We start from the raw sequence: 57549 nt of genomic DNA on the forward strand, positions 1-57549 counted from the left end.
TAAATAAATAAAGAAAGTATAACTTAATACACATAGAATTAAAAAAAGTGAAAATGAAATTCTATAACTACTTAAAATATCAAATCCTTTATTATTACATAAATCAATAATTAATCCTATACCCCACTGAACAAAAAAAGTTCCAGAAAAAAGAAATACATTGAATGAAGTAAGAGATTTGCCAGCTAGATTTTTTGAAAAATTTAGCGCAATTGCTGGCTGAGTTAAAGAAATAACAATTGATGTCATGATATATATGGTAAATAAGAATACTCCTGCATTATTACCAAAATAAATTATCAAAAATAATGAAAAGTAACTGATTGGTAAACCTAGCTTAATTAATTTAATACTATTTATGCCATAATCTGAAATTTTTGGTAAGATATACCCCCAAATAAAATATGAAATTAACATAGTGATATTTATCCAAAATAAACCAGTAGCACTTTGAAGGGGTGTGTAACCTGAAATATTTAACATCCATGGACCAGCCCATAAAGTTTGAATTGCTTGAATACCTCCATAATTAATAAATGCCAGAGGAATCATGCTTATAAAAAATTTATTTTTCCAAATTTGACTTAATGACTCTTTCTCAGATTTTATTGAGGTATTTTCTTTTTGGTCCCAATTAGGAATAAACAAAAAAATTAATATTATGCTTAATAAAATGAGTATAGCTATTAAAATAAAGATCCATCTCCATCCAATATATGGAAGTAGTATTTGAACGGGTAAAGTTGATGATACAAATCCAATATTTGCTACCATCAACATCCAAGAATTTGCTCTCTGTTGGTATTTTTCTGCAAACCATACTCTATATCCAGTAAGGGGTCCCATCATGCAAGCACTAACCCCTACACCAATAAATATTCTGGATATAAATAATCCAGAAAAACTTTTTGCGAGTGCAAATGATATTGTTCCAATGAATGCTATCATTAAAAAACAACCGATTACCTTTTTTGGACCAATTTTATCCAATAAAAGCCCTACAGGAATTTGCATTATCGAAAAACCAATAAAATAGCCGCCTGCCAATAATCCCAGATTTCCTGCAGTTAGATCAAACTCAGAGGTTAGAACGGGAGTTAAAGTTGCAGTTATAGATCTAACCAGATTGGATAGTAAAAATCCAAAAGCGAAAACACAAAATATGATAATGCTTTTATTTACTTTAGTAATCATTTATAAATTTTTGAGAATTAATCTGTACTATGAATAATCAGTCAACAAAAGATAAAGATGCACGCTCTTCAAATGCAATGGCTGCAACTTCACATCCTTTAGCTACAGAGGAAGCATTAAAAATACTCAAAATAGGTGGAAATGCAGTAGATGCTTCAATTGCTGCCTCGATTGTTTTATCTGTAGTAGAGCCTAATGCAACGAGTATTGGTGGCGACTGTTTTGCAATAGTTAAAATGGATAACAAGGATCCTGTATCTTTTAATGGATCAGGTTTAGCGCCTGAAAAATTAAATTATGATTTTTTTAAGGATAAGCATATTGATAAAATTGGATTAACTAGTCCACATTCAGTCACAATTCCTGGTGCACTTAATGCTTGGGAAAAAATTCATAAGGAATTTGGTAAGCTAGATTTTGAACGATTATTTTTAGGTGCAATTGATATAGCAAAGAATGGCCATAGAGTTACAAAAGTCGTATCAAATGCTTGGAAAAATAGTTTGAATAAAATCAATGGTAATGAAAACTCAAAAAAAATTTTTTTGAAAAATGGTCGTGCTTATCAAGAAAATGAATTAATGAAAAATATTGCTTTAGGAGAAACACTTGAATCAATTAGCAAAAAAGGAAGTAAAGAATTTTATGAAGGAGAAATTGCAAAAGATATAGTTGAAACTTTAAATGAATTAGGTGGTGTACATACTTTTGAGGATTTTTCAAATCAGAGTACAATAAGATCAGATACAATCAAATCTAATTATAAGGGTGATTTTATTCATCAATGCCCTCCCAATGGTCCTGGTGTTACAGTATTGATTATGATGAAATTATTAGAAAAACTAAATATTCAAAATTATAAATTAAATAGTACAGAAAGATTCCATCTTGAAGCAGAAGTTACAAAACAAGCTTATAAAGTTAAAGAAACTATTTTAGGTGATCCAAATTTTGTTAACTTAAATTTAGAAGAAATTTTAAGTGATAAAAATATTGAAGAAATTTTTAATAAAATTAACTTAAATTCATGCAGTGATGTTGGTGACTTAAATATTCCAGCTCATCCAGAAACAATATATCTAACGGTAGTAGATAAGGATTTAAATAGTGTATCAATAATCAATTCTGTTTGTTATGTATTCGGGTCAGGTATTACCACAAATAAAAGTGGAATACTTTTACATAACAGGGGTACAAATTTCAGAGTAGAAAATGGACATCCAAACTGTATAGCAGGCTTAAAAAGACCGTTACATACTATTATTCCTGGTATGCTTATTGATAAAAACAACAAAGCAACTTTAAGTTATGGGGTTATGGGAGGCCAATATCAACCAGTGGGACAAGTTCATGTTTTAAATAATATGATTGATTTTGGAATGGGACCACAAGAAGCTTTGAGTTTTCCAAGAGCTTTTCATTTTAATAATATTTACAAACTAGAAAAAACTGTTGATAAAGAAATTTTCCATGGGCTAAAAGAAATAGGTCATAATGTAGAATATTTTGATGGTACACATGGTGGGGGCCAAGCAATAAAAATAAATAGAAGTGAAGGTGATCTCTTAGGTGGATCAGATCCTAGAAAAGATGGGTATGCAAAAGGATATTAATACTCATCGAAGAATGATGTAAAAACTAATTCCAAAGAATTAAAAGTTTAAAGATATATCTCTATGAACTGAATTACACCTTGCAACAAATTTAGCCTGTTCTTTAGTTAATCTGTTTTGAAGTCTTAGACCAATATTATGTTTGATAACATCATTATATTTAATTAATTCAGGCATCAAATTCTTATTAGCATCATCTCTCCATGAAACTTCTAAATTAAAAAGATCAAAAGTTTCTGTACTGGTTTCAATTAACTTCTGTTCATCAATCTCATCATTATCAATGACAGAAATTAGATCATCAAGTTTATTTGCAAATTCTTCTGTTCCAGAGATTTCTCCAAGATTTTCAAAAAGACTATCAATTATTGAAATGGATTTTTCAAAATTTTTATTATTAATAGTATTTCTTAATTCTTTTATTTCTGGCGAAAGTTCTTTTAATTTTTCATTATCATTTATAAACATTACTATTTGATCTAAAGTTTCATAAGCTTCATCAACGTTTTTTCTATATCTCTTGGTTCTTGTGTTTTTTGCTTTATGTAATATTTCAAACTCTCCATTTTTAGTTTTCCAGATTTCAGGAATTTTATTTTGAAGTTCTTTAATTTCTAGCTCGTAATTCTCAATTTTTAATTCTAATTTATTTTTAGCTGATAAATTATCTTCGTCTAAGTTTCTAATTTCAGCTTTTAACTTTTTTATTTTTTGGTCAATTTTTCTAACTTTTTTCTGAATTTTTCTTACATTAAAATGAAGATCTTTATAATCTTTTGTAAATAAATCATATTCTTGCTCAGTTTTTTGTAATTTTTTAACTATAGCAAAAGTTCCTAAAGCATTATCAAAATGCTCTTCAAAGATATCTAATTTATCTACTGGAAGATTTGCTGGAATTAATTTCTGCATATTCTTAATTGCATTTGTAATTGTTTGTTCTTCATTATTATAAATTGCAAATTTATATTCTTGTAAGCAATATTGTAGTTTTGGATTCATTGGTGGTGGAGCTACATTAGAAGTTAGATATGTTCTTGCTGGTAAATAATTTACCAATGAAGGATAGAAACCAACAATTCCAAGACCTATCAATTGTAAAATAATAAACGGAACAACTCCTTTCCAAATATTTAAAGTAGTAACAAGTTTTGAAGCTACTCCTTTTAAATAAAATAAAGCAAATCCAAATGGTGGGGTTAAAAATGAAGTTTGTAAATTTACCCCAATCATAACACCAAGCCAAATTGCACTTACATTCGCACCTGGTTCAGCTAATAATATAGGAGCAATAATAGGAACAACAACTACAGCTATTTCAATAAAATCAAGAAAGAAACCTAATAAAAAAATTACTACCATTACAACAACGAATTGTGTCCAAAATCCTCCTGGTAAATCTTGAAGAAAATCTCTAACTAACTCTTCACCTCCAAATGCCCTAAATCCAGAGGTTAACATTGCTGCTCCTAATAGAATTATAAATACCATTGAGGTAGTTACACAAGTTTCTACAACAACTTCTTTTAAAACATCATCTATTTTAAATGCTCTCCAAAAACTCCATACAACACTGGCTAAAAATGTAATTGTAAAAAATAAGGCAATTAATATTGCTCCTAGATCTCTAGTGTCAACTGCTTTAATATTTAAATTATAATTTTTAGATAAAAAATAGATTGGAATTACGGATACGATCGCAATTATTATTGGGTAGTAGGCGTTCTTTTTACCTTGGTGTAATCGATATCCCGCCATCATTGTTGCACCAATAGCACCTATTGATCCAGCCTGATTAACTGTTGCTATGCCCATAAGTATAGAGCCCAAAACTGCAAAGATTAGGGCAAGCGGTGGAATAATAACTAATATAACTTTGATCCAAAATTTAGAATCAAAATTTCCTTTAAATGGAACAGGAGGAGCTGCTTTTGGATTTATTCTTGCATACACAAATATGTAAAGCATATACAAACCAACCAAAACTAACCCTGGTAATAATGCACCTAAAAACATATCTCCAGCTGAAGTAGACCCTACTCTAAATTCTCCAGGCATATTAAATTCACCAGTTAAAATTTTATAATCAGTCTGACGCATAGTATTTGCAACATCAGCGGCACTTGCCAATTGATCAGCAATAATAATTAAGACAATTGAAGGAGGTATAATTTGACCAAGTGTTCCAGAGGAACAAACAATTCCACTTGCTAATCTTTTATCATATTTATTATTTAGCATTGTGGGTAAAGAAATTAGTCCCATTGCTATTACTGTTGCTCCAACAATTCCAGTTGTCGCTGCAAGTAATGCACCAACAAAGATAACAGAAATACCAAGCCCTCCAGGAATTGGTCCAAATAGTTGTCCCATGGTAACTAAAAGGTCTTCTGCAATTTTTGATTTTTGCAACATTATCCCCATAAAAATGAACAATGGGATCGCAATTAAGGTGTCGGTTTCTACATCCCAATAATTACTCCTAAAATTGGTAATACCAGCGGTTAACCATTCTTTAGGCCCATCAACAGCAAAATAAGCACTAGGGTCTCCTGCAAATAAATAACCAAAAAAAGCAGCTAGTCCTATTGAAATTATTGCTGATCCAGGTAATGCAAAAGCTACTGGAAAACCAGATGCTAAAGCTCCAATCATTATAATTACTAGTAAAGCTAAAAATAAATGTTCCATTATTTAATTCTTTAAAAGTTTGTAACTACTACTCATAAAGTAGCTTGTGAATTGAGTTAACATACTTACTGCAAATACTGCTAGGTAAACTGCCATTAAATAAAGTAAATATAATCCGTTAGAACCTTGCTGAGTAATCTCAAATGAAATTACTGGACCATTAATGATACTAGCTTTACCTCCCATACCTAAAAATATTACTATCAAGCATAAAGGAATACCTAAAACGAGAGATCCAATTGCATTCGTCCAGGCCTTCTTTCTCTCACTAAAATTAGCATACAAAACATCGACTCTTACATGACCTTCATGAATTAGTGCATATGCACTTGCAAAAAGATAAAGAGCAGCATACCAAAAACGAACAAGATCTCCTTGAAATGCTTGTTCATATTGAAAAATGAATCTTGATATAACTATCAAGAATTCACTTCCAACTACTAAAACTGCTAACCAAATAAACCCTACAGATTTATTAAAATAACCAATTATAAAAGAGGCTAATATTAAAGGAAAGTGAATATATGTAATTCTGAAAGCAGGTTTTACTAAATTAATTTTAACTTGTTCTCCAAAAATTGGCTCAACCAATTTTTCTACAACCATAAATGAGATTAAAAAATCTACAACTCCAACAATTAATACAGCCCAGAATGAAGATCTTATAACATATGCTGTTATTTTTTTTAGTATCTCAGAATCTGTTTGTAATGTTTGATTTAAAGATTTAAGAACAAATATTATAACTGCTACAAAAGATAAAAAATAAAACAAGAATTGAATATACGATAAATTTATCGCTAATCCCTCAAGAGGCTTATTTAATTTTTTAAATCCAAATAATTCATAATGAGAAAAAAGTTTTTTAACTCCTGGCCAATCAAACCAAACTGTTAAGACATTATTTATTAAAAAAATTAATGTTAATGCCAAGATAGAATAACTAAATATTCTTATTAAAATAGATAAGTTTTTTTTCTCAATCATATGACAAAACTTTTAATGATATATAAAAAGAGGGCCCATTTAAGGGCCCTCTAGTATTAATTAGAATTAAATTATACTCCTAATGCTCTATTTCTTTGAGAAATGTAAGGCGAATCAGACAAGTTTGTCCAAGCACCTATTTCTTTTCGTCCTTTAATAAAGGCATCATGTACTTTCTTAGCAAGAGCACTATGTTGCTGAACTTCATCAAAAACTTCCGCAGCACCTTTAGCAAAAGCGTCATAAACTTTATCATTAAACTTCTCAAGTTTGACACCATTCTCATTTACTAAACGAGCAAGAGCAGCTCCATTTTTAGCATTATACTCAGCCATTGTAGTTGTATCAGCCCAATCACACGCGGTTTTAATAGTTAACTGGTCTGACTTAGTTAGACTTGTAAACCAAGACTTGTTAACTCCACAAGCTAATGTAGATCCTGGCTCGTGCATTCCTGGATAGTAATAATACTTGGCTGCTTCATAAAATTTGAAAGCCTCATCATTCCAAGGTCCTACCCATTCCGTTGCATCAATTGCACCAGACACAAGGTTTTCATAAATTTGTCCACCTGGAAGTGAAATTGGAGAACCACCAAGTTTTCCAAGTACTTGTCCACCTAAACCAGGCATACGCATTTTTAAACCCTTAATATCATTAGCTGATCTAATTTTTTTGTTAAACCAACCACCCATTTGCACTCCAGTGTTACCAGCGGCAAAACTTTGTGTTCCGAAATCGTCAGTCAATTCATCCCACAGCTCTTGTCCACCAGCAAATTTTAACCAGGCGTTCATTTCAGCATATGTAAAACCAAACGGAACGGCAGTAAAATATCCAAATGCAGGGTGTTTTTTAACCCAGTAGTAATCAGCACCGTGATACATTTGAGAATTGCCTGAAGCAACTTCATCAAACGAGTCAAATGCTTTTACCCTTTCATTAGCAGCATAATAAGTAACTTGAATTCTACCGTCACTCATATCACTCAATCTTTGCGCAAGTCTTTGTGCACCAGTTCCAAGGCCTGGAAAATCTCTTGGCCAAGTAGCTACCATAGAAGCTTCTATTCTCTCTTTGGCAACAGCTGGAGCAGATAAAGATGATGCCGCAACAGCAGCAACACCAGTTGCAGCTGCAGTTTTAAAGAACTTTCTTCTTGAAGGTGATCTAGAAACCTTCAATGATTTTTTTTCTTTAATCATTAGTATCTCCTCTTCTTTGTTAATTAACTGCACAGATTAAATTACAATTGGACGTTTAAGTCTAGGTTAAAATTCCTATTAAAGAATATAATACAATCAGAGGTAGTAAATTTACGAATAATTAAATTTATTTTTTGTCAAAGAAGGCTTCGTATAACATCATCGATATCGCAAGTATCATCAATATATAAACAGGTAACACATCAAGAAAACCAATCATCATAGATCTTGTAAGTGTTGTTGCTAAACCTAAAAGAAAAAAGATTGCAAAAGAAAGTCCTATTAGTGTTACAAGTTTATTCATTAAATTTCTCACTTTTCTTTTCAAGCCAACTAGAAACTCCTAAGAAACGATTGTCGTCATATTTCTCTCCAATAACTTGAATGCCTAATGGTAAATTATTTTCGCCTTGAAGTAAAGGAAGTGAAATACAAGGAGTTCCTAAGTAAGACCAAACTTTGTTGAAATCAGCTGATCCAGTGCTCTTAAGACCCTTTAGAGCAACACCTGGACTGGATGGGGATAAAACCCCATGATAGTCCTCAAATACTTCTTTATAAGAATCGTAGCTTCTTTTCATAAAATCTATTGCTTCAGCATATTCTTTTGCAGTATGTTTTCTTCCATTTGCAATTGCATTTTGCATAATTTTTGAAAGTTTTGATTTATAATTTTTATAATAATCACTAAAATTATTAGCTAGATCACTTTCATAAATTATTTGATGATATTTATGGATATCTTTAAAATAAGAAGGAGTATCATGAACTTCTATATTTTTTTTAAACGACTTTATAAAATATTCAAAAGCTTCCTTAGATTTTTTGTCAATTGATTTCCAAAATTCAGTTTTATAAAATATGAACTTAGGTTCATATAAAGGACCTTTTTTTACAGCATCAACCATATTATTTGAAGAATAATAAACAGTGGCAGGGTCATGGGAATCTTTTTTAATTAACTCTTTAACTAAATAAGCTATGTCCTCAACTGTTTTTCCAAAAACTCCAAGATGGTCAAGTTTTTCAGAAGTCTTTAATACTCCATTCCTTGAAATTAGACCAAATGAAGGTTTGTATCCAACAACACCGCAATAAGATGCTGGTCTGATTATTGAGCCACCTGTTTGTGATCCAATTGAAAGTGGAGCCATATAAGATGCAATTACTGCAGCAGAACCACTTGATGATCCTCCTGGTGTTCGTGAATAATCGTGTGGGTTTTTTGTTTTGGAGGGATTTAAATATGCTAATTCTGTAGTAACTGTTTTACCCATCACAATAGCTCCTGAAGAAGTTAATAAATCAACTATTTCTGCATTCTGTGAATAAGATTTACCTTTACGTATTGGAGTGCCACATTCAGTTGGCATATCAAGAGTTCCAACAATATCTTTAACAGCTACAGGAATACCATGTAGTGGACCAATGGGTTTTCCAGATTTTTTATAAGCATCAGATTCTTTTGCTTTTTCTAATAATAATTCTTTATCAAAAAAAGCCCATGCATTTATATCTTTTTCAAACTTATTAATTCTCTCGATATATGCTTCACATATTTCGACAGAAGTAATTTGAGAATTTGAAATTTTATTTATTAATTCTTGAACAGAAAAATTTACAATTTCATTCATCAAGTTAGTTAGCAAATAATTGATCAGGTAACCACAAAGCTATACCTGGAAATAAATACATTAAAACCATTCCAAAAATAACAATCGCTAAGAATGGCATGATGCCTTTAAATACCTCAATTAATTCAACATTTTTAGATTGTACACCTTTTAAGTAATAAGCCGACATGGCCATGGGGGGGGTTAAAAATGATGTTTGTAAATTTAAAGCAATTAACATTGCAAAAAAATAAGGGTTAACTCCAAAAAATTCTACTAAAGGTAAAAATATTGGAACAAATATAATTAATATTTCTGTCCACTCTAATGGCCAGCCTAATAAGAAAATTATAATTTGTGTAATGACTAAAAATTGCCAAGGTTGTATATTCATTGATTTAAAAAAATGCTCAAATACTTCATGTCCTCCTAAATATGAAAATACTGACGCAAACGTCCAAGATCCAATAAACAACCACATAATCATTGCGGTAGTTTTTGCAGTAAGAAATACTGACTCTTTAAAATTTTTCCATTTTAGAGATTTATAAAAGAAAGATAAAACTAATGCTCCAAAAGCTCCAACACCTGCAGCTTCTGCTGGGGTAGCTAAGCCAGCAAGAATGCTTCCTAAAACTAATATGATTAATGAAAATAATGGTAAGAATGAAACCAAAACTTCTTTTAAAATTACTGATCTTGGTGGAATTTCTTCTTTAGGAGGCTTAGGTGCAACTGATGGATTAAAATAAGCCAAAATAATTGCATATAAAATATATAAACCTGCTAACATCAAACCAGGAAATATTGCTGCTGCAAATAATCTTAATGGAGATAACTGAGCAATTACTGCATAAACAATAAGCATAATACTAGGAGGAATTAAAATTCCTAAACATCCTCCAGCACATATCACTCCTGATGCGAATTTTTTATCATAACCAGCTTTGACCATTGCAGGCCAAGCAAGCAAACCCATTAAAGTCACAACTGCCCCAATTATACCTGTTGCTGTAGAAAATAAAGTGCAAGTAACAAGAGCAGCGACAGCCATCGATGCTGGAAGAGAATGAGATGCAAGTCTTATTGCATAAAATAATCTTGCAACTATGCCTGCTCTTTCAACTAAATATCCCATAAATAAAAACAAAGGTACGGCGGTAAGAACATGGTTATCCATCACAGAGTAGGTATTTGAAACAAATAAATTAAATATCCTATTATCTAATAGATGATCCATTCTTGACGGATCAAAGTATGCGTAATACCCAAATCCCAAACCCATTGCCATTAAAGTAAATGCAATAGGAAATCCTAGTAATACAGCAAACAGAAATATTACCATCATTAAAATAGCAATTTCTGGATTTGTTAAACTAAACAACATCTATTTTTTCTTCCTCTTTAGATTTTCGCATTAAAATTTTTTCAGTTTCTTCGGCACCAGCATCTCTCTCTGGCCAATGTCCTGTTCTAATACAAATAATTGCTCTAAATACTTCACTAATTCCTTGGAGTGTAAGAAGTATGCCTGATAAAGGTATTAATGATTTTGCCATATAAATTTGAATTTGTGCTGGACTATTCCAACTTGTTTCTTTCACCATCCATGCTTTAGCTGCATATTCATATCCATAAAATGCAAGTGCAATCACCCCTGGAAAAAAGAAGATGAAATATAATATTAAATCAATCCATCCTTGAACTTTAGTTGGGAACAATCTGTAAATAACATCTCCTCTAACGTGAGCTTCTGTTGCTAAAGTGTAAGCTCCAGCCATCATAAATATCGCTCCATACATTTGTAAACTGAAATCAAAATTCCATAAAGTAGGAGCATTAAATGCGTAAGCCATGATAACCTCATAACATGTTCCTCCCATCAAAATTACTATGCACCATGAGAAGGCTTTACCCATTGAGGTACTAAGAGTATCTGCAAATTTTATATAAGAGTACATATTTAACTAACTTATCTTAATTTTCTTAATTAATTCAATTAAAAAAAAGGGGGCTAAAAAGCCCCCTTAATTTTTTATATATTTAAACCTTAGATTTTAACTTTCGCTAACGGACCAAACTCATTTTCATAAGCAAGTCTGTAGTTAGGCTGATTCATTAGTAAGTATTTCATTACTCTTTTCGCGTAAGCTTTTTGTGAATCAACAATCTTCTTAAAGAATGGATCTTTAGAAGAGAAATCACCTACAACTTTATCCCAACCTTTTAACTGTTCTGCTAAAATTGCATCTGAAGTTTGGTAAACGTTTACTTTGTGCTCATTCATCAATTTAGATAAATCAGCTGAGTATCTTACCAAAGCTTTAAAGTAGTTAGCGGTATTTGCTGCATACGAAGCATTTTTTAATATTGCTTGGTTTGCAGGAGATAAGCTATTAAATGTTTTTTTGTTAATAGGTATTTCAAACATCTCTTGAGATTGGTGGAAAGATCCTAAGTGATAATGCTTAGAAACATCTTGCATACCAAATTGAGAGTCTGAAGTTGGGTTGTTAAACTCAGCAGCTTCAATCAAACCAGTTTTCATTGCTGGCTGAATTTCACCACCTGGTAATTGTCTAACTACCATACCCATTGCAGTAAGAACGTTAGTTGCAAGACCAACTGTTCTATACTTCATACCTTTAACGTCACTTACTTTAGTTACGTTCTTTTTGAACCAACCAAATGGTTGAGCTGGCATAGGCATCGCAAAAACACCAACATAGTCATATCCAACTTTTGCTAATGTTTCTTCATACAATGCTCTTCCACCACCTTCTTCCATCCAAGCCATTACTTCTTGGGATGATAGACCATAAGATGGGCCAGTTCCGAAAAGAGACGCGGCAGGATTTTTTCCATACCAATAAGCAGTAACCCAGTGTCCCATATCAAGAACACCGTCACTTACAGCTTGTCCAATTTCTCCAGTTTTTACAACTGCTCCAACAGGTTGAAGATCAATTTTTAAACTTCCACCTGACATGTCTCCGACCATTTTGGCATAGTCTCCGGCCATTTCAAAAAAGATGTTAGCACCTGATGGCCATGCTGCTTGCATCTTTAATGTTTGCGGAGCACCAAAAGCAACATTTGGCATTGCTACAGCTGTTGCTGCTGCTGCACCAGTTGCTGCTGCGGCTTTGAAGAACTTTCTTCTTGAAGGAGTTTTAGAACCCTTCAATGATTTTTTATTTTTAATCATTTCTTCTCCTCTAGTTAATTAACTGTCGAGAAGTAAAACATAGTTTTATATTAGAGTCTTTCTAAAAAGAGGCACAGATTGTCACTATTTAAAGCTAATTATATTTTTTTACAATCCTGAGTAGAAATTTACTTAGATCAATTTATTATTTTGATACACACAACATTTTTCGGGAGGAAAATGTAATTTTACTTTATCATTAGCAATTTCAATTTCTCTATTGATTTTTGACTTTATTGTTAGTCGACCCATTTTTGTTGTTAATAGTTTAAAGTTTCCAAAATCTTCTATTTTTTGAATATTAACTTCTACCAAATTCTCACTTTCATCTTTTGCTACTTTTACAAATTCTGATCTAATACCTAGTTTTATATTATTATTTTTCAATTTTGATAAATTTGTATTTGTTTTTATTGTTGTGTCATTAATTTTTACACTATTGTCTGTATGTAATTGACTTTCAAATAAGTTCATTGCTGGAGAACCAATAAAATAACCAACAAAAGTAGTTTTAGGTCTTTCAAATAAATCTTTGGGAAGCCCAACCTGAACTATTTCACCTTGATCCATTACAATAATATTATCTGCAAATGTCATTGCCTCATTTTGATCATGAGTAACGTAAACCAATGTTGTTTTATATTCTTCATTAATTTCTTTTAAATTTCTTCTCAATCTAAATTTTAAGTCTGGATCAATTACTGTTAATGGTTCATCCATTAATACAGCAGCTACATCTTCCCTGACTAATCCTCTTCCTAATGAAATGAGTTGTTTTTGATCTGCTGTGAGTTTCCTTGCGGGCATGTTTAGAAATGAAGAAAGATTTAATGTTTCAGATACAGATTGAACTCTCTCTTCAATTTTATTCTTTTCAAAATCTCGACATTTTAATGGGAACGCTAAATTATCATATACTGACATTGTGTTGTAAATCACCGGAAACTGAAATACTTGCGAAATATTTCTAGTTTCAGTTTTTTGGCTAGTTACATCCTCATTATCAAACAGTATCCTGCCTTGAGTAGGCTTTATTAAGCCTGATACAATATTTAACATAGTTGTTTTTCCACAACCAGATGGTCCAAGTATTGCGTAACGTTTACCATTTTCCCATGTCATCGAAAATGGATTTAGAGCATAAGTAGGTTCTAAATCTTTTGGATTATAAGTATGTGAGATATTTGATAGATCTATTTTAGCCATTCTTAATCCTGTATGGTGATGAGATTAATTTTCCATCCTCTTCAAAAACATAAAATTTATCAGAATTGAACACAACTTTTACTTTTTCATGAATTTTAAAATTCATAACTTCTTCAATCAATGCAATAACTTTTGTACTTCCTCTTTTTAAATGTAATAATGTTTCTGACCCACTAATTTCTGCTAACTCTATTTCAAATTCCTCACCGCTATCACTAAGCTTAATTTCTGAAGATCTAATTCCAAAATTATAATTTTTATTATCTAATTGAGATAAATGTTTTGGTAATTTGATGTTGATATTTTCGAAAGTAATTTTACCATCAATTTTTAAGCCATTTATAATATTCATCGGAGGATCATTTGAAATTTCAGCAACTTTGAGGTTAATTGGATTTTCAAAAATATCTTTAGCTGGACCTGTTTGTAAAACTTTACCCTCATCAAGTACAATTACCTCTCCATTTAATTCCATAACTTCTTGTGGGTCAGTGGTTGAGTAAATTAAAATAGTCTCATTAGCCAATCCCTCATTAAATATGGTTTTAAATTCCTCTCTAAGTTGTTCACGAAGTTTATAATCAAGGTTAACAAGAGGTTCATCTAATAATAAGATTTTTGCTTTTTTCGCAAGTGATCTTGCTAATGCTACCCTTTGTTGCTGTCCTCCAGACAATTCTTGGATTTTTCTATTTTCAAAACCTACTAAACCAACCGTTTTTAAAGCATCATCAACATTCTTTTTTATATTTTCCTCATTTAATTTTCTCTGTTTAAGTGGAAATGAAATATTTTCATAAACACTCAAATGGGGGTAATTGATAAATTGCTGGTAAACCATAGCAACATTTCTTTCCCATACTGGCACTTTACTAAAATTTTTATCTTCAAAATTTATATTTCCACTATCTGGATTTAATAAACCAGCTATTGTCTTTAATAGTGTTGTTTTGCCAGACAATGTACGTCCAAGAATAGTATAAAGTCTACCTTTTTCAAAATTAAAAGAAACATCATTAAGATGATACTGATCATCAGGTTTGTAAGTTAAATGTTTTGCAACCAGGTTCATTATTTTAAGGCTCCTGATAAATTTCCTTTAGACAAATATCTTTCAACCACAAAAGCGACTATTATAAGTGGAGCCACAGATATTAAAGCAGATGCGGATAGACTCCACCAAGGCGTAATAGAAGAATTTAAAGCTACCACTTTAACTGGTAATAATTGCACTTCAGTAAAAGTTAAAATAAAAGCAAAGAAGAAGTCAATCCAACCAAATATTATACAAAACATACCAGCAACAATTAATCCAGGGATGGAGTTTGGTAAAACTACTTTATAAAAGGCTTGATAGGGATTACATCCATCAATAAGTGCAGTTTCATCTAACTCTTTTGGAACTCGGTTAAAAAAATCTACCATAATCCAAACTGCAATGGGCATTAAAAGAACTATATAAACTACTACTAGTCCTATTAAACTATCTAATAATCCTAATGTGCTTAAAAATATAAAGAAGGGAATTGATAAAACAATGGGCGGCATTATTCTTTGTGATATAAAGAAGAATGTAATATCGTTATTTCTGACAAAACCAGCTTTAAAAGTAAATCTTGATAAGGCATAAGCTGCCAAAGTTCCTAAAACTATACTTATTAAACTTGCTGTACAGGTTACAAAAAGACTATTAAAGTAAGGTTCAACAATATCCACCCCACCTCTTGCAGGTGATTTAATTAATACACGCCATCCTTCAAGTGTTGGTTCAAAATCTAACCAGGGAATGTAAGTAACCTTACTATTTACTGACTGGAAATCTTTAAAAGAAGTGGAGATAGCCCACAGAAAAGGAGCTACAATAAAAACTGTCCAGAGAGTAATAAAAGTGTATTTTAAAAATTTGTATAGTTTTTCCATTATTCTTTAATCATTAATTTTGTTAAAACCTTTGCAATGATCGTTAAACTAATGATCATTATAACTAAATACGTAAAAGAAAGAGTTGCAGCATAACCCATTTGAAACTCCCTTAAGCCTTTTATATAAATATAAAAACTTGAAGTTTCTGTTGCTGTACCTGGTCCTCCAGAAGTTAATACAAAAACTGTATCCATTATCTTTGAGGCTTCAATTAATCTAATAATAATTGCCCCTATTGATATTGGCGCCATAAGTGGAAAGGTAACATATACAAACTTTCTAAAAGGACTTGCGCCGTCTATTGCAGCGGCTAAAAAAGGTTCTTTTGGCAGAGACAATAAACCTGCAAGTAACAATAAAAACATAAATGGGGTCCACTGCCATACTTCAACAATAATTACTGTAAATTTAGCAATAACTGGATCACTGAGCCATAAAATAGGCTTTACTCCTAAGTTCCCTAAAAGATCATTAACAGGACCTAGAGATTCATGAAAAAAAGTTCTCCAAATTACTGTCATAATTACAGGAGTAGTCATCATAGGAATCAAAAATATGACTCTGAAGAATCTTTTAAATTTAATTTCTCTCCACACAATAAGTGCTAATGCAAAACCAATAGTGTATTGAAGAATAACAGTAGTAACTGATAAAAAACTAAGTCTGAAAAAAGACTCCCAAAATCTTGGGTCATCTGTAAAAAGTCTTATATAATTTGTAATTCCTATAAAATTCATTTCAGGTGTATAACTATTCCAGCCTGATAAACTTAATCTGATAGTAAAAATAATTGGAAAAATAAGTATTCCTATAAGCACAAATAAGCCAGGAAATAAAAAAACATACTTGTGCTTAAAATTCATAATTGCAATTTTTGGATTTTGTTAGTTGTGGCCGTCGTTATGACGGCCACAAAGTATTTTTTAAAGCTTGTTATCTTCCATTGCTACACCAACAGAGTAAGCTGCTCTTACATTATCTTTTCCTACTCTATTAAGTATATCTTCCCACTGCTTAGCAGCCTCGTCTAAGGCGGCTTGTGGTGATAACTGTCCAGCTAAAGCTTTTGCTGCAGCTGTAGCTAATGCAGCGTTAAACTCAAATGTACCCGGAACTCTCAAAGGGAAAACTCTATTTTTACTTTCCTCCATTTGAGCTAAGGTATCAACATATGATTGAGCAATATCTTTATCCCAACCAATTTGAGTCCAAACATCCGCTTTAAAGTCATCATTTCTAAATGGATTAACTCCGAAACGACCAATACCTATGTCGGCTTGGTGATTTGCTTCGTTTGCAAAGAAACATAAGTAATCAAAAGCCATTTCTTTCTCTTTGCTTTTCTTAGCAACACCAACTGCCCATCCCCATACGAAGAAAGGAGCTTGGTTAAATCCTTCATCCCAAGAGTTAGTAGTTCTATTCCAAACTTTCATTGCGCCTGGTAATTGAGCAGCTCCAACTTTATTGTTAATTGGGCTATCAGGTTGCATAGCAGCAACAAATGCGTCATCCCATGAAAAACTAAACAAAGTTTGTCCTCCACCAAATGATCCAATTTCATCACCCAAACCAAAGTTTATTCCTCCTGGAGGAACATATTTAGTAGCTGCAACCCAGTCGGTTAAAGCTTCCACAAAACCTGGATTGTTAATTAATGGTTTCATAGTTTTTAAATCAAAGAAAAAACCACCTGGAGTTCTAGGATTTTTTGAATAAGCGGCAGATCTTGAATAAAAAGCTGCATACATCAAATCATCTTTTTTCATAACCTCTGCAGATCCATATTCTTTCTCGCCATCACCATCCCAGTCCCAACCATTAAAGTATGCAGCCATTTCTCCATACTCTTTCCATGTTTGCGGGACTCTTAACTCTTTACCAGTATCAGCTTTATATTTTTTTTGATACTTAGGATTGTCAATTACGTCTTTTCTATATTTTAAATAATGTCTGTCACCATCAACTGGAAACTGATACATAACACCATCCCAAGATGCTATACCAATGTGAGATGGAGTAACGTCTTGCATTTGTTTCATCTCAACATATTTTTTTGGAACTGGTTCTAAGTATCTTTTCCAATCATTAATAAAGTTTGAAAATCCAAAAACTATATCATATGGAGCTTGACCTGCTTGAAATGGAACCATAGCTTTTGCATACAAATCACCAGCAGGTGTATGTGTTACATCAACTTTTGCTCCTGTAAGTTTAGCAAATTGCTCAGCATGTAAAGCTGTTGGTTCTCCCATAACTGGAACAGCATGTGTATTTATTTTAAGTGTCTTACCTTTGTAATTTTTCTTAGACATAGACTCGTAAGAACACTCGCCTGGAATATCTCCAGTAGCCTTGATATGTGGAAACTGATCGCTCCACTTATCTGCATACGCGACTGGACTAAATACCAACAAAGCTGATATAAGAGCAGTTGCGCAAGTTTTTATTGTCTTCATCTTCCTTTCCTCTCTTTTGTTATTTATGGAACTAACACTGCACGACCTTTGACTTTTCCATCATTAAGATCATGTAGCGCTTTGTTAGCATCGTCTAATTTATATTCTTGCATGGACAACTTAACCTTTCCTCTGTCAGCTAACTCCATTAATTCATATAATTCAGACCACGTTCCTACTAAATTTCCAATTATGTTTCTTTCAGATATGATTACATCAACAGCGAGTATTTTTATTTCCTCACCATAACCAACTATGTAAAAGAAACCACCGTTAGCGGTCATATTAAGACCCATTGATGTTGAACCTTTTTCTCCTACAAAATCTATAACTGCTTCAGCACCAACACCTTTTGTTATTTCCTTAACTTTTTCAACCTCGTTTCCATCAATAATTACGCCATGATCTCCTCCGAGTTCCATTGCGTGTTTTAAAGCTTTTTCAGATTTTTCAACGATAATAATATCTGCTGCACACATTGCTTTTAAACATTGAATTGCGATATGCCCTAAACCTCCAGCACCTATCACCACACAACTTTGACCAGGAAGTAAGTGTCTTGTCGCTTTTTTAACAACTCTATAAGCTGTTAAGCCCGCATCAGAAAAAGGAGCCACGTCTTTGGGAGCTAAGACTTTTGGCAATTTAATCAAGTTTCTAACACTTGTTTTTAAAAGTTCTGAATATCCACCTTCTTTAATACTTAATCCCGGAAATGCACCTGCTGCTGCATGCATATCATTGCCTCTTCTACAATCTAAACAGGTTCCATCTGTTCCTGAAATTAAAGGGTGCAAAATTACTGGATCCCCTTTTTTAAATTCTGTTACATCTTTTCCGACATCTTCTATCCAGCCTGCATTTTCATGACCCATAACGCAAGGAAGTAATTTTCCATCCGGGTCTTGAATATGTTTCCACACACCTTCAATAATATGTAAATCTGTTCTGCAAACCCCAGCTGCACCAATTTTTACTATTACATCACTGGCTTTCTCTATTTTTGGATTTGGTAACTCTTCACCTGTGACCCAAACTTTTTCTTTCATCTCTGGGTCATACTTGTGCAAAACCTGTGCTTTCATTTCTTTTTCTCCCTATATTTTTTTTAAAAAGCCTATTAAAAAATCGAAGTCCACTGGAGTCAATGGTGCTTTTAAGTGTTCAATAAGTTTACAAATACAACCTACGGTTAGTTGTTGAATATGATATTTTTAATTATCTTTGAAAAATGAGCAATTTATCAGCGATAAATAATGAGTTTAAAAGTATTTTAAAAAAAAGGGGAATGATGTCCTATAAAATGGGCAAAGACATTTCCGATAGTTGGTCTAGATGTATTGCTAAAGGACTTAATCCATTTAAAGATCCAAGACAAAGCATAATTTCTTCAATAGAATTAAATGAAATCAAAGAAAAAAATAAGGCTCTTAGAAAAATAGTTCTCCCAGAATTGGAGCTTTTATACTCACAAATTGCTGGAACTAATTTTATGGTCGCATATTCAGATGAGAATGGGTTAGTGCTTGATACAATATATGACAAAACTTGTCTTAAAACCGACGTAGGTAAAACTGTAATACCTGGATCAATTTGGGCTGAAAAAGTCTGTGGCACTAACGGTTTGGGATTATCTGTAGAATTAAAAAAACCAACAATAGTCTCTGGTAAAGAACATTTTTTTACAGCACATGAAAATATATCTTGTTTCGCAAGTCCAATAATTAATTATGATGGTAAGACTATAGGAATTATAGATGCTTCAACTGACTATATGTCTAGAGAGCAGCATACTCTAGCTTTAGTAAAACTTGCAACCAGAAGTATCGAAACAAAATTATTTTTAAAAAAGTTTGAAAATGAATTAATTTTATCATTTCATCCTCGACAAGAATATTTATCAACCACAAGTGTTGGTTTATTAGCTGTTAATGGAGATGGTCTGATAGTAGGTGCAAATAGTAATGCAAAAATTATGCTTAATGGATTAGTAGATTTAAAAAACGAAAATTTTAATAAAATTTTTACTAATTCATTTTCATCTATTGCATTAGATTTATTAAATAATAAAACATTAAAAATAACCGATCATTTAGGCTCGTCTGTTTTTGTAGTCAAAAGTCAAATTTTTAAGGAAAACAAATTTGTTGAAACAAAAAAAGAAAGAAAAATGAGAACTTGTAAAAATTGTGAAGATACAAAAATCAAAAGGGAGAAATGTACTTTAATTAGATCAACATTTAATGAAACAAATAATATCTCTGCAACTTCAAGAAAATTAGGCGTTTCTAGAACGACAATTTATAAACACTTACAATAAATTTATTTAATCAATTGGATAGTCCCAAGCATTACCACCTATAACTTTAGAAATCGCTGAAAAATCTTTAGTATCATTTCCTTCTTTACAAAATTGATCATAAATTTCTAAAGCCATTTTTCCTAATGGTGTTTCAGCATTTACACTTTTTGCGCAATCATTTGCAAGTTTAAGATCTTTATTCATCATTCCTGCAGAGAAACCTGGACGATAATTGTTGTTTGAAGGCGTACCATCAATTAAACCAGGTAAAGGTGGGTAAACAGAAATTGGCCAACTGTTACCAGACGCATTTTTCATGATTTCATGAACTTTTTTGATATCTATATTTAATCTTTTCGCTAACATTAATGACTCTGAAGCAGCAATCATTGCAATACCCAGAGCCATATTGTTGCAAATTTTGGCACCATTCCCGCTACCTAAATCACCTGCGTGAAATATATTTTTTCCCATAATTTTTAATAAAGGAAGAGCTTTTTCATATGCTTTTTTTGATCCACCAACCATTATATTTAAAGTTGCTTTTTGGGCTCCCATTACTCCACCACTAACTGGCGCATCAATCATTTCTATTCCTTTTTCTGAAGCTTTTTTTCCAATTTCAATAGAAGTTTGAATATCAATTGTTGAGCAATCAATTAATAGACAGTTTTTTGAAACTTTATTTATTATTCCACTTTCTCCTAAATAAACATCCTTAGAATGCTTACCTTCTGGAAGCATAGTAATAACTGTTTCAACATCAGTTGTAATTAGATCATCTAAATTTTCGATTATTTCAAGATTTCTATCTTTTGCAATCCCAAGCATTTTTTTTGAGACATCAAAAACTTTTACAGATTTACCTCCCTTCATTAAATTTACAGCCATTGGACAACCCATGTTGCCAACGCCAATGAAAGCTATCGATTGAGACATTTTAATTTACTTTATTGATACAGTTTCCAGTTCTAAAAAACTCATCAAGATTATCAATTGCTAAATTTCCCATTGCAATTCTTGTATCCTTAGTTGCACTCCCAAGATGAGGTAAAACAAAAGCACTTGGGATTTTTAAATAACCAGGATTTAAATTTGGTTCATTTTTATAAACATCTAATCCTGCTGCATAAATTTTTCTTCTATTCAATGCATCAATTAAAGCTTCATCATCTACTATATCGCCTCTTGCAACATTAGTTATCACAGCACCTTTAGGAAAATACTCAACAGTTTCTTTATTTATTAAGTTCTCTGTTTCTTTTGTGGCAGGACAACAAATTGATAAAACATCTGAGACAGAAAAAAGACTTTTTATACTATCATGATATGTTGCACCTTGTTCTTTATCTTCACTTAATTTTGAACGATTATGATAATGAATGATCATACCTAAAGATTTTGCAATTTTTGCAATTTTTTGGCCGATACGACCCATGCCCAAAATTCCTAATCTTGTTCCAGTTAATTGTTTTCCAATTAAATAGTCAGCAGACCATTTCCATCCACCCTCTCTTGCAGATTCTATTCCCTCGGAAGCTCTTCTGCATGCTCCAAGAATTAATAAAATTCCAATCTCTGCTGTAGCATCTGATAAAACTTCTGGTGTATTTGTTACTGTTATACCTTTATTTTTTGCTGCTTCTAAATCAATGTTTCCAAATCCTACTGCAAAATTAGAAATTATTTTAATTGTATCTGGTAATTGATTGATTGTTTCTGCATCTAATTTTTCAGTTAGTGATGATAATATTCCATCAAATCCTTGACTCATTTCAATAATTTTTTTTTGTGAATAAAGTTCATCATTAGTATTAAATTTGGCATCAAATAAATTAGATGCTTTTTCTTCACTTTCTCTTATCAAGCGTCTTGTAATTAAAACTTTTTTCATAATTTCTATTTTAAAATTTCAGGTTTTGGTCCACCTGTGTACCAATCTAAAACTTCAATTGTATGTAATATTGGAACTTTAGTACCATGAGCGATTTGGGTAATACAACCAATATTTCCAGTAGAAATAAAATCTGGATTTAAACTTTCAATATTATTTACTTTTTTCTTCAATAATTGTTTTGCAATTTTTGATTGCAATATGTTGTAAGTACCAGCTGATCCACAACATATATGTCCTTCAGGAATTTCCATAATTTCATTGTTAGTTTTCTCAAGTAATGAAACAGGCTGAAAATGAACTTTTTGACCATGCTGCATTGAACACGCGGAGTGATAAGCTACTTTATATTTTTTTCCTTTATCTTTAATATTAAGTTTTAAACTTTCAAATATGTATTCCGATATATCTTTTGTAAGCTCTGATATTACTTTGGCTTTTTTACTTAATTCTTTATCTTCACGAAAAATAAATCCATAATCTTTCATTGTTGTTCCACAACCTGATGTATTTGACAAAATTGCATCTAAATTTCCTTTTTGATGCTCCTCATACCAAGTGTTTATATTGTTTTTAAAATCTTGATGTGCATCCTCCTCTTTTCCAAGATGATGATTTAAAGATCCACAACAACGAATTTTTTTTGGAACAACTACTTCTACGCCGTGTCTGTTTAATAGCCTGATTGTTGCTTCATTAATTTGAGGAGATATTTCTTTTTGTACACATCCTGTTAAAAGAGCAACTCTAGCAATTTTTTTTTTAGTAGAGGGTTTGTAAATTTCTTTAATTGGTAAGCTTTTTTTAGGAAATTTTGTAGGCATTAACTCGATCATATCCTTAATTTTTGAAGGCATTAAGAATTTAAATGGCTTCGATAATTTTACTAATAAACTTGATAATCTAAAAACTTTTGTATTTGGAAGAGTGATTGATAAAAAATATCTTATTAACTTATCAAAGAATGATCTTTGATAATTTTTTTCAATATATTTTTTTCCGTGGTCAATTATGTGCATATAATTTACACCAGCTGGGCAAGTAGTCATGCAACTATAACATGAGAGACATCGATCAATATGCTTTACTACTTTTTCAGTCGGCTTCCTATTATTTTCTAACATATCTTTAATAAGATATATACGTCCTCTAGGTCCATCAAGCTCATCACCCAAAAGTTGATGAGTAGGGCATGTGGCATTACACATTCCACAATGCACACATTTTTTAAAAACTTTTTCGTTTGCAAAATTGTCTGGATCTCTAAGCTGTTCTTCAGTAAATTTTGTTTGCATTAAACACCTCTATACATTTTACCTGGGTTTAAAATTCTTTTTGGATCAAAACTTTGTTTTACTTTTTCAGAAATCATCAAACGTACTTTATCAACGGTAAAAATAGGTTCACCATAATCATATTCGGATGAAGTTTTAATAACTGTCAAATAACCTCCAAAATCGTTTGCCATTTTTTTTAAATCTTTAATCTTTTCCTCTTTTTTACTATTAACTTCAATCCAGAATAACGACCCACACCAATCAATAAAATAATTATGATTATTTTCCAAATATTTGCATAATTTTGAACCATTCCCTGGCGGTATCACCATTCGTATTAAATTGTGTTCGGTACTTTCGAATACCTCTAAATTATTTATTTTTTCCCAAAATGGTTCTGATTGATAAACATCAAGAATAGAAATATCTGAATTGTTTAATTCAAGTTCTTTTTTTAAATTATTAATTTTTTCCTCAATTGAAATTTTATCTCCCTCAACTCTAAATGCCACAAACGAAACTTTTGATTTAAGATCATTAAACTTAAAAACATTATTTCTTTTAGCTGAAAATTCTTTATCATTTGATTGCTCTGGAATAAAGACAGCACCAGAAATTTCACTACTTGAACTAGATAATTTATTAAACAAATCATAAATTTGATCAAAATTATTAGGATAAATTATTACAGTTTTAGAAGAATCTTTCTTTGGTAGTACCTTTAATGTAATTTCAGTCAAAGCAACAAGTGTACCAAACGAACCAGCTATAAGTTTCGATAAATCATAACCCGTAACATTTTTAACGACAGTACCTCCTGATTTAATTATATCTCCTTTTCCATTAACTCCTTTAAAACCTAGGACATGATCTCGTACACTTCCAACTTTAAATCTTCGTGAACCTGCATAATTACATGATAAGTATCCTGCTATCGTTCCTTTATTTGATTTGCCATCTTTAATATACCCGAAGTCTATTGGTTCAAAAGCTAGCTCCTGACTATTTTCACTTAAGACCTTCTCGATTTCATTAATTGGTGTGCAGGCTTTTACTTTAATATACAATTCTTCAGGTCTATAGTCGATGATACCAGAAATTTTAGACAAAGAAGTAGTGTTAGCCGATTGAGTTTTGTTTCCAATAAAGCTTTTTGAATTATTACCGATAATTTCTGTTGGAGAATCTTGTTTATATAGTTCCCGAATTAAATCTGAAACTTCAACTTCATCTTTGGGGTAATATACGTTATTAGAATCTTGGAAGATCTGGGAATTTATCTTTATTTTTATGGACATGAACCCTTCCTTCCTCTGCACATTTTCTAAGTATAGGATAAACTTTTCCAGGATTTAATAGATTTTTTTCATCTAATGATTTTTTAATACTCAGTTGTTGTTGTATATCGTTATCATTAAACATTTCACACATAAGTTCTCTTTTTTCTATACCAACACCATGCTCACCTGTAATCACTCCACCAAGTCTTACACATGTTTTTAATATCTCGGAACCAAATTCCTCGGTTTTTCTAAGTTGTTCTTTATCATTTCCATCAAACATAATAAGTGGATGTAAATTTCCATCACCTGCATGAAAACAATTTGCAACCGGTAATTCATATTTTTCTGATAATTTTTTAATTTCTAATAATGCTTCAGCAAGCTTACCTCTTGGAATAGATCCATCCATACAATAATAATCAGGGGCCATAGCTCCACAAGCTGGAAAAGCAGCTTTTCTTCCAGCCCAGAAAGAAAGTCTTTCTTTCTCACTATTGCTAAGTTTAAGACTAGAACAATTATTTTTTTTGCAGATAGCTTCTACTTTTCTAATTAATTCATTAACCTCTGATTCTGTTCCATCTAGTTCTACTATTAATAATAATTCCGCATCTCTTGGATATCCCGCTTTACTAAAATTATCTGTTGCCTCAATTAAAGCTTTATCCATTATTTCCATTCCTGCTGGCACTATTCCACTTGAAATAATTTCTGAAGCAGCATCTCCTCCTTCTTTTATAGATGGAAAGCCTATTAAAGCCGCTCTTACCACATCAGGTGTTTTCAAAATTTTAACTGTTACTTCTGTAACAACTCCCAATAAACCTTCTGATCCACAAATTAAACCCATAAGATCATATCCCTCTTGATCAAAAGACTTTCCTCCAAATCTACAAACGGTTCCATCCATCATTACCATCTGTACGCCAAGAATATTGTTTGTAGTCGTTCCATACTTTAGTGAATGAACTCCACCAGAATTTTCAGCAACATTTCCACCTATAGAACATGCTAACTGGCTAGAAGGATCTGGTGCATAATAAAACCCTTTGTGTTGAACTGCATGAGTAATTCCAAGATTTGTTACTCCAGGCTGTGTTACTACGCATTTATTTTTATAATCAATTTCAAGTATTTTATTGAATTTTCCTAGACCAAGAAGAATAGCATCTTGAAGGGGTAATGCGCCTCCAGATAAGCCTGTGCCTGCACCTCTTGGAACTACTTTTATGTTTTCACTATAACAATATTTTAATATCTCACTTACCTCATCAGTATTTTCTGGAAGTACTACTGCTAAAGGTGTTTGCGTATAAACTGACAGAGCATCAGTTTCATAAGGTCTCAATTCATCAGCTTCACTTAGAACATTTTCTTTATCTGTTAACTTTGATAGATTTTTTACTATCTCACTTTTTCTATTTAAAATAGAGCTATCAATTTTTGGTAAAGCTAATTCAGACATAGCTTAACCTAACATTTTTTTTATATTTTCCAATGCGTTAGAAATGTTATCTCTTGAGGCAGCAAAGCTAAATCTTACGTAATCTTTGCATGTTTTTCCAAAAGCTGTACCAGGAACTATAGCAACACCTGCCTCATGCATAGCTCTTTTACAAAATTCACTACCATTCATTCCAGTTCCAATAACTTTAGGGAACGCATAAAATGCTCCACCAGGTAAACTACACTCTACACCTGGTAAACTATTTAAACCTTCATGAATTAATTTTCTTCTTAATGTGAACTTTTCCATCATCTCATCAATCGAGTCATCAGGTCCATCTAGAGCAGCAATGCCTGCGAACTGAGCAGCAGCATTCACACATGATACACTATTAATTAATAATTTATTTACATGTTCAACTAAATTTTCTGGCCAAAAACTCCAACCAAGTCTCCAACCTGTCATTGAGTAAGCTTTACTCCAACCCTCTAAAACTATTAATCTTTCTCTTAACTCAGGATAATTAAAGAATGTTGGCATTTCTTTATCATCAAAAATTTGTCTACTATAAATTTCATCACTTAAAATAGTAACATGAGGATGTTTTTTTAAACCTTCAGCCAATTTGTCTATTTCTGATTTTTCTACAAAACTTCCTGTTGGGTTGTTTGGATTTATTAAAATTAATAATCTAGTTTTATCAGTAATTAGAGATAAAATTTTGTCTGCACTAAACTTTAAATCTTTATCTTCAGTTAGATCGTAAGGCACTGCAGTAGAACCAGTATAATTAATCATTGATTCATAAATAGGGAAAGCTGGGGTTGGATGAATTATCTCTGCTCCTGGCTCACCAAAACACTGAATTGCATAATGCATTGTTGGCTTTCCACCTGGCATAATAATAATTCTTTCAGGATCTACGTCTGCGCTATATCTTTTCTTAATCCATCTAGTAACTGATTGTCTACACTCTAAAATACCATTTGAAAGAACATATCCGTGGTGTCCATCATCTAGAGCTTTTTTGGCTGCATCAACTACATGTTTTGGAGTTTTGAAATCAGGTTGACCTAATCCTAAATGAATCATAGGTTTGCCTTGAGCTTCAAGTTTTTTTGCTTCAGCTAAGACAGAAAAAGCGCTTTCAGTTCCAAGCCTATTTAAAGATTTTGCAAGTTCCATAATAATTTAAAAATTAAAATCGACAAACTAAACGAAAATTAGTTTTTTGTCTATTTAGTTTGAAAGTTTAATTTATCAAATAAATGCTTAAAATTCTTATATTTTAGTCTCTATATATTATTTTTGACGCATCAAGATCTTTAACAGACTTACAACCCATTAAAATCATATTTCTTCTAATTTCTTTTTGCATATTTTCTAAAAGTCTCTCAACACCTTTTTGTCCACCTGCGCCTAAACTAAAAAGAAATGCTTTTCCAAAACTGCAAGCTGTTGCTCCAGCAGCTAAAGCTTTAAGAACATGTGTTCCCCTTCTTACACCGCCATCAAGAATAATTTCTAATTTATCACCAACTGCATCTGAAATTGCTTTAACTTGATCAAATGGAGATCTCGATCCATCAAGTTGTCTTCCTCCATGATTTGAAATCATAATTGCTGTACAACCAATATCTAATGCTCTTTTAGCATCTTCTACTGACATTACACCTTTTAATGCCATAGGCTTATTCCATTTTTTTATGCAATATTCTGCATCTTTCCAATTCATTGCTGGATCGTATTGTTCATTAATATAATCCATAACTGATTTTGCAATATTAGTACCTTTATCAGTTTTGTTTTTTATATTTGCTAATTCAAATTTTTTATTTGTAAAGTATTTGAAAACCCATCCTGGTCTCATTGCAAAACTCAATAAACTATCCAAAGTAAATTTCGGTGGTGTGGTAAATCCAGTTCTATGATCTCTTTCTCTATTTCCAGCAACAAGTGTATCAACAGTAATACACATCCCATCAAAATTAGCTCTACTACATCTTTCAATTAAATCATCAGTAATTGATTTATCTTTATGAATATAAAGTTGAAAAAGTTTAGGCCCACTAGAAACATTTGCAACCTCTTCGATTGAAAAAGATGCCATTGTGGACATACTATAAATTGTATCAAACTTCTCTGCAGCTCTAGCAGAAGCTTTATCTCCATCAGGGTCATATAAACTTTGCATTGCGGTAGGAGATAAAAATAACGGCATACTAATTTTTCTACCAAAAACTGTAGTAGATAAATCTGGCTCACCAACACTATTAAGAATACTGGGAACTAAATCACAATCATTAAAAGCATCTGTATTTCTGTTTAAAGTAACTTCATCATCCGCTCCACCATCGATATAGTGAAAAATAGGAGCTGGTAATTTTTTTTTTGCTAATTTTCTAAAATCTTCAAAATTATAACAATCTTTAATATTCATGATGAGTATCTATTAAAAGCTTTTAAAGAAATTAAACATATAACTATTTGCCCCAGGATTTTTATCTCCTAGACTAGCATTAGATATATGATTGTAAGAAAAACCTAATTCACTTGATCTAGATAAATCAAGTGAAATTTGTATTTCGCTTTTGAATTCAATTAAATGTCCCAAATCTTTACCATCACCCTCAAAATATAATCCTGGAGTAAAGCTTGGAGTAAAATTTAATACTCCTAACTTATATTGAGCCTGAACACCTGTATAAATATATCCTGCGCTATCAGCTGTTATTAACGCACCTGTAATCGGTGAAAGATTACCTAAAAAAGTATCTCTGTTTAAATTTTCATTTTGATGTTGAAAGCCAATTAAAGTTGATCTTTTTCCATCATCGCTAAAATCAAACATTCCTGTGTAAACACTGAATTCTGTATTTTGATCTTTTAAAACTTTTTCCTCTGCAATCGAAGAAAATGCAAATGTGATAATTAACAAGTTAATTAAAAATTTTTTTAAATTCATAACAGATTAATTTATTTTTTAACTATAAAGCTTTTATAGATTATTGCACCCCCGATTAAAAATATCAATATCGGTAATAACCAAAGAATATATGTGTTTTTATTTAAACTAGGATCGTAAAGTATCCATTCTCCATATTTAGTTTTGAAATATTCATAAATTTGATCTTCAGAGAGGCCTTCTTGAAGCTTTTTATCAACTACAATTTTTAAGCTATTTGCAAATTCAGAATCTGAATCATAAACCGATTGACCTTGACATATAAGACATCGCAAATTTTTAGTTATTTTATTTCTTTTATCATTCTCCTCAGCGTTAAGACTGTTTAAAGACAATAATAATATAACAATTAAAAAAAATCTTAGAAGTTTCATTTTATCAATAAATTAATCTCATCAAGTGATCCTTGGTTAAGAGGTCCAATATATTTTTTAATAATTTTATTATTATAAACTAAAAATGATTCGGGAACCCCATAGGCTCCCCACTCAATTGCTATTGTCCCATCTAAATCAATAAAGATTTCTTTATAAGGGTTTCCTAGTTCTTTTAAAAAATTTTCCGCATTTTTTAAATTATCTTTATAATTCATCCCTATAATATTTACTTTATTTTCTGAATTTAAATTCATTAAAAAAGGATGTTCTTGTCGACATGGCACACACCAAGATGACCAAATATTTAATAAATAAATCTTATCTAACTCAAAGATACTTGATGATTTTAAATTTTCTCCCGAAAAAAATTCTTTAGTATTAAAAATTGGTATCTCTTTTTTTGTATTAATCTCTGGAGTGTATATTTTTGAATCTTCTAGGCCTTTGTAAAAAATAAAAAATATTAATCCGAAAATAATAATAACTGAAAAAGGTAATATTTTATCTTTCATGATCTTTTTTGTAAAAAGCTAACAATACCAGCAAAAGATATTAGAATTACTGATAACCAGATCCATAACATAAATGGTTTAACCTGATATCTTACGTTGAAAAAATCTTGATTTTGAACCAGATTAATTACAATAAATTTATCTGACATTAGAGTTGTTTTGATATCAGCTTCACTTGTGGCAATGACAGGTTGATTATAAATTCTTAGCTCTGGCGAAAATCTGTCCTCTTCACCATTTAAATTACTTATAGAAAAATTCGCAATAATAGCATTATAATTTTTTTCTTTTTTCTGATCAACACTTTCAAAAACTATCTTGATTTTCGGATTTTCAAAAGTTTCACCAACCTTGAGATTTGTTATAATTTCGCTTGTAAATATATTGTTAAACAAGATACTTAGTATCAATAAACTAAATCCGAAATGAGCAATATTTTGTGAAATATTTTTATATTTTTTTACAAAAAAATCTCGCAAGGTAATAAAGAATAAATAAAGTGCACTCGATATCAAAATTGTATTTATTAAAACATTTTGATTAAAATTTTTTAATATTAAAAATGTTAATAAAATTGAGATAATTAAAAAAGAAATTAAATAAATTTTATCTTCTAATTGAGATTTGATCCATTTTAATTTTGGACCTATTGCCATCATAAGTAAAAATGGAATTAAAAATGGAATTATTAATTTATGATAAAATGGTGGTCCTACAGATATTTTTTGGGAAGAAATTACATCTAAAAAAATTGGATAAACGGTACCTATTAATACAACTGATAAAAAATACATCATGAACCAGTTATTAATTAATATTGAAGTCTCTTTGCTCAACCAAAAAAAACTATAAGATTTTTTGTCATTATCTTTATGAAAAAAGAAAAAAATTAAAATAGATAAAAAAATCAAAATGAATAAAAAAATAAGAATAAATAAACCTCTTTCAGGGTCGTTGGCAAATGTATGAACTGAATTTAATATTCCTGATCTTACTAAAAATGTTCCACACATACTTAATGTAAATGTTGCAATAGAAAGAATTATTACCCATGAAGTTAAAATAGATTTTTTCTCTAGTACTAAAATACAATGTAAAAGAGTAGTTAATGCAAGCCAGGGCATTAGAGAAACATTCTCAACTGGATCCCAAAACCAAAAACCTCCCCAGCCCAATTCGTAATAAGCCCAAATTGATCCAAGCAGTATTCCTAAAGTCAAAAATATCCATGAAATTAAGATCCAATTTTTTATATGTGATGCCCAACTGGTAGAAATAATTTTTAAACTTGTTGCTGCCAAAACAGATGAAAAAATAATTGAAGAACCAACATAGCCTAAATATAAAATAGGTGGATGAATTGCTAAAGCAGGATCTTGTAAAATTGGGTTTAATCCAAGACCTTCGGTAGGTATTGGAAAAATATAATTAAATGGATTTGATGTTTTGATTAGAAATAAAAAGAAACCAACAATTATTATTTGTTGAAAAACTAGAGTTAAAATTTTGTATTTTACTGGTTGGTTTTTTGTTCGTACTAAAAATATGAAAATAAATAAAGTTAAAACAAGTAACCATAATAATAAACTACCTTCATGATTCCCCCAGGTTCCACTTATTTTGTAAAATAATGGTTTAGTAGTGTGAGAATTATTAAATACTGTTACATTACTAAAATCCGAAATAACAAAAGAAAAGATCAAACACAAAAAACTTATGACAACAAAAAATAATTGTAAAAATGTAAATGATAATATTTTGGTATCTAATACGTTTGAATTATTAAAATTTTTATATGAAAAATAAAATAACGATAATCCAATAATTAATCCTAATATTAACGAATAATATCCAACAAGACTATAAATCAATTTATTTTTCCCCTAATGCTTCTTTTACTTCTGGTGGCATATAATTTTCATCATGCTTTGCTAAAATTTTTGTTGCAGAGAAGAAGTTTCTATCTTTTAAAAAACCTTCCGCAACAACCCCTTTTCCTTCAGCAAATAAATTTGGTACTGCACCAGAATAACTAACATTTATTTCATTTTTAAAGTCTGTTATTATAAAGTTAATTTCATTTGAATTTATAGAAATAGAATTTTTTTTAACCATACCTCCAACTCTTATTTTGCTTTTATCTAATTCAGCAAGTAATTTTATTTCAGAAGGCGATTGAAAATATACAACATTTTCTTCTAATGATTTTAAAATCAAAAATGTTGTTAAAATTAAAGTAATTAAAATTATTATTATAAATAGAAATCTTAATTTAACTTTTCGACCATACATGGTTTAAAAGTTAATTATTTGTTACGTTTGCTAAAATTTCTTTATTTATTCTTTGTGATTTTGCAGAATTAGCTTGCTCAGTAGTAAGCGATCCAAATTTAGCAACAAATTTGTTTTGTTCTTTAACAAATTGCATTTTAGTTACCAAATATAAACCTAGGAAACTTAATAAGGTAAAGCTAAAAGCAGATAACACATACACTGCATATCCATTCATAAAAAATAATTCATTTATCATAATCTATCTAAGCCTTTATTTTTAATTTTTATCAGTTCTGTATTATATTTCATTAAGAAAATTAACAACGAAAAAAGAGCAAATGCCGCAGTCATTATTAATAATGGGTAAAGCATTGATGAATGAATTGAGCTTTTTGACAAAATATTAATAGATGCAGGTTGATGGAGTGTATTCCACCAATCAACTGAGTACTTTATTATTGGAACATTAATAATTCCTAAAATAGTTATAAAAGTTGAGATCTTGTAGACTTTTTCTTCCTTATCATAAATTCTCCAAACAATTAAATACATTGCATAGAATAAAGCTAATATTAACATTGATGTAATTCTTGCATCCCAAGCCCACCATGTTCCCCAAGTTGGTTTTCCCCAAATTGATCCTGTAACTAAAGCAATAATATTAAAAACAAATCCTGAAGGAGCTAAACTTTTAGAGATTAAAAAAAAGTTTTTGTTTCTAAATACAAAACCACAAATAGATAATAAAGTTATAGAAGAAAATATTCCAAGTGAAATCCAAGCAGCAGGAACATGAACATACATAATCCTAACTGCATCACTTTGTTTATAATCTTCAGGAGATATGACTAATGCTTCAACTAATCCAATACTTAATACAACAATAAACAAAAATAATACGTACTTAGGTGCTTTTGAGGTGATTTTGAATATTTTGTTAGGTTCAAAAAGCTTAAACATATTTAAATTTAAAATTTTTTTTTGTGATTTCTATTATGAAATAGTTTTCTGATCAAGAATGCAGAGGGGAAATAATAAGATTGAAATTAACGTTTAACACTCTTGACCAGAAAATACTAAAGTATAGCTAATTTATATGGCCTAGATTTGAGCTAAATGTGGTTGAATGATGGTTGCCTTAATTAGAAAGCTTGAAATAACTAGAGCCTTTTTTTCCTGAAAAAATCTCTTCAATTAAAGGGTGTTTTATTGGTTCATCAGAATCGTCCATAAGCAAATTTTGCTCAGAAACATAAGCTTCATAAGTTATCTCATCATTTTCTGCTAATAGGTGATAAAACGGTTGATCTTTTCTTGGTCTCACATTTTTTGGAATAGATTGATACCATTCCTCGGAGTTATTAAATTCAAAATCAACATCATAAATCACACCTCTAAATTCAAAGTGTTTATGCTTTACGATGTCTCCGATTGAAAATTTTGCTTTTTGGACTGCCATTAATCTTAGTATGGGTATTTAGAAATAAAAATCAATGCTAAAAATATAAATGTTTTGTGATGTGTCAAATATGTTAATATCTTTTTAGTGAATAAATCTTTTTTAAAATTTGTTACTGATTTCGGTCCTTTAGCAATATTTTTTTTCTATTATTACAATAGTGGTAAAAATTTATCAGTAGCAATACCTCCACTGATAGTTGCAACTTTAGTTGCATTAGCAATAGTTTGGTTTTTTGAAAAAAAAATTCCTCCAATGCCTTTAGTGAGTGGAATTTTAATTACTTTTTTTGGTGGATTAACTATCTACTTTAATGATCCTATATTTATTTATGTAAAACCAACTATCATTAATATTATGTTTGCTCTTGCGTTATTTTTTGGGAAATATTTTACCAATGAACCTATTCTTAAAAAAATTATGGGTAAATCTATTCCTCTAACTGATATTGGATGGGAAATTCTGAATAAACGATGGATGTATTTTTTCTTTGGACTTGCTTTATTAAATGAATTTATTTGGAGAACACAAACAGAAGAATTTTGGGTTAATTTTAAAGTTTGGGGAATGCTTCCAATCACAATAATATTCACAGGTTTTCAAATACCATTAATAAATAAACATAAGATTGATGCGTAGTAATTTAAAATTAGTAGTAAATAATCTTCATAATAAAATTGAGGAAAAATATTTTTTTGAAAAAGACGAGCTAAAAATTATATTAGACTTATATGCCAAAATGGTTTCAGAAGGTTCTTGGAAAGATTACGGCTTAAGTATTTCTAGCAAGCAAGTAAAGTTTAGTGTTTTTAGAAATGCTACTGAGAATGCTCTTTATAAAATTTGTAAAAATTTTAAGCCTAAAAATAAAAATCTTAAATATTTAATTACTGATACAAGTGGTAAAATACTTAAAAATTCTTACGATCTTAAAACTTTATTAAAAAATACAAACTGGAAGAAACTTCAAAAATAAATTTATCTTCTTTGACCAAATAATCTTAATAACATTATAAATAGGTTAATAAAATCAAGATACAAAGTTAAAGCACCCATTACAGCTTTCTTGCCCATTAACTCACCTGAATCAGAGGCAACATACATATTTTTGATTTTCTGGGTGTCATAAGCTGTTAAACCAACAAATATTAAAACACCTAAAATTGAAATCACAAAATACATCATAGAAGATTTCATAAAGATATTAACAATTGAAGCTATAATTATTCCAATTAGACCCATCATTAAGAAAGATCCAAACTTTGTAAGATCTCTTTTAGTTGTGTATCCATAAATGCTCATCGCTCCAAATGTTGCAGAGGTAATGAAGAAAACTCTTGTTACACTCATTCCAGTGTAAACTAATAATATTGAAGATAAAGATAGACCCATCAAAGCTGCAAAAACCCAAAACGTAGTTTGTGCTTTTGATGCACTCATCTTATTAATTCCAAAACTCATGTAAAAAACGATTCCTAGAGGAGCTAACATTACAAGCCATTTAAGACCTGATAAATAAATTGCATTCCCCATCTGCGTTAGACCAACGATTGAACCCGCATCATTGGTAACAACAGACATTTTAAATGTTAATAGTGCTACTATTCCAGTTAACAATACACCTGTTGCCATGTAATTATAAACTTTTAACATGTAAGCTCTTAAGCCTTCATCCATTACAGCAGCCGATTGTTGTGCTGCTTTAGCTCTATTTAGTATTCCGTTTTTATCAAATTCCATAATGACTAATATATATATTCTTTTACTAATTATTCAAGATACCTTAAAAGATTAACAAAAATTTAACTTAATATTTCTAATGAATTACAAAAATTTAGGTAATACTGATATTAAAGTAAGTACAATTTGTCTCGGTACTATGACTTGGGGAGAACAAAATACTGAACTTGAAGCATTTGAACAAATGGAGTTTGCTTTAGATCAAGGAGTGAACTTTTGGGACACTGCTGAATTATATGCAGTACCTCCTAGGAAAGAAACCTACGGTGATACAGAAGAAATTATTGGGAACTGGTTTGAAAAAACAAAAAAAAGAGACAAAGTCATTCTTGCAACAAAAGTTGCTGGTCCAGCAAGAGATTATTTAAGAAGTGGAGAAAATAGTTTTACAGGTCCAAACTTAGAATCTGCTTTAAATGATAGTCTTAAAAGACTTAAAACTGATTATATAGATTTATATCAACTTCATTGGCCAGAAAGAAATGTAAATAATTTTGGAAGACTTGGTTATGTTCATAAAGAAAATGAATGGAATAAATTTGAAGATGTTCTCGCAGAGTTAAATAAATATATTGATCAAGGAAAAATAAGATACGTCGGTTTATCAAATGAGACTCCTTGGGGAGTTTTAAATTATCTTCAGTTATCCAAAGATAAAAAGTTGCCTAGAATGATGTCAATCCAAAATCCTTATAGTTTATTAAATAGATCTTACGAAGTAGGACTAGCTGAAGTTTCTATAAGAGAAAACATTGGCTGCTTAGCTTACTCTCCACTTGCAAGTGGATATTTAAGTGGAAAATATAGAAACAAAAGTTTTCCTAAAGGATCAAGAATGGAGAGAGATTTTGATTTCTGGACAAGGTATAGAAAGCCGAATACTGAGGATGCAGTTGAGCATTATTACAAAATTAGTGAAAAATTTGATCTAGATATGAGTCAAATGTCTATTAAATTTTGTGAAATCCAAGACTTTATGACTAGTGTAATAATTGGAGCAACTACAATGGAGCAGTTGAAAACAAATATAGAAAGTGTAAATGTAAACTTATCCGATGATGTCATTAAAGAAATTAACCAAGTACAAACAATTTATCCAAATCCATGTCCATAATTAAAAAAATTTCAATATTTTTAGGAATATTTTTTATAAGTGGTGTTACTCAACTTTCGGCCCAAGAAATTAAAAAAATTGGTAAATATAAAGATTGGGAAGCAATGGTTGTTATGGATGCTGACGGTAAAGTATGCTTTGCTCAATCACTGCCTATTTTACAAGCGCCTAAAACTAATAAAAGAGATGCAAAATTATTTGTAGCATTCAGACCAAACGACAACATAAAAAATGAGGTAAGTGTTACCCCGGGTTATGAATTTAACAAAAATAATTCAGTAACTGCTGCTTCAGGGAAAAACAAATTTAAATTTGACATTAAAGAACAAGGTTTTGCATGGATTGCTGACAATAGAATTGAACTAAAAATGATCAAACAAATGAGAAAAGGATCTAGAATTATGATCACTGGATACAATCAACAAGGTTCTCAAACAATTGATCATTACTCATTGCTAGGATTTACTAAAGCTTATAACGCTTCAAGAAAAGCTTGTAGTTAATTGAATGAAATCAAAAAAGAAAATTGTTCTAGCTTATTCTGGAGGGCTCGATACTTCTATAATTTTAAAATGGCTTCAAGAAAATTATGATGCAGATGTAATTTGTTATACAGCAGATGTCGGACAAGAAATTGATAGAAAAAAAATTATTACTAATGCAAAAAAATTTGGTGTTAAAAATATAATTATTAAAGATTTAAAAGATATTTTTGTTAAGGATTATGTTTATCCCATGATCAGAGGACACGCGATCTATGAGGGCGTTTATTTGTTAGGGACATCGATAGCAAGACCTCTTATAGCAAAAGATCAAATAAGAATAGCTAAAAAATTTAAAGCCTATGCAGTTTCACATGGAGCAACTGGTAAAGGCAATGACCAAGTTAGATTTGAATTAGGCTATCATTATTTCGGTCCTAAAATTAAAATTATAGCTCCATGGAGAATTTGGAAACTAAAATCTAGAACAGACTTAATTAATTATGCAAAAAAATATGGCATAGCTATTCCTAAAGATAAAAAAGGTGCACCTCCATTTTCAGTGGATGATAATTTATTTCATACATCAACTGAAGGTAAGGTTTTAGAAAATCCAAAAAATTCTGCTCCAGAATTTATTTTTCAACGAACAGTTTCTCCTGAAAAAGCACCTAACAAACCATCTTTTGTTACTATTAATTTTAAAAATAGTGATCCTTTTGGAATTAATGGAAAAAAATTATCTCCAGCTAAATTATTAACAAAGTTAAATGATCTAGCAGGCAAAAATGGAATTGGAAGAGTTGACTTAGTAGAGAATAGATTTCTAGGTATTAAATCTAGAGGAGTGTATGAAACACCTGGTGGGTCTCTTTTAATAAATGCTCATAGAGCAATTGAGTCTGTTACCTTAGACAAAGAAACTATGCATAAAAAAGATCAGATAATGTCTAGATATGCAGAGTTAATTTACAATGGTTATTGGTATTCAAAAGAAAGATTTAAACTTCAAAAAATTGTAGATTTAAAAAGAAGCAAAGTTAATGGCTCAGTTAAACTTAAATTGTATAAAGGAAATATTACAATTCAATCTAGAGTTACTAATAGCAGCGCTTACTCGATGAAAAAAGTCTCATTTGAAGAAAATAAGTCATTTAATAAATCTAACGTTGAAAGATTTATCAATTTTCACAAAAAAAAGCTTCGTTCTTAGTAACGTTTAGGACAAATTAACATTTGTTTAAATCACTAAAAATTATATCCTTAGATCATGGAATCAATAAAGAATTGGATGAGAGATGCTGCAAATATTTTATTTGATGATAGTAAGAATGATCTACGCGCACTTCCTAAAACAGTTAGATTACAAATTCTTTTAGTTTTAAGTTTTATTTGGACTACTGTTTTTAGTTTATATGTCTTTTCTTACACAACTTTTGCATTTGGATGGGCTGGACTTTTTTTAGCTCATATAGGTTTAATATTTGCTGTCTATATGACTTTTAAACAATTCCATAGAGCAGAAGAGAAGTCTGCAAGTGTTTTTCAAACAAAGAATTTTGATCCTTTTAAAATCATGGTCATAGTTTTTGTAATAGTATTTATTTTTGTATTTTCAAAAGGGATTGAAGTTTTAACAAGTCCAAACCCGAATTCTTATTCAATCCCTTATGATGGTCCCTTAAAATCTGCAATTGAAAAATGGTTACCTTTTAGTAAAGATAAATAATGGATAAGATAGCAAAAAATTTACAGTTAGCATTAATGGTTATTATCTTAATCAGCACTGTTATTGCTGTAGGGATTGAAATGAAAAAAATGTTCTTAAATCAATCTGTTACATTAGCAGATTTGCTTTTAATGTTTCTTTATTTGGAAGTACTAGCAATGGTTAGGGTTTTTTGGAACCAACAATCTATTAGTATTACTCTACCACTTCTTATTGCAATTACCGCCCTTGCACGATTTATTATTCTACAAGGTAAAGAAATGGATCCTACCGCACTTGTTTATGAAGCAGTAGCTATTTTGTTAATAGCTGGAGCAATTGTTGTTTTAAGATTAAGACATAGTGACAAATTAGGTCTTAAGAAAAAAAAATCAAAATAATTTAAAATGATATTTGAAGCTTCAAGGGCTAAGGCCTTAAATCAATTAAATAATTTTGTTGAGAATAATCTTGGAGAATATTCAAAATTAAGAAATTTTGATTTTGGACCTGAACAAAGATCTAATATATCTTGCTTATCACCATATATAACACATGGAATAATTAATGAACAAGAAGTTATTCAGAAAGCTCTAAGTAAATTTTCTTTTTCAAAAAATGAAAAATTTATTCAAGAGGTTCTATGGCGAACTTATTGGAAAGGTTGGTTAGAACTTAGACCAAATGTTTGGGCTGATTATCTTATAGAATTAAATCAAATCAAAAATGAATTTGAAGATAATAAAGATTATATTGCAGCAATCGAAGGAACAACAAAAGTAGATTGCTTTAATGAGTGGGTGAAAGAGCTTAAAGAAAATAATTATTTGCATAATCACACAAGAATGTGGTTTGCTAGTATTTGGATTTTTACTTTAGAATTGCCTTGGCAATTAGGTGCAGAATTTTTTATGCAACATCTTTATGATGGAGATGCTGCATCAAATACTCTTGGGTGGCGATGGGTTGCGGGTGTTCAAACTCAAGGAAAACATTACCTTGCAAGTGAATGGAATATTAAAAAATTCACTAACAATAGATTTCAAAATATAAAATTAAATGAAAATGCTCCTCCAAAAGTATCTGAAAAATTTTATCAAATAATTAAACAGCATTTCAATAACCCACAAAAGATTGAGAGTAAGAGTCTTTTAATTTTTGAAAATAATCTCTCGTTTGAAATCACTGACTTTAAGGAAAACAACTTTAAGAAAATTTACTTAGTTTCAAATAAAAACGAAAATAGAGCAATAAAACTGAGTGAAAAGTTAGTGAAATTTAAATCTCATTTAATAGAAGACCAAGAACAAAGATTAAAAAATCAATCTATTGATTGTCAAATTATAGATATAAGTGAAATAACAAATATTGAAAATTATTACGGTCTGTACCCAACAGTAGGTGAAAATTTAGATTTTTTAAATTCTAATAATTTAAAGATAGAATTTTTATATAGAAATCTTGATCAATTAGCTTGGCAATACTGCAATAAAGGTTTTTTTAACTTTAAAAATTATATTCCTAAAATAGTTTCAAGCTTTAATTAAAACCAACGAACCATTCCAATAATTCCAGCGGTTGCATAAAAAAATTGCAAAAATAAAATTCCTTTATGACCACCCCTATAGGCCCAAATTCCAATTAAAATGGCTGACAATAACAGTAGACAAAACCCAAAAAATTCTATGCCTATATTTAAAGCGACAAACAAAGAATATAATATTGCAGTTATCACTCCTGCCCATTCAAAAATTTTATTATTCATAAAAGTTTTTTAAAATTATTATAAAGGATTGTAGAATAGTTATTCATATCTTTCATGTTATCTTTTGCAGATTGATCAAACTTTTCTAATGCACCATTACCAAGCTGATCTTCCAAAGCTTTTTTATACTCTGGAACACAACCCCAATCATTAACAGTAGAATCTTTTATTTCTATATGAAATTGAATTCCATACGCATGGTTTTGATATTTAAAGATTTGATACTTGGTGATCGGGGACGAAGCTAATAAAGTTACATCTTTATTATTTTCAATGCCTTGAACCTCATAAGAGTGCCATTGTAAACTTTTAATCGTATTAGGAAATTTTGAAAATAATTTATCTACATTTTTTTCATTAGAGAAATTTATATCCATAATACCAATTTCCGCTGGTTTAGATTTAACCACTTTTCCTCCCACAACCTCTCCTAGAAGCTGACAACCTAAACAAAAACCTAAATAAGGTTTTTTTAGATTAACAACAAATTCTTTAATTGCTCTCTTTTCTTCTATTAACCAAGGATATTCTTGTTCCATATAAGTATCCATTGGACCTCCCATACAAAACATGCCATCAAATTTATTTAAATCGTCTGGTATTTTTTCACCTTCATCTAACTCAATAGTAGTTAAGTTAAATCCATCAGCTAACATTAAATCTTTAATGTAACCTGGATCTTCTATTTTGATATGTTGTAATACTATTATGTTCACTAAGCTTAGCTTAGCTTAGAACACTTTTTGGAACAATATTTTACTCTATCCCAATTCAACTTCCATTTTTTTCGCCAAGTAAATGGTCTTTTGCAAACTGGACAAATTTTTGTTGGTAAATTTTCCTTTTTCATCAAATTGTATTTTGTTTAATAAATTTATCAGCTTCTGACAAAATTAATTTTTTTCTATCAGATTTCATTTTGTCAAATATCCTTACCATCATAGACAAACGAGGATTTTTTAAAAAAAATTTTCTATTTCGATCGATGAACCTCCAGTACAAACCATCCATGGTGTTACACCAATCACCTTTTTTAAAATCCATCATTTTCATAAAATAACTAGAGCCACAAATATAAGGTTTGGTCGCAAAAATTCCTCCATCACTAAATAATCCCATTCCATAAACATTAGGAACCATTACCCAATCTGAGGAGTCTACAAACATCTCCATGAACCACTTATAAACAATTGTTGGCTTAATTTCACAAAGGTTCATAATGTTGGATAAGATCATTAACCGTTCAATGTGATGTGACCAACCATGATTAACAGCATTATTAATTGCATAATCCAAAGGTGGAAGACCAGTGGTCCCATCATACCAAGAACTTTTCATTTTTCTATTTTGTTTAAAAAAATTTTCAGTTTCCATTTCTTTTGAATATGACTGATAAATTCCACGCATAAATTCTCGCCAACCAATCACCTGGCGGATGTAGCCCTCTAAAGAATTCATTCTAATTTTATTTTTCTTATGAAAGTCTAAAACTTTTTGGATAATAAATTCAGGAGTAATTAAACCTAAATTTATATAAGGACTTAATGCACTATGAAATAGAATATTATCTTTTTGATCAACTGCATCCTCATAATCACCAAATAAGTTTGATTTTTCTTTTATAAAAAAATTTAAAAGTTTAACTACATCTTCGTATTCTGTTGCAAACCAAAAATTATTTGTACTCCCTGGGTGATTTTTAAATTCTTTTTCAATAATAGGCTTTAATTTTTTTGTGTGACTGGTTTCATTTATTTTTGGAAATTTTGGAATTAAAATATTTTTAGGTAATTTATTTCTGTTATCTTCATCAAAGCTCCATTTGCCCCCGATTGGATTACCATCTAAACCCATCAATATTCCAGATTTTTTTCTAACATCTTTGTAAAAAGTTGCCATAAAAGGTTTTTTTGATTTTGATAAATAATTTTTAAATTCAGCTCTTGAATTTAAAAACATAGGAGTTTGAACAACATTCCAGTGTATTTTTTCTTTTTTTAAAAATTGTGAAATTTTTTTTTCAAAAAATTTATCCTCTACTTCAAAACTTGAGATTTCTTTTACTTTTTTTTGTGTAATTATTTTTTTTAATTTTTTTAAATAATCTTCATTAAATTCTTTATCTTCGATTTTAAGGTAATCTAATTTAAATTTGTTTTTTCTTAATCCGTCTGCATAAGAACGCATAGAAGATAAAAATAATAAAATTTTTTGTTTATGATGCTTTTCATAAGTGCATAAACCCTTATCTTCAGCCATAAAAAATAGGTGGTCTTTTTTGAAGCGGTCCAGGTATTTTGTTGGAAATAATTGATTACCAAGTATAAAAAATAACTTCATAGTTAAATATAACTAATAAATTTTTTTATGTCAGAAAAATATGTAATTTTTGGTGCGACAGGTTCTATTGGGTCAAGTTTAGCGGAACAATTAAAAAACTCTGGAAACGATATTCATCTAGTTGGAAGAAATGAAAGTGAACTTAATTCTGTCTCTGGAAAACTTGGATGCTCACATACCGTTGCAGATGTTTTAGAGGATGGGTTTATAGAAAAAGTTAAATCAGATATATCTGAAATTAAAGGCCTAGCTTATTGTGTCGGTTCTATTGATTTAAAACCATTAAGAATGGTAAATGAACAAGACTTTCAAAAATGCATGAAACTTAATCTTTATTCTGCTGTAGAAGCTATTAAAGGATATCAGGAAAGTTTAAAAAAAAATAAAGGTTCGATAGTATTATTTTCAACCGTTGCTGCTCAAAGAGGTTTTACTAATCATGCAATTATAGCATCAGCTAAAGCAGCTATTGAAGGATTGACTGTTTCTCTTGCAGCAGAATTTGCTCCAAACATAAGAGTAAACTGTGTGGCACCAAGTTTAACAAGATCTAAAATAGCAGAACCAATGTTAAAAAATACTGCCATAGCTGAAGGGATTGCAAAAGCACATCCTCTTAAAAGATTAGGCGAAGGTAAAGACTCTGCTGCTCTTGCTAAATTCTTACTAACAGAAGATAGTTCTTGGGTTACAGGCCAAATAATTGCTGTAGATGGTGGTAGATCTAAACTTTCATAAAGTGATCAAATATTTTTTATCGATTTTTTTCTTTTTATTATTTTCATCAAAAAGTTTTTCTGAAAATTTTACTTTTAAAAAATTGACAAATTTAAATGACCCGTGGGGATCATCTTTTATAAGTAATAAAGAGCTTATTATCACTGAAAAAACTGGAAAAATAAAAATAGTGAATATTATTTCTGAGGAAGTTTATGAAGTTGAACATAACTTAAATTATTTTGTACACGGACAAGGAGGTTTATTAGATATTATTTATCAAGATAATTACTTATGGATTTCTTATTCAGAAAATAGAGGGGATTGGAAAACTAGTACATCAATTGCAAAGGCTAAATTAAATAAAAAAAATTTAGATTTTAAAAATATATTTCAAGCTGAACCACCAATAGAATCTGGTTATCATTTCGGTTCAAGACTAGCTATAAAAGACAATTATCTTTTTGCATCTGCCGGTGAAAGAGGTGGTGGAATGATTGCTCAAGATCCGACAAATCATCCTGGAAGTATTATCAGAATTTATTTAGATGGTAGTATTCCAAAAGATAACCCTAAGTTTGATGGTAAGTCAGATTGGTTACCAGAAATTTATCAAATTGGTGTTCGTAATCCTCAAGGTCTAACCTATTCCCCTTTTGATGGAAAAATTTATGCAAGCAACCATGGTGCAAAAGGTGGTGATTGGTTTGGTGAAGTAAAAAAGGGGGAGAATTATGGTTGGAAAATTTTAGGTTGGGGTGGAACAAATTATTCAGGCTCAAAGATTGGACCTAAATGGAAACCAGGCTTTACCAAAGCAATCCAGTACTGGGTACCTTCAATAGCAGCAAGTGCTATAACTATTTATAAGGGAAAAGAATTTAGTGAATGGAATGGCGAAGCGTTAATTACTTCTTTAAAAGATAAATCAATGAGAAAATTAAACTTTAAAAATTCGTCTAAGATTGAAGAAACAATTATTTTCAAAGATAAAATTGGAAGAATAAGAGATATACAAGTTCACCCAGTTAATGGAAAAATATATTTTCTTGCGGGAAACAGTTTATGGTTAATGGAGAAAAAAAAATAATATGAAAGAAAGACCTTATCATCATTTACCTGATGGTACTTTCAGGAATCCAAAAGGATCTCCAGTAATAATATCCGGATCAGGAAAATTTTCCTATAGAACTTTCAGTAAATTAAGAAAAAAAGTTGATTTATCTTATCCAAAAGAACATGTGATTAAAAAAGAAAAAGTATTAGCTGATTTAGAAAAATATAAAGATAATGATTATATTGCTTGGATAGGTCACGCGACATATCTTATAAAATTAGGTGGAACTACAATTATAACAGATCCTGTATTTTCAAAGAATGCTGGACCACTAATCTTTGGTCCAAAAAGATTTACTGATCCTGCAATAAAATTAAATGAGATACCTAAAACGGATATATTTTTACTCACTCATAATCATTACGATCATCAGGACATGTCAACAATTAGAAATTTTCCTTTCAAGAGTGTAAAAGTATTAACACCTCTAAATCTTGGTAAATATTTTAAAGGATATAAAGATGTAAATGAAATGGATTGGTATGATCAAATAATTATAAATGAGGATTTGAAAATTTCTTTACTACCTGCAGTTCATTGGTCAAAGAGAAGTTTAACGGATACTAATAAAACTTTGTGGGGTAATTTTTTAATAGAACATAAAAATAAAAAAATTTTATTTGCATGTGATACCGGATATGGGGAAGTCTACAAAGAACTAGGTGAAAAATATGGTCCTATAGATCTGACAATGATTAATATTGGGGCTTATAATTTCAAACCAATGTTTGATAAAACTATTTATCATACTACACCTGAAGAAGCCTTGAATGTTGCACAGGACCTAAAAAGTAAAAAAGTATTAGGAATGCATTGGGGAACATTTGTTTTGTCATTAGAGCCAATTATGGAACCACCAATTAGATTTAAAGATAGTGCTGAAAAATATGGTTTTAGTAAAGAAGATGCTATTATTTTTAAAATTGGAGAAGTTAGTCCTTTAGATAAATTGTTATAGAGTTAAATACTTAATTGCAAAAAATATAGTCCCTATAGAAGCAATAGTGGAAACAAAAATTGCTTTAATTATATTTTCGGGACTTACATTATACGCTGCACATAAAACTATAGAGGTAACTCCGCAAGGCGCAACACTCACAAAGAAAGCACCTGGTATTTCAGCTGGCAATCCTGCATTAAAAATCACTAATCCAATTAACAATAAAATTATGGGGGAAATGACTAATTTTAAAACCGAAATAGAAACAGATAATTTGTTAATTACATTTTTAGTATAAAACGAGAGAATTATGCCAATTGCAAACAATCCAACTGGTGAAACACACGCTGCTAGTTTTGACAATGTGTATTCAATCGGTGTTTGATCAATATTTAAATTTAATAATAAAAATAATAAACCTATAATTATTGAAAGAATAAATGGGTTTAAAAATAAATTTTTAATAAATTTAAATAAATTTACATTTTGTTTTGTAGATAATTCAAGAAAAAAAGCAATTATAGATAATAAAATTATCCCATCCATTAATATGATACTTGCAACTTGTGTAATTACATTTTGTTGAAAATAAATTTCTGTTATTGGCAAAAGCAAAGTCACATGGTTTGATAATGCAACTGTTAAAGCCCAAATTATTGACTCTGGGATTGATCTTTTAAAATATTTTGAAGTAATTAAGTAAGCGATAATTCCACATATCGATTGCATAATTAAATAAGAAAAAATTTGTTTGAAATCTACTTGCCCAATTTCATTTTGTGCTATTAGCTTAATAATCAATGCTGGTACCGCAATATAGAACAAGAAAAGATTTAAAATTTTAGCATGGCTAAGGTCTAAGACTTTTAACTTACCAAATACAAACCCTAAAAAAGTAATAAATATAAATGGAGTTAGTCCTAAAAAAATTGTGAACATAAATTATTTGATTGTTATTCTATGCATTATTCTATTTCCTTTGAAAGGTGTTGCTTGATGAAGCATAGATCTATTATCCCATATAGCCAATTGATTTTTTTCCCAAGGCAAAGAAAATTGAAACTTCTTCTTAATTTGATGGTTAAATAAAAATTTTTTTAACTTTTCTTGATTTTTTATCTTTGAGCTAAAACCAACAAAATGTCCTGGACTGCAATAAATAGAATAATTTGTGCTGATTTTCCTAATTATTTTATGTGAAGATTTAAGTTCTTTAATATTTTTTCCTTTTTCTTTTACTCTTTCTTTTGTTGTAACCGAGATTGGACCCTCAGAGGAATATTTACCTTTAATATTTTTAAATTTTCTTTTTATTGGACTTGGTAATTCTTTATAAGCAAGATATTGAGAACAAAATTCTGTATTAGCTTTTCCTTTTTTTGGCACAAGTTTAGAAAGCAACATTGTAAATCTTGGTGGTTTTTTTGTATAAATCGAGTCTGTATGAAATTGTTCACCAAAACTTGGTCCTTTATCAGTTGATTTTCTTTGCACCACAGTAATTTGAGGAAATTTTTTATTTAAACCTTTTAGTCTTGGATAGTTGGCTAATTTTCCAAAATATTTCGCAAACTGAATATAAAATTTAGAAGTTAATTCTTGTTGTTTAAAATACAACATTCCATATTTATTCAGTGCTTTCTTAATTTTTAAAATATCTTTATTCGTAATATCTTTTAAATTTACAATTATTTCGGCTCCAATATTTTTTTTATTTGGAATTATTTTTAACATTTTTTAAAAAAAATTTTTTTAAGTGATTAATGGTTTGTTTAGGACTCTCTTCTGGAATGAAATGATCTGAATTAATTTCTGATCCATAAACTTTTTTGTTTGTGTATTTTTGCCAAATTTTAACTGATTTAAATTGCGTTCCAACAACTCCCTTTTTACCCCACAAAACTTGTATAGGAATGTTTAATTTTTTTTTTCTGTCTTTTTTGTCATGCTCTAAATCTATAGTAGCAGCAGCCCTATAATCCTCACAAGTTGCATGAATTCTTTTTTTTTGTTTAAAGGCTCTAAAATATTCATCTTCAACTTTTCCAATCGCAAGTTTTGATGACCTATTAAAACGACTTTTTAACCATCTTCTAGGATCTGCCATTATCATTTTCTCTGGTAAAGGTGCTGGCTGTATTAAATAAAACCAGTGAAAATATCCTTTTGCAAATTTCATATCAGTATGCTCGTACATATCTAGAGTTGGACAAATATCTAATACACTTAAAGCCATAATCTTATTTCTATAATCTCTTGCCATTCTATGTGCAACTCTCCCGCCTCTATCATGTCCAGCAACAAAAAATTTTTTAAAATTTAATTTACTCATCAATTGAACCATATCTTTAGCCATTTCTCTTTTAGAATAATTTTTATGATTAGTACCACCAGGTAAAACTAAACTATCTCCATATCCTCTAAGGTCAGCAACTATTACAGTGAAATATTTACTAAGCTCAGGGGCAGTCTTGTGCCACATCACATGTGTTTGAGGATATCCATGAAGTAATAATAAGGGGGGACCGTTACCTTTAAATTTACAAAAAATTTTACCCTTGCTTACTTTAACAAATTTTTTTTTAAAACCATTAAACATGATTAAACTATTTAATTATTTAATAGTTTATTTTTCGCCTTTTCAAATTCCTCTTGAGAAATAATTCCTTTTTCTTTTAAATCATTCAATTTGGTAAGTTCATCACTTAAATTGCTGCTTTGTTCATCAGAAGTTTCGCTTGTCTCCCCACCCTCACTTTCAGCTTCCTCTTTCTCAGCTCTATTAGCTTCCTTAGATTTAAAACCATTCATTATTGCCATTCCACCTAAGTATAAAACATAAGCCATAATAGGAATAACCAATCCAAAAAAAATTATTTTTTCCATAATTTAATCTTCATCCTCTTCACGCCAGTTTTTTTCATACATCAAATATGCAGCATAAATCACTGATATTGTGCCTACAATCATACCATAATCAAAACCTGTTTGCATGTCATGCAAATACCAACCTAGCTGGGTTGCTCCAATAGGTGGAACAGTAAGAAGTAAAAAAATTATTCCAAATCTGTAAGGTCGCTTAGGTTTTTTCATCCTAATAAACTAACAGATTACATCTTGGGGTTTAATTATTAAATTTGCGATCTTTTGAAACAGTCTATGGTATTTTTAAGTAAACAAGCAATGGTCATTGGACCTACACCGCCTGGAACTGGTGTAAGTGCTTTTGCATTTTTTGAAACTTCATCAAAATGTACATCACCAACTATACCTTTATCAGTTTTATTTATACCAACATCAATAACAATAGCATCTTTTTTAACCCAATCTCCTCTAACAAGTTCGGGTATACCTACAGCTGCAACAATTATATCTGCCTCTAAACATTCAGCTTTTAAATCTTTAGTTTTTGAATGAGTTATAATTACGGTGCAATTTTCTTTTAAAAGAAGTTGTGTCATAGGTTTACCATTTAAATTCGATCTACCCACAACCACAGCTTTTTTACCACTTAAATTAGGTTCAATTTTTTTTATCAACAAATAACATCCAAGCGGGGTACAAGGTATTGAACTTTCATAACCAGATGAAAGATTACCTACATTCATTGGATGAAATCCATCTACGTCTTTTGAGGGATCAATAGCTTCTATAACCTTCTGCTTATCAATGTGTTTAGGTAAGGGAAGTTGAACTAAAATTCCTGAAACAGTTTCATCGCTATTTAGTTCTTGGATTTTTTCTAGAACAGTCTTTTCTTCAACTGAGTCTGGATATTTAATTACTTCAGATTTTAATCCTACCTCATTTGCTGACTTCTCTTTATTTCTTACATAAATCTGACTAGGTGTTAAATCACCAATCAGTATTACTGTTAAACCTGGTACTTTATTATGTTTTGATTTTAACTCTGCAACTTCTTCCTTTAACTCTGCTCTTAATTCTGCGGCTGCTTTTTTTCCATCAATTAAAATCATATTTCTCTTTTAAAAAATCATTGGTGCGATGTACAGCTTCATACACATTTCGATAAACCAAATCAATAAAAGAAGAATGATTGGAGAAATATCTAGTGAACCTAAATTTGGCAAAAAACGTCTAATTTTATTCAGGAAAGGCTCGGTTAATTTATAACTCAACTCTAAAATTGCATAAACAAACCTATTTTGAGTATTAAGAACGTTAAATGCTATTAACCAACTTACAATAACATTAGCGATTACAACATAAGAGTACAATTTTAAAATTTGTAAAACCAAATAAAAAATAGCTATCATTTTTTCTCAACGTAAATCGACTGACTTGGGAAAGCAAATGAAGCACCATTTTTTTCTACAATTTCCTTAATCGCAATTGCTAATCTTTCTTTAACATCAAGCCAATTATTCCAACTTCCTGTTTTTGTAAAACATCTTACATACATATCTATTGAACTATCAGAAAATTTATCAACTCTTACCGCAACACCAATTGAGGTATTGTAATCTTCGCTTGAATTAATATGTTTTTCGATTTCATCTCTAATTTTTTTTAACTGATCTACCGTAGTGTCATATTGAAGTGTAATAATCCAACTGATTAACCAATTTGAAGTTTCACTTACATTTACAACTGCGTTTTCGGCAAATTGAAAATTAGGAATGATAGCAAGAGATTTGTCAAATTTTCTAATTGTTGTTGATCTAAATCCAATCTTTTCTACTACACCTTCAATAATACCCTCGACAGCTATCCAGTCTCCAATTTTAAATCTCTTTTCAACTAAAACTAAAATTCCTGATATTAAATTTTTGAATAAATCTTGTGCCCCTAATGCTACAGCAACACCAAACAATCCAAGACCCGCAATGATTGGACCTATTTTAATTCCCCACAATTCTAAAACTGCTGCTAAACCTAAAATAAAAATTAAAATTTTTAGCGATTTAATTATCCAGCCAATAAGTTCTCTTGTTAACAATTTATCTAAACCACTAAGTATGTATGAAATTGGTTCTATGATTTGGTGAATTACCCAAAAAATTAAAATAGTGATCAACGTTCTATTAATTGTATCTACCACTTCTCTTCCTTCTAGTGAGAAAGTCATGTAGTAGCTTGCAATAAAAAATCCTAATACAATTGGTAAAAATCTTGCTGGACCTACAAGTGATTGAACAAAAGTATCATCTAATTTATTCGTTGTTCTTTTAGAGATAATTTCTAATTTTTTAATAACTAATTTGCTTATTAGACCTCTAAAAATTAAAAATACTAAAAATATTCCAATACCAATTAAGATTTGAAAAATATCAACACCAAGAATTCCTTTATTCCATACTGATAAAAATATCTCCGAAAAATTATTAATTAATTCCATTTCTAAATTTTATATAACAAAAACTCTTCTTCTCCAGGGTTAAAAAGAAAAATCTTTTTCCATTTGATTTCGTTAAGTATTGACGAGGTTTTTTCGCCTATACACATCAAATTTGTATTCATCCATAAATTTTCGGTTTGGTAAATCTTTATAAAATTTAAGAAACTTGACGCACTATTTTGAGAGTAAACATAGACCATATCAGGCATATTTAATTTTAATTCATTAACAAATTTCTCATCAAATTTTTGATTATGATCTACTCTGTAATTAATAATTCTTTTTACCTTAAAACCATCACTTAATAACTGTTGATCTAAATCAACAGATATTATTTCACCACTAACGTAAAGTAATTCTATATTTTTGGACTCATAACTTTGTATAATTAACTCCTTTAAGTTTGTAACATTTCCTTCTGCCGCAATTGTATTTTGAAAACCAACACTTCTTGCTTTATTTTCTGTAGCGTTTCCAACACAAAAGCATTTAATGTTTTTATCTAATCTTTCTTTGTTTAAGAATTTTACTGCATTTGCACTGGTAAAAATAATTCCACCATATTCAGAAAAGTTAATTTCTTTATAATTAACTTTTTCAATTCTTATTAATGGTAGATGAGAAACTTGATGTCCTAACGATTGAAATTTCAATATCATTTCAGAACAATCTTCCAATGGTCTAGTTAATAAAATATGCATACTATCTTTTATATGAATTCTTTGATTTTGTTTTTAAAAGTATTCCAACTTCTTTACCAAGTTCTTTAAAATCATTCAGATTACCAACTTTTTTTTCATAAAATCTTTGTTTGCCATCTAAAGAAAAAAGTTCAGCCTCTACTATAATCTTATCTCCATCAACCTCTGAATGAGCGCCAATTGCTGTTTCACAATCTCCATCTAGAACTTTTAAAATATTTCTCTCAAGGTGAGCTCTTTTATATGTTTCATGATGATTAATTTTGTTTAAAATAGAAATTATCTCATCATCATTCTCCCTGCACTGAAGAGCAATTACACCTTGTCCTGCACTAGGAATTATTTCTTCAGTTGAAAAAATTTCAGAAATTTCATTTTCAAATTTTAAAAATTTAATACCTGTATAAGATAATATAATTGCATCATATATTCCTTCGTTTAACTTTCTAATTCTAGTATCCACATTTCCTCTTATTAATTTGCAGTTTAAATCTTGTCTAATTTTTTTTATTTGAAATTCTCTTCTGTATGATGAGGTTCCTACAATTGATTTTTGATCTAAGTCTTTAAGTTTCTTTTTATCCTTTGTAATTAAAATTTCCCTAGGGTCATTTCTTTCAAGAAAAGAATCAGTCCTTAATCCTTTTGTCTCATTAGCTGGCATATCTTTCAGCGCATGAACTGCAATATCAATATTTTTTAACTGAAGTTCTTTTTCAATATTACTAGAAAACAAACCTTTACCACCAATCTCTGATAATCTTGTATTTTGTACCTCATCACCTTTTGTTGTAATTGACTTAATTAAAATGTCGTTATTACCAAAATTAGTATTTTCAATAATTTTATTTTTGGCTTGTTGAGCATAAAGTAAGGCAAGCTTGCTACCTCTAGATCCAATTATTATTTTTTTTCTCATAAAAATTTATTTCTTACTTGTATTAAGATTGTACAATTATTAAAAACTATTTGTATGAGCAAAAAACCCTTAATTCTTGGAATAGAATCTAGTTGTGATGAAACTGCAGCTTCTTTAATAACTGAAAATGAAGAAGGATTCCCAGTTGTTTTGTCGAATGTTGTTTCTAGCCAAGTAGAGGTTCATAGGGAGTTTGGTGGTGTTGTTCCTGAACTAGCAGCTCGTTCACACATTGAAAAAATTGATTGGATTGTCAAAAAAGCTATTAACGAAAGTGGTAAAAAAATTGATGAAATAGATGCAGTTGCTTCTACAGCTGGTCCTGGATTGATTGTATGTCTATCGGTTGGATTAAGCTTTGGTAAAGCTTTCGCTTCAGCAATGAATAAACCTTTTATCGCAGTTAACCATTTAGAGGGACATGCTTTAAGTCCAAAACTAAATACAAATTTAAATTATCCATATTTACTTCTTTTAATTTCTGGCGGGCACTCACAATATTTAAGTGTCCAGAACCTTGGTAAATATAAAAGATTAGGAACAACTATTGATGACGCTTTAGGTGAAGCGTTTGATAAAACAGCAAAAATTTTAGGAATAGAATTTCCAGGGGGACCTCAAATAGAAATTTTGGCTGAAAAAGGTGACCCCAAAAAATATGATTTACCTAAACCAATTTTTAACAAAGGAGGATGTAATCTTTCTTTTGCAGGTCTAAAAACTGCTGTTCTAAAGATAAGCAAAACAATTAAATCAGAACAAGATAAATGTGATCTTGCAGCATCTTTTCAAAAAACAATTGAGGAAATTTTATATAAAAAAACAAAGATTGCTTTTGATGAATTTGAGAGAATAAATGAATTAAATGAAAAAATTTTCGTCGTTGCTGGAGGGGTTGCAGCAAATAAAAAAATTAGGTCCATGTTAAATAATTTATGTGAAGAAAATAATTATAAAAGTATTTTTCCTCCTATAGAGTTTTGTGGGGATAATGCTGCTATGATTGCAATGGTAGGTTTAGAAAAATTTAAACTAAATCAGTTTAATAATTTAGATTATCCAGCAAAACCAAGATGGCCATTAGATGAACATGCAGCGTTTCTCAAAGGTGCCGGAGTAAAAATTTAAATTTATTATCTAAATTTTGGACCAGAAAGCCAGATCGCTAAGGTATGTCGTTTACCTGACGTTATTTTATTAACTTTGTGATTTATAAATGATGGAAATATAATTGCGCTTCCAGGTTTATTAAATTCAGTACAAATTATTTCATTTGCTCTAAATAAAACTAATTCACCACCTTCATAGGACTCTTCAGATAAATTTAATAAAGCAGTCAACTTGATATCTCTCACCGGATCTCTAGGTACAGCATCTATATGCCAACTATATTCGGTACCTTCATCATAGATATTATAATTTAATTTTTTTAAAGATGTTAAAGAATGAAGGTCAAAACCAAAAAAATTGTTGTTTGCTGTTTGACAAAAATCTATAAATGGAAAAATATATTTTTGAATTTTTCCCAAATATATAAATTTAACATCAGATGTTTTATGAGAATCTACTGCAAAATCATCTTTTCCCTCTACAAAATTTGATTTAATTACTTTATTGATTTCTTTAACTTGATTTTCGTTAAATATATTCATTGATGAATAATTTGCTGCTCTCATAAAATAATAAGTTATCAATTATTTTTTGTCATACAATGAGTAATTTAAAAAAACATTATAAATACAAGATAATTAATTATATAAAGAGGCAATGAAATATTGGTTACTAAAGTCTGAGCCAAATGTTTGGTCAATTAACCAGCAAAAAAAAGCTGGAATGAAAGGTGCAGCTTGGGATGGTGTAAGAAATTATCAGGCTGCAAAGAATTTAAAAAGTATGAGGAATGGAGATCTTTGTTTTTTTTATCATTCAAATATTGGAAAAGAGATAGTTGGAATAGTAAAAGTTATTAAAGAGTCTTATATAGATAAAACAGACAAAACAGGGAGGTTTGTTGCCGTTACTGTTCAATTTAAGTCTAAATTTTCAAAGCCTATCACACTCGAAAGCATTAAAAAAAATAAGGATTTAAGCCATTTAGCTCTTATAAATCAAAGCAGGCTTTCTGTAATGCCTGTTGATTATAAAAGCTGGAAAATTATAAATAACATGAGTAGAATTTAAAAAAAAAATTATCCTATGCCAAAAAAAAAGAAGAAGAAAAGCAAGGTAAGAAAAAAAAGGTCTAAAGTTAGAAAAAAAACCTCAAAAAAAGTTAAAAAAAAATCTAAAGTTAGAAAAAAAACTTCCAAAAAATTAAAAAAAAAAATTAAAGCAAAAAAAGAAAACGGAAATACACCTCCCGAAGTTGTTATTAAAACAAAACCAGAGTGGGTTAAAAGCAGCTTAGCAAATAAAAGTAAATATCAACAAAAATATTCTCAATCTATAAAGAGTAATGATGAATTTTGGAGAAAAGAGGGAAAAAGAATTACTTGGATAAAACCTTATAAAAAAATTAAAGACGTAAAATACAGTACAAAAGAAGTCAAAATTAAATGGTTTGAAGATGGTACTTTAAACGCTTCAGCAAATTGTATTGATAGACATTTAAAAGATAAAAAAGATAAAACTGCTATTATTTGGGTAGGAGACGATCCAAAAGATAGTCAAAAAATTTCTTATAAACAGCTTTATCAAAAAGTTTCTAAAGCTGCAAATGGTTTAAAGAAATTAGGAATTAAAAAAGGTGACCGAGTAACAATTTATTTAACGATGATACCAGAGTTAGCAATTTTAATGCTGGCTTGTGTAAGAATTGGTGCAGTACATTCAATTATTTTTGGAGGTTTTTCAGCAGACTCTATCTCTGGAAGAGTGAATGATTGCGAATCTGAATATATAATCACTGCTGATGAAGGAGTGAGAGGTGGAAAAACTATACCACTGAAATATACAGTCGATGAAGCTTTAATGGGTTGTCCAAACGTTAAAAAATGTATTGTTGTTAAACGAACTGGAAATTACATCAACTGGGATCAAAATAGAGATGTTTGGTATCATGATTTAATTAAAGACGTTCCTAATCATTGTGAACCTGAAGAAATGAATGCAGAGGATCCGTTATTTATTTTATATACTTCTGGTTCAACAGGTAAACCTAAGGGTGTTCTTCATACTACTGGTGGTTATATGGTTTATGCATCAATGACACATCAATATATTTTTAACTACAAACCAAAAGATATTTATTGGTGTACAGCCGATATTGGATGGGTAACAGGACATAGTTATATTATTTACGGACCACTTTCGAATGGTGCAACGACTATAATGTTTGAAGGCATTCCAAATTATCCTGATAGTTCAAGGTGGTGGCAAATAGTTGATAAATATAAAGTAAATACTTTTTATACAGCTCCAACTGCAATTAGAGCTTTGATGCGTGAAGGTGATAAACCTGTTAAAAAAACATCTAGAAAATCACTTAAACTTTTAGGAACTGTAGGAGAACCAATAAATCCAGAAGCTTGGATGTGGTATTATAAAACTGTGGGTAATTCTAAATGCCCAATTGTAGATACTTGGTGGCAAACAGAAACCGGAGGTATAATGATTGCTCCTCAAACAGGTGCTATTCCTCTTAAACCTGGGTCTGCAACAAAACCTTTCTATGGAATTAAGCCAGTCCTTGTTGATAAAAACGGTAAAGAAATTAAAGGAGCTGGAGAAGGAAGACTTTGTATCGCTCAATCATGGCCTGGACAAATGAGAACTGTTTACGGTGATCATCAAAGATTTATCGATACATACTTTTCTCAATTTAATGGCAAATATTTTACAGGTGATGGATGCAGAAGAGATAAAGATGGATATTACTGGATCACTGGTCGTGTAGATGACGTAATTATTGTTTCTGGTCATAATCTAGGGACTGCTGAAATTGAAAGTGCATTTGTTGCTCATCCAAAAGTAGCTGAAGCTGCTGTGGTTGGTTATCCCCATGATATTAAAGGTAATGGATTATATTGTTATGTGACCTTGAATGCAGGAGAAAATGAAACTGGCGAACTTGAGAGAGATCTTAAACTTTGGGTAAGAAAACAAATTGGACCACTTGCAACACCAGATCTAATTCATTTCACTCCAGGTCTTCCTAAAACAAGGTCCGGAAAAATAATGAGAAGGATTTTAAGAAAAATTGCTGCAAATGAACATGGTCAATTAGGAGACACCACTACTCTAGCGGATCCAAGTGTTGTTGATAGTTTAGTTGAAAATAGAAAAAATATTTAAAACTGAATTAAATCTTTAAACTCTTGTTTAACAACATCCCATTTTAAAATCATCGAATTTAAAACGATCTTTCGATCTAAAGTTTTTAATTCATCTGCAATCGGAGCCCATTTATATAAAGAGAGTGCACTAGGATTAAAAGGTAAGTCTTGATAATAAATATCCCAATTTATTTTATCCAATCTTTCATCAAAACTTTTCCTAGCTTCATCAATAATATCTAGCGGCATCTTGTTAGAAATTTCGTCATCTAAAATTTTATTAAAAATTTCATTTGCTTTATGAATATCCTGATAATTAAAATTAACTTTTAAATACGAAAAAGTAAAAAAAGTTAAATCTTGTAATGCAACCGAATAAATATTCCATTTAGCAAGATTTACTGATGACATAAATTCATCATTGTCAAAGTGAAGAACATATCTTGTTCCCATTCTAGTTTTTAGATAATTATATAAAGTAACT

The 57549-nt window shown here is 30.2% G+C and carries 63 protein-coding genes (2 of these 63 only partly in view); 16 read left to right on the forward strand and 47 right to left on the reverse strand.

Features of this window, described 5'->3' with window-relative positions:
• A protein-coding gene (locus tag ACTT9Y_RS02875) for an MFS transporter (RefSeq protein ID WP_440932926.1) crosses the window boundary here: on the reverse strand, positions 1-1194 show its 5' portion. The gene continues 18 nt to the left of window position 1, outside the view; 1194 of the gene's 1212 nt are visible here — the first part of the coding sequence; the start codon lies at positions 1192-1194; its stop codon lies off the left edge, out of view.
• A gap of 29 nt (positions 1195-1223) precedes the next feature.
• Between ACTT9Y_RS02875 and ggt the strand changes: the two genes are divergently transcribed.
• Positions 1224-2807 (forward strand): gamma-glutamyltransferase, encoded by a 1584-nt coding sequence (gene ggt, locus ACTT9Y_RS02880; RefSeq protein ID WP_440932927.1) that lies wholly within the window; start codon positions 1224-1226, stop codon positions 2805-2807.
• Between the two features lie 39 nt (positions 2808-2846).
• Here ggt and ACTT9Y_RS02885 read toward each other — a convergent pair whose 3' ends face one another.
• From ACTT9Y_RS02885 to ACTT9Y_RS02950, 14 genes are all read right to left on the reverse strand, one after another.
• On the reverse strand, positions 2847-5498 hold the full coding sequence (locus ACTT9Y_RS02885) for a TRAP transporter large permease subunit (RefSeq protein WP_440932928.1): 2652 nt from the start codon (positions 5496-5498) through the stop codon (positions 2847-2849).
• A 3-nt stretch (positions 5499-5501) separates the two neighbouring features.
• Positions 5502-6485, reverse strand: coding sequence for a TRAP transporter small permease subunit (locus ACTT9Y_RS02890; protein WP_440932929.1), 984 nt, complete (start codon positions 6483-6485; stop codon positions 5502-5504).
• A 71-nt stretch (positions 6486-6556) separates the two neighbouring features.
• Positions 6557-7690 (reverse strand): TRAP transporter substrate-binding protein, encoded by a 1134-nt coding sequence (locus tag ACTT9Y_RS02895; protein WP_440932930.1) that lies wholly within the window; start codon positions 7688-7690, stop codon positions 6557-6559.
• Positions 7691-7817: 127 nt separating this feature from the next.
• Positions 7818-7994 carry a hypothetical protein gene (locus ACTT9Y_RS02900; protein ID WP_440925802.1) on the reverse strand — a complete coding sequence of 59 codons (177 nt, stop codon included), beginning with the start codon at positions 7992-7994 and terminating at the stop codon, positions 7818-7820.
• The gene (locus ACTT9Y_RS02905; RefSeq protein ID WP_440932931.1) at positions 7987-9324 is read right to left on the reverse strand and encodes an amidase; all 1338 of its coding nucleotides are present in this window, start codon (positions 9322-9324) and stop codon (positions 7987-7989) included. The genes ACTT9Y_RS02900 and ACTT9Y_RS02905 overlap by 8 nt, the downstream gene beginning before the upstream one ends.
• 4 nt (positions 9325-9328) lie before the next feature.
• The gene (locus ACTT9Y_RS02910; protein ID WP_440925804.1) at positions 9329-10690 is read right to left on the reverse strand and encodes a TRAP transporter large permease; all 1362 of its coding nucleotides are present in this window, start codon (positions 10688-10690) and stop codon (positions 9329-9331) included.
• Positions 10680-11264: a TRAP transporter small permease subunit gene (locus ACTT9Y_RS02915; protein ID WP_440925805.1), complete on the reverse strand. Its 585-nt coding sequence runs from the start codon at positions 11262-11264 to the stop codon at positions 10680-10682. The genes ACTT9Y_RS02910 and ACTT9Y_RS02915 overlap by 11 nt, the downstream gene beginning before the upstream one ends.
• Before the next feature lie 89 nt (positions 11265-11353).
• Complete coding sequence (locus tag ACTT9Y_RS02920; RefSeq protein WP_440925806.1) at positions 11354-12511, reverse strand: TRAP transporter substrate-binding protein; 1158 nt, start codon at positions 12509-12511, stop codon at positions 11354-11356.
• A 132-nt stretch (positions 12512-12643) separates the two neighbouring features.
• The gene (locus ACTT9Y_RS02925; RefSeq protein WP_440932932.1) at positions 12644-13717 is read right to left on the reverse strand and encodes an ABC transporter ATP-binding protein; all 1074 of its coding nucleotides are present in this window, start codon (positions 13715-13717) and stop codon (positions 12644-12646) included.
• On the reverse strand, positions 13710-14789 hold the full coding sequence (locus ACTT9Y_RS02930; protein ID WP_440932933.1) for an ABC transporter ATP-binding protein: 1080 nt from the start codon (positions 14787-14789) through the stop codon (positions 13710-13712). The genes ACTT9Y_RS02925 and ACTT9Y_RS02930 overlap by 8 nt, the downstream gene beginning before the upstream one ends.
• Positions 14789-15637 carry a carbohydrate ABC transporter permease gene (locus ACTT9Y_RS02935; protein ID WP_440932934.1) on the reverse strand — a complete coding sequence of 283 codons (849 nt, stop codon included), beginning with the start codon at positions 15635-15637 and terminating at the stop codon, positions 14789-14791. Before ACTT9Y_RS02935 ends, ACTT9Y_RS02930 begins: the two co-directional genes overlap by 1 nt.
• The gene (locus tag ACTT9Y_RS02940) at positions 15637-16503 is read right to left on the reverse strand and encodes a carbohydrate ABC transporter permease (RefSeq protein ID WP_440932935.1); all 867 of its coding nucleotides are present in this window, start codon (positions 16501-16503) and stop codon (positions 15637-15639) included. Before ACTT9Y_RS02940 ends, ACTT9Y_RS02935 begins: the two co-directional genes overlap by 1 nt.
• A 60-nt stretch (positions 16504-16563) precedes the next feature.
• Positions 16564-18099: an ABC transporter substrate-binding protein gene (locus tag ACTT9Y_RS02945; protein WP_440932936.1), complete on the reverse strand. Its 1536-nt coding sequence runs from the start codon at positions 18097-18099 to the stop codon at positions 16564-16566.
• Positions 18100-18122: 23 nt separating this feature from the next.
• Positions 18123-19184, reverse strand: a complete 1062-nt coding sequence (locus ACTT9Y_RS02950) for an NAD(P)-dependent alcohol dehydrogenase (protein ID WP_440932937.1) — start codon at positions 19182-19184, stop codon at positions 18123-18125.
• Between the two features lie 146 nt (positions 19185-19330).
• Here ACTT9Y_RS02950 and ACTT9Y_RS02955 point away from each other — a divergent pair, with 146 nt between their 5' ends.
• A complete protein-coding gene (locus ACTT9Y_RS02955) occupies positions 19331-20419 on the forward strand; it encodes a GAF domain-containing protein (protein ID WP_440932938.1) in 1089 nt (362 codons plus the stop codon).
• A 6-nt stretch (positions 20420-20425) separates the two neighbouring features.
• Here ACTT9Y_RS02955 and mmsB read toward each other — a convergent pair whose 3' ends face one another.
• The 15 genes from mmsB to hspQ all read right to left on the reverse strand — a co-directional run bounded on the left by mmsB (position 20426) and on the right by hspQ (position 33889).
• Positions 20426-21340 (reverse strand): 3-hydroxyisobutyrate dehydrogenase, encoded by a 915-nt coding sequence (gene mmsB / locus ACTT9Y_RS02960; RefSeq protein WP_440932939.1) that lies wholly within the window; start codon positions 21338-21340, stop codon positions 20426-20428.
• Between the two features lies 1 nt (position 21341).
• Positions 21342-22295, reverse strand: coding sequence for a 2-hydroxyacid dehydrogenase (locus ACTT9Y_RS02965; protein WP_440932940.1), 954 nt, complete (start codon positions 22293-22295; stop codon positions 21342-21344).
• Positions 22296-22300: 5 nt separating this feature from the next.
• A complete protein-coding gene (gene glcF, locus ACTT9Y_RS02970; protein WP_440932941.1) occupies positions 22301-23590 on the reverse strand; it encodes a glycolate oxidase subunit GlcF in 1290 nt (429 codons plus the stop codon).
• Positions 23590-24870, reverse strand: a complete 1281-nt coding sequence (locus ACTT9Y_RS02975) for an FAD-binding protein (RefSeq protein ID WP_440932942.1) — start codon at positions 24868-24870, stop codon at positions 23590-23592. The genes glcF and ACTT9Y_RS02975 overlap by 1 nt, the downstream gene beginning before the upstream one ends.
• On the reverse strand, positions 24824-26320 hold the full coding sequence (locus ACTT9Y_RS02980; protein ID WP_440932943.1) for an FAD-linked oxidase C-terminal domain-containing protein: 1497 nt from the start codon (positions 26318-26320) through the stop codon (positions 24824-24826). The genes ACTT9Y_RS02975 and ACTT9Y_RS02980 overlap by 47 nt, the downstream gene beginning before the upstream one ends.
• Before the next feature lie 3 nt (positions 26321-26323).
• Complete coding sequence (locus ACTT9Y_RS02985; RefSeq protein ID WP_440932944.1) at positions 26324-27487, reverse strand: pyridoxal phosphate-dependent aminotransferase; 1164 nt, start codon at positions 27485-27487, stop codon at positions 26324-26326.
• A gap of 103 nt (positions 27488-27590) precedes the next feature.
• Positions 27591-28742: an alpha-hydroxy acid oxidase gene (locus ACTT9Y_RS02990; protein WP_440932945.1), complete on the reverse strand. Its 1152-nt coding sequence runs from the start codon at positions 28740-28742 to the stop codon at positions 27591-27593.
• A gap of 12 nt (positions 28743-28754) precedes the next feature.
• The gene (locus ACTT9Y_RS02995) at positions 28755-29267 is read right to left on the reverse strand and encodes an acyloxyacyl hydrolase (RefSeq protein ID WP_440932946.1); all 513 of its coding nucleotides are present in this window, start codon (positions 29265-29267) and stop codon (positions 28755-28757) included.
• Positions 29268-29278: 11 nt separating this feature from the next.
• Complete coding sequence (locus ACTT9Y_RS03000; RefSeq protein ID WP_440932947.1) at positions 29279-29641, reverse strand: cytochrome c-type biogenesis protein; 363 nt, start codon at positions 29639-29641, stop codon at positions 29279-29281.
• On the reverse strand, positions 29638-30156 hold the full coding sequence (locus tag ACTT9Y_RS03005) for a DsbE family thiol:disulfide interchange protein (protein WP_440932948.1): 519 nt from the start codon (positions 30154-30156) through the stop codon (positions 29638-29640). The genes ACTT9Y_RS03000 and ACTT9Y_RS03005 overlap by 4 nt, the downstream gene beginning before the upstream one ends.
• The gene (locus ACTT9Y_RS03010; RefSeq protein WP_440932949.1) at positions 30153-32027 is read right to left on the reverse strand and encodes a heme lyase CcmF/NrfE family subunit; all 1875 of its coding nucleotides are present in this window, start codon (positions 32025-32027) and stop codon (positions 30153-30155) included. Before ACTT9Y_RS03010 ends, ACTT9Y_RS03005 begins: the two co-directional genes overlap by 4 nt.
• A gap of 1 nt (position 32028) precedes the next feature.
• Positions 32029-32448, reverse strand: coding sequence for a cytochrome c maturation protein CcmE (gene ccmE, locus ACTT9Y_RS03015; RefSeq protein WP_440932950.1), 420 nt, complete (start codon positions 32446-32448; stop codon positions 32029-32031).
• 10 nt (positions 32449-32458) lie between these two features.
• The gene (locus ACTT9Y_RS03020; protein ID WP_440908475.1) at positions 32459-32686 is read right to left on the reverse strand and encodes a heme exporter protein CcmD; all 228 of its coding nucleotides are present in this window, start codon (positions 32684-32686) and stop codon (positions 32459-32461) included.
• On the reverse strand, positions 32683-33390 hold the full coding sequence (ccmC, locus tag ACTT9Y_RS03025) for a heme ABC transporter permease CcmC (protein WP_440932951.1): 708 nt from the start codon (positions 33388-33390) through the stop codon (positions 32683-32685). The genes ACTT9Y_RS03020 and ccmC overlap by 4 nt, the downstream gene beginning before the upstream one ends.
• Positions 33391-33568: 178 nt before the next feature.
• Complete coding sequence (gene hspQ / locus ACTT9Y_RS03030) at positions 33569-33889, reverse strand: heat shock protein HspQ (protein WP_440932952.1); 321 nt, start codon at positions 33887-33889, stop codon at positions 33569-33571.
• 87 nt (positions 33890-33976) lie between these two features.
• Between hspQ and ACTT9Y_RS03035 the strand changes: the two genes are divergently transcribed.
• On the forward strand, positions 33977-34528 hold the full coding sequence (locus tag ACTT9Y_RS03035) for a septation protein A (protein ID WP_440932953.1): 552 nt from the start codon (positions 33977-33979) through the stop codon (positions 34526-34528).
• Positions 34521-34865 (forward strand): DUF2794 domain-containing protein, encoded by a 345-nt coding sequence (locus tag ACTT9Y_RS03040; protein WP_440932954.1) that lies wholly within the window; start codon positions 34521-34523, stop codon positions 34863-34865. The genes ACTT9Y_RS03035 and ACTT9Y_RS03040 overlap by 8 nt, the downstream gene beginning before the upstream one ends.
• Before the next feature lie 2 nt (positions 34866-34867).
• Here ACTT9Y_RS03040 and ACTT9Y_RS03045 read toward each other — a convergent pair whose 3' ends face one another.
• Entirely contained in the window at positions 34868-35629 is a 762-nt protein-coding gene (locus tag ACTT9Y_RS03045) for a Bax inhibitor-1/YccA family protein (RefSeq protein ID WP_440932955.1), read from the reverse strand.
• A gap of 79 nt (positions 35630-35708) precedes the next feature.
• Between ACTT9Y_RS03045 and ACTT9Y_RS03050 the strand changes: the two genes are divergently transcribed.
• The 6 genes from ACTT9Y_RS03050 to ACTT9Y_RS03075 are packed head-to-tail and all read left to right on the forward strand — an operon-like array spanning position 35709 to position 40480.
• Entirely contained in the window at positions 35709-36743 is a 1035-nt protein-coding gene (locus tag ACTT9Y_RS03050; RefSeq protein WP_440932956.1) for an aldo/keto reductase, read from the forward strand.
• The gene (locus ACTT9Y_RS03055) at positions 36734-37246 is read left to right on the forward strand and encodes an invasion associated locus B family protein (RefSeq protein ID WP_440932957.1); all 513 of its coding nucleotides are present in this window, start codon (positions 36734-36736) and stop codon (positions 37244-37246) included. The genes ACTT9Y_RS03050 and ACTT9Y_RS03055 overlap by 10 nt, the downstream gene beginning before the upstream one ends.
• A 4-nt stretch (positions 37247-37250) precedes the next feature.
• The gene (locus ACTT9Y_RS03060) at positions 37251-38438 is read left to right on the forward strand and encodes an argininosuccinate synthase (RefSeq protein ID WP_440932958.1); all 1188 of its coding nucleotides are present in this window, start codon (positions 37251-37253) and stop codon (positions 38436-38438) included.
• A gap of 57 nt (positions 38439-38495) precedes the next feature.
• The gene (locus tag ACTT9Y_RS03065; RefSeq protein ID WP_075504929.1) at positions 38496-38954 is read left to right on the forward strand and encodes a hypothetical protein; all 459 of its coding nucleotides are present in this window, start codon (positions 38496-38498) and stop codon (positions 38952-38954) included.
• Positions 38954-39334 (forward strand): phosphate-starvation-inducible PsiE family protein, encoded by a 381-nt coding sequence (locus ACTT9Y_RS03070; protein ID WP_440655024.1) that lies wholly within the window; start codon positions 38954-38956, stop codon positions 39332-39334. The genes ACTT9Y_RS03065 and ACTT9Y_RS03070 overlap by 1 nt, the downstream gene beginning before the upstream one ends.
• Before the next feature lie 6 nt (positions 39335-39340).
• On the forward strand, positions 39341-40480 hold the full coding sequence (locus ACTT9Y_RS03075; RefSeq protein WP_440932959.1) for an FAD-binding domain-containing protein: 1140 nt from the start codon (positions 39341-39343) through the stop codon (positions 40478-40480).
• Here the strand turns inward: ACTT9Y_RS03075 and ACTT9Y_RS03080 are convergent.
• The 4 genes from ACTT9Y_RS03080 to ACTT9Y_RS03095 are packed head-to-tail and all read right to left on the reverse strand — an operon-like array spanning position 40477 to position 43038.
• Complete coding sequence (locus ACTT9Y_RS03080; protein WP_440908485.1) at positions 40477-40698, reverse strand: hypothetical protein; 222 nt, start codon at positions 40696-40698, stop codon at positions 40477-40479. The two genes, ACTT9Y_RS03075 and ACTT9Y_RS03080, sit on opposite strands and share 4 nt — an antisense overlap.
• Positions 40695-41414, reverse strand: a complete 720-nt coding sequence (locus tag ACTT9Y_RS03085) for a type 1 glutamine amidotransferase (protein WP_440932960.1) — start codon at positions 41412-41414, stop codon at positions 40695-40697. The genes ACTT9Y_RS03080 and ACTT9Y_RS03085 overlap by 4 nt, the downstream gene beginning before the upstream one ends.
• Before the next feature lie 5 nt (positions 41415-41419).
• Complete coding sequence (locus ACTT9Y_RS03090; RefSeq protein WP_075504933.1) at positions 41420-41548, reverse strand: DUF2256 domain-containing protein; 129 nt, start codon at positions 41546-41548, stop codon at positions 41420-41422.
• Positions 41548-43038 (reverse strand): cryptochrome/photolyase family protein, encoded by a 1491-nt coding sequence (locus ACTT9Y_RS03095; protein ID WP_440932961.1) that lies wholly within the window; start codon positions 43036-43038, stop codon positions 41548-41550. Before ACTT9Y_RS03095 ends, ACTT9Y_RS03090 begins: the two co-directional genes overlap by 1 nt.
• A 27-nt stretch (positions 43039-43065) precedes the next feature.
• On the opposite strand from ACTT9Y_RS03095, the gene ACTT9Y_RS03100 reads away from it, so the two are divergent.
• From ACTT9Y_RS03100 to ACTT9Y_RS03110, 3 genes are read left to right on the forward strand one after another with little or no spacing between them, the layout of a single operon-like run.
• The gene (locus ACTT9Y_RS03100) at positions 43066-43776 is read left to right on the forward strand and encodes an SDR family NAD(P)-dependent oxidoreductase (RefSeq protein ID WP_440932962.1); all 711 of its coding nucleotides are present in this window, start codon (positions 43066-43068) and stop codon (positions 43774-43776) included.
• Positions 43751-44845, forward strand: coding sequence for a PQQ-dependent sugar dehydrogenase (locus tag ACTT9Y_RS03105; RefSeq protein ID WP_440932963.1), 1095 nt, complete (start codon positions 43751-43753; stop codon positions 44843-44845). The genes ACTT9Y_RS03100 and ACTT9Y_RS03105 overlap by 26 nt, the downstream gene beginning before the upstream one ends.
• Before the next feature lies 1 nt (position 44846).
• Positions 44847-45830, forward strand: a complete 984-nt coding sequence (locus ACTT9Y_RS03110) for an MBL fold metallo-hydrolase (protein ID WP_440932964.1) — start codon at positions 44847-44849, stop codon at positions 45828-45830.
• On the opposite strand, the gene ACTT9Y_RS03115 is transcribed toward ACTT9Y_RS03110, so the two are convergent.
• From ACTT9Y_RS03115 to hemC, 10 genes are read right to left on the reverse strand one after another with little or no spacing between them, the layout of a single operon-like run.
• Positions 45825-46751 carry an AEC family transporter gene (locus tag ACTT9Y_RS03115; protein ID WP_440932965.1) on the reverse strand — a complete coding sequence of 309 codons (927 nt, stop codon included), beginning with the start codon at positions 46749-46751 and terminating at the stop codon, positions 45825-45827. The two genes, ACTT9Y_RS03110 and ACTT9Y_RS03115, sit on opposite strands and share 6 nt — an antisense overlap.
• 3 nt (positions 46752-46754) lie before the next feature.
• Positions 46755-47546 (reverse strand): TauD/TfdA dioxygenase family protein, encoded by a 792-nt coding sequence (locus ACTT9Y_RS03120; RefSeq protein ID WP_440932966.1) that lies wholly within the window; start codon positions 47544-47546, stop codon positions 46755-46757.
• Positions 47524-48411, reverse strand: a complete 888-nt coding sequence (locus ACTT9Y_RS03125; protein ID WP_440932967.1) for an alpha/beta fold hydrolase — start codon at positions 48409-48411, stop codon at positions 47524-47526. The genes ACTT9Y_RS03120 and ACTT9Y_RS03125 overlap by 23 nt, the downstream gene beginning before the upstream one ends.
• Positions 48412-48422: 11 nt before the next feature.
• Positions 48423-48698 carry an SHOCT domain-containing protein gene (locus ACTT9Y_RS03130; protein WP_440932968.1) on the reverse strand — a complete coding sequence of 92 codons (276 nt, stop codon included), beginning with the start codon at positions 48696-48698 and terminating at the stop codon, positions 48423-48425.
• A 3-nt stretch (positions 48699-48701) separates the two neighbouring features.
• On the reverse strand, positions 48702-48905 hold the full coding sequence (locus ACTT9Y_RS03135; RefSeq protein ID WP_440925847.1) for a hypothetical protein: 204 nt from the start codon (positions 48903-48905) through the stop codon (positions 48702-48704).
• Positions 48906-48943: 38 nt separating this feature from the next.
• Positions 48944-49789: a bifunctional 5,10-methylenetetrahydrofolate dehydrogenase/5,10-methenyltetrahydrofolate cyclohydrolase gene (locus ACTT9Y_RS03140; protein ID WP_440932969.1), complete on the reverse strand. Its 846-nt coding sequence runs from the start codon at positions 49787-49789 to the stop codon at positions 48944-48946.
• A 9-nt stretch (positions 49790-49798) separates the two neighbouring features.
• The gene (locus ACTT9Y_RS03145) at positions 49799-50089 is read right to left on the reverse strand and encodes a YggT family protein (RefSeq protein ID WP_023854572.1); all 291 of its coding nucleotides are present in this window, start codon (positions 50087-50089) and stop codon (positions 49799-49801) included.
• Entirely contained in the window at positions 50086-51171 is a 1086-nt protein-coding gene (locus ACTT9Y_RS03150) for a mechanosensitive ion channel family protein (protein WP_440932970.1), read from the reverse strand. Before ACTT9Y_RS03150 ends, ACTT9Y_RS03145 begins: the two co-directional genes overlap by 4 nt.
• Before the next feature lie 2 nt (positions 51172-51173).
• Positions 51174-51872 (reverse strand): uroporphyrinogen-III synthase, encoded by a 699-nt coding sequence (locus ACTT9Y_RS03155; RefSeq protein WP_440932971.1) that lies wholly within the window; start codon positions 51870-51872, stop codon positions 51174-51176.
• A 1-nt stretch (position 51873) separates the two neighbouring features.
• The gene (gene hemC / locus ACTT9Y_RS03160) at positions 51874-52791 is read right to left on the reverse strand and encodes a hydroxymethylbilane synthase (protein ID WP_440932972.1); all 918 of its coding nucleotides are present in this window, start codon (positions 52789-52791) and stop codon (positions 51874-51876) included.
• Between the two features lie 54 nt (positions 52792-52845).
• Here hemC and tsaD point away from each other — a divergent pair, with 54 nt between their 5' ends.
• A complete protein-coding gene (gene tsaD / locus ACTT9Y_RS03165; RefSeq protein ID WP_440932973.1) occupies positions 52846-53919 on the forward strand; it encodes a tRNA (adenosine(37)-N6)-threonylcarbamoyltransferase complex transferase subunit TsaD in 1074 nt (357 codons plus the stop codon).
• A 5-nt stretch (positions 53920-53924) separates the two neighbouring features.
• Here the strand turns inward: tsaD and ACTT9Y_RS03170 are convergent, their stop codons facing one another.
• Entirely contained in the window at positions 53925-54467 is a 543-nt protein-coding gene (locus tag ACTT9Y_RS03170) for a 2OG-Fe(II) oxygenase (protein WP_440932974.1), read from the reverse strand.
• 91 nt (positions 54468-54558) lie between these two features.
• Here ACTT9Y_RS03170 and ACTT9Y_RS03175 point away from each other — a divergent pair, with 91 nt between their 5' ends.
• Together ACTT9Y_RS03175 and acs are read left to right on the forward strand one after the other, a co-directional pair.
• Positions 54559-54972 carry an EVE domain-containing protein gene (locus ACTT9Y_RS03175; protein WP_440932975.1) on the forward strand — a complete coding sequence of 138 codons (414 nt, stop codon included), beginning with the start codon at positions 54559-54561 and terminating at the stop codon, positions 54970-54972.
• A gap of 15 nt (positions 54973-54987) precedes the next feature.
• The gene (gene acs / locus ACTT9Y_RS03180; protein WP_440932976.1) at positions 54988-57084 is read left to right on the forward strand and encodes an acetate--CoA ligase; all 2097 of its coding nucleotides are present in this window, start codon (positions 54988-54990) and stop codon (positions 57082-57084) included.
• On the opposite strand, the gene ACTT9Y_RS03185 is transcribed toward acs, so the two are convergent.
• Positions 57081-57549, reverse strand: partial view of an esterase gene (locus tag ACTT9Y_RS03185; RefSeq protein WP_440932977.1) — the 3' portion only. It continues 155 nt past the right edge of the window; the window shows 469 of its 624 coding nt (coding positions 156-624); its start codon lies beyond the right edge, outside the window; it ends in the stop codon at positions 57081-57083. The two genes, acs and ACTT9Y_RS03185, sit on opposite strands and share 4 nt — an antisense overlap.

Source organism: Candidatus Pelagibacter sp. (assembly GCF_052049995.1).
GTDB lineage: Bacteria > Pseudomonadota > Alphaproteobacteria > Pelagibacterales > Pelagibacteraceae > Pelagibacter.

Coding starts and splice junctions, on each gene's coding strand:
- hspQ (WP_440932952.1), bottom strand. CDS start 33,889: ATGGCAGTCCAAAAAGCAAAATTTTCAATCGGAGACATCGTAAAGCAT.
- ACTT9Y_RS02925 (WP_440932932.1), bottom strand. CDS start 13,717: ATGGCTAAAATAGATCTATCAAATATCTCACATACTTATAATCCAAAA.
- ACTT9Y_RS02950 (WP_440932937.1), bottom strand. CDS start 19,184: ATGAAAGCACAGGTTTTGCACAAGTATGACCCAGAGATGAAAGAAAAA.
- ccmC (WP_440932951.1), bottom strand. CDS start 33,390: ATGTTTAAGCTTTTTGAACCTAACAAAATATTCAAAATCACCTCAAAA.
- ACTT9Y_RS02885 (WP_440932928.1), bottom strand. CDS start 5,498: ATGGAACATTTATTTTTAGCTTTACTAGTAATTATAATGATTGGAGCT.
- ACTT9Y_RS03135 (WP_440925847.1), bottom strand. CDS start 48,905: ATGAAAAAACCTAAGCGACCTTACAGATTTGGAATAATTTTTTTACTT.
- ACTT9Y_RS03140 (WP_440932969.1), bottom strand. CDS start 49,789: ATGATTTTAATTGATGGAAAAAAAGCAGCCGCAGAATTAAGAGCAGAG.
- ACTT9Y_RS02965 (WP_440932940.1), bottom strand. CDS start 22,295: ATGAAAAAAGTTTTAATTACAAGACGCTTGATAAGAGAAAGTGAAGAA.
- ACTT9Y_RS03005 (WP_440932948.1), bottom strand. CDS start 30,156: ATGAAAGATAAAATATTACCTTTTTCAGTTATTATTATTTTCGGATTA.
- ACTT9Y_RS02890 (WP_440932929.1), bottom strand. CDS start 6,485: ATGATTGAGAAAAAAAACTTATCTATTTTAATAAGAATATTTAGTTAT.
- ACTT9Y_RS02900 (WP_440925802.1), bottom strand. CDS start 7,994: ATGAATAAACTTGTAACACTAATAGGACTTTCTTTTGCAATCTTTTTT.
- ACTT9Y_RS03050 (WP_440932956.1), top strand. CDS start 35,709: ATGAATTACAAAAATTTAGGTAATACTGATATTAAAGTAAGTACAATT.
- ACTT9Y_RS03045 (WP_440932955.1), bottom strand. CDS start 35,629: ATGGAATTTGATAAAAACGGAATACTAAATAGAGCTAAAGCAGCACAA.
- ACTT9Y_RS03120 (WP_440932966.1), bottom strand. CDS start 47,546: ATGTTAAAAATAATTCCAAATAAAAAAAATATTGGAGCCGAAATAATT.
- ACTT9Y_RS02920 (WP_440925806.1), bottom strand. CDS start 12,511: ATGATTAAAAATAAAAAATCATTGAAGGGTTCTAAAACTCCTTCAAGA.
- ACTT9Y_RS02895 (WP_440932930.1), bottom strand. CDS start 7,690: ATGATTAAAGAAAAAAAATCATTGAAGGTTTCTAGATCACCTTCAAGA.
- ACTT9Y_RS03125 (WP_440932967.1), bottom strand. CDS start 48,411: ATGTTTAATGGTTTTAAAAAAAAATTTGTTAAAGTAAGCAAGGGTAAA.
- ACTT9Y_RS02985 (WP_440932944.1), bottom strand. CDS start 27,487: ATGGAACTTGCAAAATCTTTAAATAGGCTTGGAACTGAAAGCGCTTTT.
- ACTT9Y_RS02955 (WP_440932938.1), top strand. CDS start 19,331: ATGAGCAATTTATCAGCGATAAATAATGAGTTTAAAAGTATTTTAAAA.
- ACTT9Y_RS03130 (WP_440932968.1), bottom strand. CDS start 48,698: ATGGAAAAAATAATTTTTTTTGGATTGGTTATTCCTATTATGGCTTAT.
- ccmE (WP_440932950.1), bottom strand. CDS start 32,448: ATGTATGGTCGAAAAGTTAAATTAAGATTTCTATTTATAATAATAATT.
- ACTT9Y_RS03090 (WP_075504933.1), bottom strand. CDS start 41,548: ATGAAAAAGGAAAATTTACCAACAAAAATTTGTCCAGTTTGCAAAAGA.
- ACTT9Y_RS03170 (WP_440932974.1), bottom strand. CDS start 54,467: ATGAGAGCAGCAAATTATTCATCAATGAATATATTTAACGAAAATCAA.
- ACTT9Y_RS03110 (WP_440932964.1), top strand. CDS start 44,847: ATGAAAGAAAGACCTTATCATCATTTACCTGATGGTACTTTCAGGAAT.
- ACTT9Y_RS03060 (WP_440932958.1), top strand. CDS start 37,251: ATGAAATCAAAAAAGAAAATTGTTCTAGCTTATTCTGGAGGGCTCGAT.
- ACTT9Y_RS03000 (WP_440932947.1), bottom strand. CDS start 29,641: ATGAAACTTCTAAGATTTTTTTTAATTGTTATATTATTATTGTCTTTA.
- ACTT9Y_RS03055 (WP_440932957.1), top strand. CDS start 36,734: ATGTCCATAATTAAAAAAATTTCAATATTTTTAGGAATATTTTTTATA.
- ACTT9Y_RS02905 (WP_440932931.1), bottom strand. CDS start 9,324: ATGAATGAAATTGTAAATTTTTCTGTTCAAGAATTAATAAATAAAATT.
- ACTT9Y_RS02990 (WP_440932945.1), bottom strand. CDS start 28,742: ATGAATATTAAAGATTGTTATAATTTTGAAGATTTTAGAAAATTAGCA.
- glcF (WP_440932941.1), bottom strand. CDS start 23,590: ATGCAAACAAAATTTACTGAAGAACAGCTTAGAGATCCAGACAATTTT.
- ACTT9Y_RS03115 (WP_440932965.1), bottom strand. CDS start 46,751: ATGTTCACAATTTTTTTAGGACTAACTCCATTTATATTTATTACTTTT.
- ACTT9Y_RS03155 (WP_440932971.1), bottom strand. CDS start 51,872: ATGCATATTTTATTAACTAGACCATTGGAAGATTGTTCTGAAATGATA.
- mmsB (WP_440932939.1), bottom strand. CDS start 21,340: ATGTCTCAATCGATAGCTTTCATTGGCGTTGGCAACATGGGTTGTCCA.
- ACTT9Y_RS03100 (WP_440932962.1), top strand. CDS start 43,066: ATGTCAGAAAAATATGTAATTTTTGGTGCGACAGGTTCTATTGGGTCA.
- ACTT9Y_RS03095 (WP_440932961.1), bottom strand. CDS start 43,038: ATGAAGTTATTTTTTATACTTGGTAATCAATTATTTCCAACAAAATAC.
- ACTT9Y_RS02995 (WP_440932946.1), bottom strand. CDS start 29,267: ATGAATTTAAAAAAATTTTTAATTAACTTGTTAATTATCACATTTGCA.
- ACTT9Y_RS02940 (WP_440932935.1), bottom strand. CDS start 16,503: ATGAATTTTAAGCACAAGTATGTTTTTTTATTTCCTGGCTTATTTGTG.
- ACTT9Y_RS02910 (WP_440925804.1), bottom strand. CDS start 10,690: ATGTTGTTTAGTTTAACAAATCCAGAAATTGCTATTTTAATGATGGTA.
- ACTT9Y_RS03040 (WP_440932954.1), top strand. CDS start 34,521: ATGCGTAGTAATTTAAAATTAGTAGTAAATAATCTTCATAATAAAATT.
- ACTT9Y_RS02935 (WP_440932934.1), bottom strand. CDS start 15,637: ATGGAAAAACTATACAAATTTTTAAAATACACTTTTATTACTCTCTGG.
- hemC (WP_440932972.1), bottom strand. CDS start 52,791: ATGAGAAAAAAAATAATAATTGGATCTAGAGGTAGCAAGCTTGCCTTA.
- ACTT9Y_RS03020 (WP_440908475.1), bottom strand. CDS start 32,686: ATGATAAATGAATTATTTTTTATGAATGGATATGCAGTGTATGTGTTA.
- acs (WP_440932976.1), top strand. CDS start 54,988: ATGCCAAAAAAAAAGAAGAAGAAAAGCAAGGTAAGAAAAAAAAGGTCT.
- ggt (WP_440932927.1), top strand. CDS start 1,224: ATGAATAATCAGTCAACAAAAGATAAAGATGCACGCTCTTCAAATGCA.
- ACTT9Y_RS03105 (WP_440932963.1), top strand. CDS start 43,751: ATGGTGGTAGATCTAAACTTTCATAAAGTGATCAAATATTTTTTATCG.
- ACTT9Y_RS03150 (WP_440932970.1), bottom strand. CDS start 51,171: ATGGAATTAATTAATAATTTTTCGGAGATATTTTTATCAGTATGGAAT.
- ACTT9Y_RS03145 (WP_023854572.1), bottom strand. CDS start 50,089: ATGATAGCTATTTTTTATTTGGTTTTACAAATTTTAAAATTGTACTCT.
- ACTT9Y_RS02915 (WP_440925805.1), bottom strand. CDS start 11,264: ATGTACTCTTATATAAAATTTGCAGATACTCTTAGTACCTCAATGGGT.
- ACTT9Y_RS03080 (WP_440908485.1), bottom strand. CDS start 40,698: ATGAATAATAAAATTTTTGAATGGGCAGGAGTGATAACTGCAATATTA.
- ACTT9Y_RS03075 (WP_440932959.1), top strand. CDS start 39,341: ATGATATTTGAAGCTTCAAGGGCTAAGGCCTTAAATCAATTAAATAAT.
- ACTT9Y_RS03065 (WP_075504929.1), top strand. CDS start 38,496: ATGGAATCAATAAAGAATTGGATGAGAGATGCTGCAAATATTTTATTT.
- ACTT9Y_RS02930 (WP_440932933.1), bottom strand. CDS start 14,789: ATGAACCTGGTTGCAAAACATTTAACTTACAAACCTGATGATCAGTAT.
- ACTT9Y_RS03175 (WP_440932975.1), top strand. CDS start 54,559: ATGAAATATTGGTTACTAAAGTCTGAGCCAAATGTTTGGTCAATTAAC.
- tsaD (WP_440932973.1), top strand. CDS start 52,846: ATGAGCAAAAAACCCTTAATTCTTGGAATAGAATCTAGTTGTGATGAA.
- ACTT9Y_RS02945 (WP_440932936.1), bottom strand. CDS start 18,099: ATGAAGACAATAAAAACTTGCGCAACTGCTCTTATATCAGCTTTGTTG.
- ACTT9Y_RS03070 (WP_440655024.1), top strand. CDS start 38,954: ATGGATAAGATAGCAAAAAATTTACAGTTAGCATTAATGGTTATTATC.
- ACTT9Y_RS02980 (WP_440932943.1), bottom strand. CDS start 26,320: ATGTCTGAATTAGCTTTACCAAAAATTGATAGCTCTATTTTAAATAGA.
- ACTT9Y_RS02975 (WP_440932942.1), bottom strand. CDS start 24,870: ATGTCCATAAAAATAAAGATAAATTCCCAGATCTTCCAAGATTCTAAT.